Source organism: Chloroflexota bacterium (assembly GCA_013152435.1).
In the GTDB taxonomy this organism is placed as follows: Bacteria; Chloroflexota; Anaerolineae; order DUEN01; family DUEN01; genus DUEN01.
On sequence record JAADGJ010000141.1, the window covers coordinates 1 to 57,671 of the forward strand.

The window sequence follows — 57,671 nt, forward strand, 5'->3', positions numbered from 1 at the left end:
AGAACTCTATTTTCAGCCCCTCACCTGCCCCGTGGGGCCGGAGGCCACCGGCCAAAGCCCCAACCAGGCAGGGAAAAGGCGAGAGAAAGAGCTTTCCTGCGGAGGGGCTTCCCCTCCGCGCCTCCCCTTTCCGGTGCGACCGCCCGTGGAAGGAAAAAGCGACAGGCGGAGGCCTCGCTCATGCTGTTCAGTTGATGCGAATAGGGCAGCCAACCGCCATCCCCAGCCTGCACGAAATCCGCTTGACGAGGGCTTGAGGGCTCGCTATACTCGGCCCGAGGAGGTACGATGCCGATTCGCCGATCCGTGCGTATTCCGTGGCGTCCCCTGCTCATCATCGCACTGGGTCTCATCGCAGCCGTCGCCTTGTGGCGACCGCTTTCACATATGCTGGCGGACATGGAGAGCGCCAGGGAGTGGCTGGCCGCTCTGGGACCGTGGGGGCCGATCGCCCTGATCGCCGTGAACGCCGCGCAGATCGTGTTCGCCCCGATCCCCGGCTACTTCGTGCAGATGGCCGGCGGTTACCTGTTCGGCGCGGTGCCGGGCGCGCTCTACGGCCTGGCGGGGATGCTGATCGGCGGCGCGCTGGCGATGGTGCTGGCCCGGCGATTGGGACGCCCCTTCGTCGAGCGATGGCTGGGCGCGGAGCGCGTGGCCCGTTGGGAGCACGCCGTCCACGCGGACGCGCTGTGGGTGTGGTTCCTCTTGATGGCAAGCCCGGTCGGCGATGCCCCCTACTACCTGGCTGGCCTGACCCGCATCCCGATCTGGAAGCTCCTGGGCGTGGTGCTCCTCACTCGCGGGCCCTCCGTCGGGATCGTGGCGGCGGTAGGGGCCGGGGCGATCGCCCTGTCCCCCCGACTGCTGTTGGGGGCGCTCCTGGCGATCCTGTTGGCCGGCCTGCTGCTGTATCGAACGGGACGGCGGATCGCGGCGAGCGTCGAGGAACGGGTGCTGCGCCGGGCGAGGCGAACGAGCGAATCCTGAGAGAGACGATATATTATGTCAACCATCAGGGCGTGAGGTACCATGGGTGACGACGAAGCGGCAGGAGAGACCTGTCACCTCTGTGCTGGGCAGGCCGTAACCCGATGTCGCACGTGCGGTCGGCCGGTCTGTTCCGAGCATCTGGTCCCATATCCCGACGAGTTGGTGGAGGCCTTCGGCCCGGACGGCTGCCAGCGCTGCGTCGATCGGGCGATCACGGAGATCGAGCGCGGCCGTCAGCGACGGGAGCGAAAACGGGAGCGGGATGTGGCCTATCGCACGTGCGCGGTGTGTCAGCAGGTGTTCGAACAGACGCTCCCCGCCTGTTCCGTGTGCGGTCGGCGCGTGTGCCTGGACCACTCCATCCGCTATCGACGGCGATTCCGTTTCGGAAACCGCAGGGATTCCATCGCCGGCACATGGTATTGGGAATACGACGTGCGCTGCCTGGAGCACCGCCGCCATCTCTGGCTGGATCGCCTGCGGGGATGGCGGATCGACCCGAGGACGGAGGAACAGATCGAGGTGACTTCCACGGAGTGAGACATCGGAGCCCCGCTTCACCGCTGCATTCGTATGATGCGCGAGTTGTGTCGGCGTCCCGGCTTCGCCGGGGGCCGGCCGGGAGGCGAGAGATGGTTCGTCGACAGTGGATTCTGGCTGTATTGATCTGCCTCTGGTGGGCCGCGTGCGCGGCTCCACCCCCTTCATCCCCCACCGCCCACGTGCTTCCCACCGCGACGCCCTCATCGGAAGACCCATACGCACGCCTGCGACATGAGATGGTGGAGAAGACCATGCGCGCTCGAGACATCACCGACGAGCGCGTTCTGGCGGCCATGGAGAAAGTGCCCCGCCACGAGTTCGTCCTGCCCGAATACCTGGATCAGGCGTACGCGGATCACCCCCTGCCCATCGGCTTCGGCCAGACGATCTCCCAACCCTACATCGTGGCGTTGATGACGCAGCTTTTGCAGCTACAGCCCACGGATAAGGTGCTGGAGATCGGCACGGGGTCCGGATACCAGGCGGCCGTGCTGGCCGAGCTGGTGGACGAGGTGTACACGATCGAGATCATCCCGGAGCTGGCCCAATCGGCAAAGGAGCGGCTGAAGCGGCTGGGGTACAAGAACGTGCATGTGCGCCAGGGCGATGGTTATTACGGCTGGCCGGAGGAGGCGCCATTCGACGCCATCATCGTCACGGCGGCGCCGGACCACGTGCCCCCTCCCCTGGTGCAGCAACTGAAGGACGGCGGCCGGCTGGTCATCCCCATCGGGCCGCCGGGTGGATATCAGACGCTGTGGCAGATCGTCAAACGCGGCGAGAACCTGGAGGCCAACAACATCGCCGGCGTGCTCTTCGTGCCGATGACGGGCGCCGCGCAGAAGGAAGGGCGTCCCGGCGGGGTAGATATCCTGGGATCAACCCCGTGACCACCGCTCCATACGAACCATAGCCGCCAGGGCCAACACGTAGCTGGCCGCACCCACATACAGCACGGCACTGAATCCCAGATCCAGGGCCAGCAACGCCGCCAACACGGCGCTGATGACGGAAAGACACCCGTTGACCGCCCAGGCCCACGGGGTAATGCCGGGCATCGCCGCCTCCGCCCGGGCCAATCCGGCGGGAAACGGGATGCCCAGCAGCAGCCCGAGAGGCGCCAGCAAACCAGCCGTCACGCCCAGCCGGGCCCACAGCGGCCATCCCAGCGCGCCCTCAAAGGTCAGGCGTAACACGGTCGGCCACACCACGATGATCAGGATCAGCCCGGCGAGCGCCGGGATCAGGCGGACGCGAGGGGCCAGCATGCTCCCTATCCCCGAGAAGAGCAGCAGGCCCGACAACACCGCCGCCAACGCCAAAGTGGGATGCCCCAGGAAGAGGATGAACCGCTGCACCAACGGGATCTCCACCAGCAGGAACCCCAATCCCAGCCCGCCGAAGTAGAGCAACGCGTGGACTCGCAGGCCGGGAGCCATCTGGCGCTGCCGGACTCGCTTACGCAGGACGACGGGCAGCACGATCAGGACGACGGATGCCAGCGCGGCCAACGCCAGCAGCGCCACCAGGACGAAGTACCCTGACCCGCCGAACGGCTGCCAGCGCTGTCCCAGCGTGCGCAGGATGGCCGGCGTCTGCGCCCACTTGAAGAAATGGAAGAAGAAGGGCCGGTCGTCCGTCGGCGGCCACACGGCGAACGCGTACTCCCGATAGAAGGCTTCTCGATCGCCCGTCAGGATCCGGGCGAAGGCGCGCTCGTAGTACGGCTCCGGCAAACGATTGATCCGGTTCATCTCCTCGAGGCGCACCCCCGGCCCCGCTACCAGATCGAAGCTGCGGTCGGCCGCGAAGGCGCGCACCGCCACCACCTCCTCCCCGGTGAGCGGCGACCGGGAGATGAGCAGCGTGCCCGTCTGCATGCCGCGGAAGGCGAGCAGATGCATGGCCGGATCCTCCACCCCCTCCCGATCCAACGCCTCGACGGCCAGCGCGGCCGCCCGTACCCACTCGCTGGGAGGCGTCTGCAGCCAGCGGGTCACTACCAGGATCCCTCGTGGGGTCAGACGGCCCAGATACGCCTGGAAGGCCTCCACCGTCCAATCGTACGTCTCGGCCAGGCTGTACGCGCCCGACGTGACCGGCCGATATGGCTCGGACAGCGGGAGGACGATGAGATCGAAGCGGGCGGTGGTCCGGTGCAGATAGGTGCGGGCCTCCTCGTGCACCACGGTGACGTTCGGCTCGACGTACGGGGAGCGACCGGCCGTGGCGTTCACGGCGCGGGTGATGAGCGGATTCGGCTCCACGACCACCGCCGACGATGCCCCAGACCGCAGCGCAGTCCACACCTCCAGGCCACCGCGCGGGTGGAGGATCAGCGTCCGGGCGCCCGGGCGCATCCGGTAGGCGATGGCCGTGGGCAGATCATCGATGAAGGACCAGTCGGTCACCCGGTCGGCGAGGAGGATGGGGGCCAGCCCATCGCCGTCGACCAGGAGCCCGCGCTGGGGCGGAATGGTGCCCATATAGGCATAGCTCAGCCCCGGCAGCGAGCGGATGGTGCTGCTCTCCACCACATCGACTCGCCCCTGGGCGTTCTCGGCGTGGAAAACGATGCGAGCGTCGGGATAGTTCAGGACCAGGCTCAGCCCCTTGTACGGCGAGAGGTGGAGCGCCAGCCATGGAGGTTGCCACCACGCCAGCACGAGGAGGATCGCCCCAGCCCCCAGGCCCAGCCAGCGCAAGGGCCGCCGCCGCCAGCCGAAGCCCACAACGGAGAGGCTGCCGATCCCAGCGGCCGCGGCGATGGTACCCGGCCCTCCTAACATGCCCAACAGCAGCGGCGCGGCGATTCCCCCGGCCGCCGACCCCACCAGGTTGGCCGCATAGGCGCGATGGGCACGCGTCGGCTCGGAGGACAGGGCGAGCGCGATGCCCAGGCCCGCGCAGAAGAAGGGGGCGGCGAGGGCAAGGAAGTACAGCGCCAGATAGAGGGCCTGCCGACGCTCCCAGGCGATGGTGTAGGAGTCAAAGGGAAGCCAGTTCGCGATGAGGTATCCGCCCAGGGCGGTGACACCGAAGCCGGCGGCGATCGCGGCCAGACGTCGTGCAATGGGAGGATGTCGCCAGCCGGACGCCAGGCTCAGCGCCGTGCCGCTGGCGCCATATCCCAGCAGGGCCACGCTCACCGCCATGAAGGCGAAGTGATAGAACTGCGTGATCGCGAAGACCCGCGTCAGCACGATCTCCAACAACAGCGCGGCCGCCGCCAGGAGAAACAGCCCCAGATCCGTCGCGGACAAGGTGGCCCTCCCTCAGGGCGATGCGGGTGAAGACGACAGACGACGAACGGCAAGTGCGAAGAGAGCCATGCTCCTACCCGGCCACCGTCTTCCGACCGTCGTCTTTCGTCTCTCGTCCGTCGTCTATTCCTCCACCAACTCCCGCGCTTGAGCGATCTGCGCCTCAATGGCGGCGCGCGCGGTGCCCCCCGCGCTGCGGCGTCGCTCCACCGAGCGCTCGAAGTCCCAGACCTCGGCCACGTCCTCGGCGAACAGCGGGGAGATGGCCCGCAACTCGGCGAGGGGAAGCCGGCTGAGCGGGACGCCAAGCTCCTCCGCACGCCGCACAGCCCGGCCAACCACGTGGTGGCTCTCCCGGAAGGGCATCCCCTTCCGTACCAGGTAGTCGGCCAGGTCGGTGGCCAGCAGATCATCCGACAGGGCGGCGGCCATCCGGTCGGGGTGCAACGTCATCTCCCGCAGCACGGCCGCGGTGAGCGGCAGTGCAACCGCCAGGGTGTCGGCCGCGTCGAACAGTCGTTCCTTGTCCTCTTGCAGGTCGGAGTTGTACGTCAGCGGCAGGCCCTTCACCACGGTGAGCAGAGCGGTCAGATCGCCAATGAGGCGTCCCGCCTTCCCTCGCAGCAGCTCCAGCGTGTCCGGGTTCTTCTTCTGCGGCATCAGGCTGGAGCCGGTGCTGTGTGCGTCGGACAGGGTGACGAAGCCGTACTCGGCCGTGCACCACAGCGTCAGATCGGCGGCCAGCCGGCTGAGGTGAACGCCCAGGATGGCCGCCCAGCCGAGGAACTCCAGAATGAAGTCGCGATCGGACACCGTGTCCATGGCGTTCGGCGTAATGCCGGGGAATCCCAGATCCTCGGCCAAAGCCTGGCGATCCACGTCGAAGGGATTGCCAGCGAGGGCGCCCGCGCCCAGCGGACACAGATCGGCCCGCCGCATGAGATCATCCAGCCGCTCCCGATCCCGCTGCCACATCCAGAAGTAGGCCATCATCCACAGGGCGAAGCGTACCGGTTGAGCGCGTTGGAGGTGCGTGTAGCCGGGCATGAGCACATCCAGCCCCGCCTCCGCCCGCTCGATGGCTGCCTTCTGCAGGTCGAGCAGCGCCGAGCGAAGCTGCCTGCTGGTGTCTCGCAGCCAGAGCCGCACATCGGTGACCACCTGATCGTTGCGCGAGCGTCCGGTGTGCAGCTTGCCCGCGATCTCCTTGCCGATGATCTCGCCCAACCGTCGCTCGTTGGCCGTATGGATGTCCTCGTCTTCCGGCTGGATGGCAAAGGTCCCGGCCGCCCACTCCGCCCGCACGGCCTCCAGCCCCTCGATCAGCCGATCTCGCTCCTCCTCGGTGATAAGGCCGGCGCGACAGATCGCCCTGGCCCACGCGATCGACCCCGTGATGTCCGCGTCCCACAACCGCTGATCGAAGCCGATGGAGTGCGTGAACCGGGCGGCCAACGGGTCCGGCCCCTCGCTGAAACGTCCTCCCCAAAGAGCGGTCATCGCCTCTCCTCTCCACACGACATTCGGAAGCATAATGACAGGACGACCTCAAAGGCGTCCCGCTCGCTCGGGCTGATTATACGGGACGATCCCGATTTCACCAACCAGGCCCCTGACACGGTAGTGTATCCAAAATGGTGGAAGTCCCTTCTGAGGGACTGCGCCCCTCAAAGCTCCCGCCGCATTTCCACCGAAAAAGATACACTACCCTGACATTAACCAACCAGAAACCCTGGCCCTTGGCCGGTAGGGGCGACACATCCTATGACGCCAATCCTATGGCGCGGGTTTCCCACAGCAAAGACGCTGGCGTTTGTCGCAGCGAGATCTCCAGGGATGCGTCGCCCTTACACAACAGGTACCCTTAGGCCTCTCTTCTTGCCAGGGAAGGGACACAGCTATGGTCCCACCTTCTCAAAAGGCCAAACTCCAGGATTCCTACATCACCGCTGACAACGGGGACAGAAGAAGGTGGAACGCTGGGCCAGCCGAATGCGCTGGACGGGGGTGCCACACACCGGGCAGGGCTCCTCTGCCCGCCGGAAGACCTGGAGACGCTCCTGGAATCGGCCGCTTTCCGCCGCCGGAGGGCGGTAGTTCTGGAGGGTACTGCCTCTGGCCCGGATCGCCTCGGCCAGGATCATCCGGATCGCCGCGTGAAGCCGACGGATCTCCCCGTCGGTCAGGCTATCAGCCGGGCGACGGGGGTCGATGCGCGCCGCGAACAGAACCTCATCCGCGTAGATGTTCCCCAGGCCAGCGATGCAGTGCTGATCCAGAAGCGCCGCCTTGATAGGCGTACGGCGTCCCCGCAGGCAGGCGGCCAGATCTCTGGCTGTAAACGATCGATCGAGCGGCTCCGGCCCCAGCCCGCCCAGCACCGTCTCCGGATCCTGCACCAGCCACAATCGCCCAAATTTTCGCTGATCTGTGAAATGGAGCGCCCGGCCGTCATCCAGCGATAGGATCACCCGGGTGTGGGGGTCCACAGGGCGGTCAACCGGCTGGACGCGCAGATTGCCCGTCATGCGCAGATGGATCAGAAGCGTCCAGCCATCCGTCAAAGGGAGCACCAGGTACTTGCCACGCCGTGTGACGTTGAGGACCCGCCGGCCGCGCACGAGCGAGAGGAACTTCTCGGGGGATGGGCAGGCGATGGATCTCGGCCAGTAGACGGCCGCCTCGGTGATCTGGCGCCCGATCAAATGGGGGCGCAGTTCGCGAGCGGTGGTCTCGACCTCCGGCAGCTCAGGCATGCCAGGTTACTCCTAGCGTGCGCGCGTCAGCCAGCTGGCCACACCTAGGATCACCACCGCGGCGACCAGGATCACCTCCAGCGCGCGTATCCAGGCGATGGGCACGCCGAAAAGGCGTTCCTCTCTGCCCTCCACCCAGCTGACCTCCCCTTCTGGGACGGGGCCTCGTCCCGGTGCACGCTCCGGCGCCTTTACGAGGGGAACAGGGGTGGGCGTCGCCGGCGCAGGGGCGGCCACCTGCGTGGCCACGATCGTCGGAGGTGCCGGGGTGGGGGTGGCCAAGGCTCCCGCCTGAGCGGTCGCCGTGGCGTCCTCAGGGGCTGCAGGTGCCACCGCGGGCGGCTGCCCGGCCGCGACGGCGGTCTCCGCCGTCGGCGATTCAGGTGCAGCCGGCTGTGGGGCACCCGGGGGAGCCTTCCTCGCGACGACAGCGGGCTCCTCCTCCTCGGCAGCCGCCGGCACTTCCAGGGGCGGAGCGACCAACGTGCGCACTTCCGGTGCCGCCTCTCCGCCGGCCCCCTTCGGCACTTGCCCCTCCGCTGGTGGGGCCTCTGGGGCTTCAACCTTCTCCATGACCAACGGGGCGGGGGGCGGGGCACCCGGCGCCGCCTCCTGCGTAGGCAGGCCCTTCTCCTCTTGAGCGGGGATGGACTCCGCCTTCAGGGCCGTCTCCATCGTCGCCGCCGGGATCTCAGCCTCTTCCACGGCCACCGCTTGCTTCCGCTCCAGTGGGGCCGGCGCGCGGCTCCCGACCGCAAGCTGGCCGGAAAGCCAGAAATCCCCCACCAACAGGACGACCAGCAAAGTGGCCGCCAGGGCGGTCGCGCCGCGCAGGTAGAGGGACAGCGTCAGTCCGCGCCACCGACGCCAGAACGGCTCCCGGCGATCCGGCGCCACATCGGCCTCGCTCAACGTGAAGGCCCGGGGCAAGGACGCTCGTGGCAGGTTCGACAGCAGGGAGACCGTATGCTGCAGCGTCTGCAAGCGGAAAGCCACGTCCGGGTCACGAGCGACGGCTTCCTCCACCGCCTCTCGCTCCTCAGGCGTCACCTCGCCATCGATGTAGGCGGACAGCAGCTCATCCGTTACGCGAACACGCGGCCGGCGTCTCCCGCCCGAGTTCCCTGTTCCGGCTTTCATTCCCCTGTTTGGCACCTTACGTCACCCATTCGCTTCGATCTCACGACAAACGCACATCCTGGCAAGCCGTCACACCAGACACCATCCCGCTTGCCTAATCATTTCTAAGACGATAGCGTCGCGGGAGAAGTTCCTGACGCTCCAGCAGGTAATCCCGCAGTCGCGCCCGCCCCCGGCTCAAGCGCGACTTCACCGTCCCCAATTGCACGCCCGTCACCTCCGCGATCTCCTGATAGGAGAGGCCCTCGATATCGGCCAGGACCAGCGTGATCCGTTGATCCTCCGGCAGACGCTGGATCCCTTCCTGGATGAGGGCGCTCAGCTCCTGGCGGAGGGCGTACTCCTCCGGGTCCTCGCCATCATACACGAGACGAGCGGCGTGTTCGGGATCAACGGCCATATCCTCCAGGGAGCTGGTCGGCCGACGCTTCTGGGCCCGCAGGCGATCATAGCAGGTATTGGTCACGATGCGCAGGAGCCAGGACTTGAAGGAGCCACCGCGAAAGTTCCGCAGCGCGCGGAACGCCTTGAGGAACCCGTCCTGCGTAGCGTCCGCTGCCGCATCGGGATCTCCCAAGACGCGATAAGCCACGTTATAAGCCAACCCCTGGTATGTCAACACCAGCTGGTTGAAGGCGGACAGTTCGCCCCGTTGCGCGGCTTGAATGAGCTCCCCTTCGTCCATACTCGGTGACGCTCCGAGCGTTGTCAATCGGCCTCGTGGGCTTTCTGGCGGGAAAACGGCTCATCTTGCGGCTCATTTGACGTTTCGCCCGGAATGGGCTATACTGAAAAACGTCAGCGTGCCGAAGTGGCGGAACTGGCAGACGCGCACGACTCAAAATCGTGTGGGGTTATCCCGTGTGGGTTCGACTCCCACCTTCGGCATCTGCCAGATGGGTTTTTAGCCTCCTTGTCGCATTATACCAGGGAACCAGAAAGGTGGCTAAAACCTTCTCAGAAGATGACGTTATGATAACTTGCGAACAGGCTGGGGGCATGGAGCACGATCCGTTCCTGCCCCCTGCTTATTGTCTTCACGTGGACGCATCCGGTATGGCGAGTAAGTCGCTCCAGCTTAACCCTTGGCTCCTTCTCCTCTCCCTGTCCCTGGCCCTGCTCATCATGACCGGGTGTCAGCGCGTGGAGGACGGAAAGGATCTCTCACCCGCGGAGAAGGAGGCCCAGGCCGTACAGATCGCGGCGGACTTTGCTCAGGATGCGGATCTGGAGCAAGCACAGACCAGGCTTCACGCCCTCGACGTGCCCAACGCGGAGCAATGGCTGGCCATGTTGGCCGAGCGCTATATCCACGAGGGCAAGGACGACGCCGCGACCGATCATCTGGTGGCGTTGTCCATGGCACTGGGAGTGAAAACGGCCACGATGGCGCGCTACGCCACGGCCAGGTTCACGGCCACGCCGGTGGCGACGCACGCGTCCACCTCCGCGCCGGAGGTCTCCCCCACGTTTACCTTCACGCCCGTGCCGCCGACGGCAACGCCCACCCCTGTATTGCCCACCCCCACTCCCACGGTCACTCCCATCCCCCAAGCCGTGGTTCAGGCGGATGTGCTCAATGTGCGATCCGGCCCCAGCACGGACTACCCGATTGTGGGGCGACTCGCCGCCGGGGATGCGGTGACGATCACCGGACAAAACGCCGCGGGCACATGGTGGCAAGTCTGCTGTGCAGGCGAGAAGTCGGGGTGGATCTACGGGGCCCTGGCGGAGTCACAAGGCGAGACCGGCGACGTGCCGGTTGTGCGTGATGTCCCCCCACCGCCTCCGACGCCGACCCCCCTGCCCCCTACGGCAACGCCCGTGCCACAGCCGCAGGTAGATTTCCGCGTGGCCAGCACCCGGCTGCTGAGCATCCAGGAGAATGGCGGGTGTGTGGGCATGCACAACATCTTCGTGACCGTGATAGACGCCGCTGGAGCCCCGCTTGACGGCATCCAGGTTGGGCGCGTTTGGGTGCCCGATGACATCAAGGTGACCGGCGCTGATGGGAAGGGACCCGGCCGCGTCGTCTTCGATCTGTTCAAACACGGCGACCAGGTCCGCGTGCTGAACTTCAGCAGCGAGACCACCCGCCCCCTGGAAGTGGAAGACGAGAAGATCCCCATTCCGGAGCTCATTGGGGCCGGATATTGCCCGGATGAGGCGGAATGCCGCCGCCTCATCAACGAAAATCGACTCTGCCGCTATCACTACTCGTGGGAGGTGATCTTCCAAAGGACGTGGTAGCTGACACGCTCGCTTCAGGCAATGGTAGGACAATCGACAGGCGAGCGACTTGGACGATCTGGCCATTATCGGTTATCTTTATCCATGGCAAAGCACGCAGCGCAATATCGAGATGCATAGGGGGATTTCATAGTGAATGCCCGTATCCTGAAAGAGACGCCACTTTTCTCCTTGCTATCCGAACCCGACCTGGAACGGATAGCGGAGCGGCTGCAGCCTCAAGAGCTGGCCCAAGGTGAGCATCTCTTCAACATCGGTGACGAGGCGAGGGCCTTGTACATCGTCCGCTCGGGCTGGGTACGCCTGGTCTCGAGCGGGGGGGATGTGCTGGCCAGCCTGGGTCCCGGCAGCGTGATCGGAGAGGCGGACCTGTTCCGCGGCCATCCACGCTCTACCGGCGCCATCGCGGCGACCCCACTGGAGCTGTGGGAGTTGAGCGACGACGATCTCACCGAGCTGATCACGCAACATCCGCCATTGGGCGTCGCCCTCAGCCGGGCCTTCGGGGGACATGTGGTGCAGATGGAGGCCTACCTGACATCCAGGCTGCACCATGTGGCGGGGCTGGAGGAGGTGAACGAGGACGACCTCGCCGCCCTAGCCCGCCTCCTGGAGCCCGTCGACGTCCCCAGCGGACAGGTGCTCTTCCAGGCCGGGGATCGCCCCGAGGCCCTGTTCATCATCGAGTCAGGGAAGATCACCCTGCTGCCGGGCGAGCAGGGCGGCGAGCCGAAGACCCTGTCCGAGGGACAGCTCTTCGGCGAGATGGCGTTGCTCACCAATAAGCCACATTTCTATGGCGCTCAGGCGGCCACGGACGCGCTGTTGTGGATGCTGGGCCGCGATGAGTTCCAAATGCTGATTCACCGACATTCCGGGCTGGCCAGGGCCCTGAGCAAAGGGCTGCACGCCCCCCTCAGCTCGGAGGATCAGGCGGCCGCCGCCGAGGTCCTGGCCCGTATGCCGCTCTTCGAGGGGCTGCCGCACGAGGTGCTGAGCACCATCGCCAGCCGGCTGTTGCTGCTCCACATGCCGGCCGGCGAGATCATCTTCTCCGAGGGCTCCCGCTCCGACGCCATGTATCTGGTGGAATCGGGCGAGGTAGAGCTTCTGCAGACCTCCGGGCAACGGCAGGAGGCGTTGGCCCGCATCGGGCCCGGAGGCTTCTTCGGCGAGATGGCGTTGCTCACCGGGCGACCCCGCTCTGCGACGGCGATGGCGACGCAGCCGACCAACCTCTGGGTGCTCTATCGCAACGAGTTCGAATCCCTGGTCGTCCGCCATCCGGCCATCGCCACAGCGGTCAGCCGCGGCCTCTCGGAACGACTGGCGGAGGCGGGAGAGGCTCACGTGGAGCGGCACCTCCGTCACATCCGCCTGCTGCAAGGGCTACCCCAGGAGGCCCTGCGGGAGATCGCGGAGTTCCTGCGTCCGATGCGCTATCGTCAGGACGAGATCATCTACCGCCAGGGCGATCCCCCGGACTTCCTCTACCTGATCGAATCCGGGCGCGTCGTCCTCCTGATGGAGGAGAACGGCGCGGAGGTGCCGGTGGCGACGCTGGATGCCGGCGATTTCTTCGGAGAGCGCGCCGTGCTCGCCGAGGAGCGCCGGATCACCAGCGCGCAGGCGGCGACGGACGTGGATGTGTGGCTGCTCCGTCCCAGCGACTTCGAGATGCTCTCCGCTCGATATCCGAAGCTGGCGCTCAACCTGAGTCGCGGCCTGGCCTCCCGCCTGAGCGAGCGCGGGGCGCAACCAGCGGAGCCGCCCCCCGCCCGGGAAAGCGCCGCCATGGCGGCCACCCGGACATCCCCGGCCGTCACCGCTGCGGCCCCCACGCCACGCCCCGTCTCCCCAACGCGGCCTCGAGCCGACCGAGCGCGACCGCGCCGCCAGCCGAGGCCCCGCCTGGAGATCGACGGTGTGGCGAGCTGGTTCCGATCGCTGAGCCTGAGCGCGAAGATCCGGCTGGCGGTGGTCCTGATCCTGCTCGCCTGGCTCCTGGGGGTGGCCGCACCATCCGTGTTGATCAGCACGGTGGGCTACGCCAGCTCGGCGCTAAACAGCATCGGCAATGTGGCTAACCCGCCGGTGGATCCCGTCAACGAGGAGATCCAGGCCATCGCGATGGCCCCGACGACGGAGGAACTGGCGGAGCCGACGGCCACATACACGCCGCTGCCCACGGATACACCGGTGCCTACGGACACGCCGACGCCCACACCGACGCCCACGAACACGCCGACGGCCACGCCGACGCCGATCCCGACGAACACGCCCACGCCGCGGCCCACTCGTCCGAAGCCGCGTCCGACCCCGACGCCCGAGCCGCGAGCGGCAGCCGCGGCCATCAGCTGGGACGGCCGGCTGGATCAGCTCGGCGTGGGACTGCGGCCGGCCAATGTGGCGCCCGGGCAGCCTTACTGGCGGCTCATCGAGGCGCGATGGGCGGATGAGCGGGAATCCGAGGGGCGGCATCACATCTTCGTGAACGTCCTGGACGAGGCTGGCAACCGCATCGTCGGCCAGCCGATCCGAATCGCCTGGCGTGATGGGTCCGTCATCGGGAAGACGGAAGACAAACCGCCAACGGAGTACTCATACAACTTCCAGATGTACGCCGCAGGCAACTCATATGACGTCTCCATCGAGGGGTTGCCCAGCGACACCGTCACCGGCATGGGGCTGGGAGATATCGCCCGCCGCACCTGGAAGATCCATACGAGCTTCTATCTGACGTTCCAACGGGCGGTTCGGTAAAGCAACCCCTGAAGCCGTTCGATCTTCATCCGGATACAGAACCTATGAGGCCGGGAGCGTGCTCCCGGCCTCGCCGCGTTCACAATCGGACGGTCATTGACCATTCCCGTGTAAACTGGTATCATGCGGCCACCCATTTCTACACGCCATTCCAATTTTGAGGAGGACAGAATGCTCACGCCATTCCGTAACGAACCCCTGACCGACTTCTCGCAGCCGGAGAACGTTCAGGCCTTCCAGGCCGCGCTGGAGAAAGTGGGCTCAGAACTGGGACAAACCTACCCGATCATCATCGGGGGAGAGCGGATAGAGACATCAGAGACCTTCGATTCCATCAATCCCGCCAACCCATCTCAGGTGATAGGCCGCTTCGCCAAGGCCGATGCGGATCTGGCCCGACGTGCTGTGGAAGTCGCCGCTGAGGCGTTTGAGACATGGAAGCGCATACCGCCCGAGGTGCGCGCCCGCTACCTGCTCAAGGCGGCTGCCATCATGCGAGCGCGCAAGCACGAGTTCAGCGCCTGGATGGTGTACGAGGTGGGGAAATCCTGGGTGGAGGCCGACGCGGACACGGCGGAGGCCATCGACATGCTCGAATTCTACGCCCGGGAGATGATCCGCCTGGGCGGATCCCAGCCCGTAGTCCCATATCCCGGCCGAGAGGCGGACCTGCTCTACATCCCATTGGGGGTCGGCGCGGTGATCCCCCCGTGGAACTTCCCCAACGCGATCATGACGGGCATGACCTCCGCCTCATTGGTGACGGGCAACACCGTCGTCCTGAAGCCTGCCAGCACCGCCCCCACCATCGCCTACAAACTGGTGGAAATCTTCAACGAGGAGCTGTTATTGCCTCCGGGCGTTCTGAATTTCCTCCCCGGCCCCGGAAGCGTCATCGGCGATGTCCTGGTCACCCATCCCAAGACCCGGTTCATCTCCTTCACCGGTTCCAAAGAGGTCGGATTGCGCATCCACGAACTGGCGGCCAAACCGCAGCCGGGTCAGATATGGATCAAGCGGACGATCCTGGAGATGGGCGGAAAGGACGCGGTGGTAGTGGACGAGACCGCCGACCTGGATGCCGCCGCGGAGGGAATCGTCGTCTCCGCGTTCGGATATCAGGGGCAGAAGTGCTCGGCCGGCTCACGCGCCATCCTGGTGGACAGCATCTACGACTCACTGCTGGAGCGGGTTGTGGAACGAGCGCGCAAGATCACTGTCGGCCCGACGGTCGACCAGTCCAACTGGATGGGGCCGGTCATCGATCAGGCGGCCTTCAATAAGATCATGGACTATATCGAGATCGGCCACGATGAGGGGAAACTGGTGTTGGGCGGTCACGCCATCAACACGCCCGAGGGCGGTTATTTCATCGAGCCCACCATCTTCGCCGATGTGGATCGAAACGCCCGCATCGCGCAGGAGGAGATCTTCGGCCCCGTGCTGTCCGTCATCCGGGCCCGCGATTTCGACGATGCGCTGGAGATCGCCAACGGCACCGAGTACGGCCTGACTGGCGCCCTCTTCAGCCGGGATCGCCTGCGGCTGGAGCGTGCCCGTCACGAGTTCCACGTCGGGAACCTGTACTTCAACCGCAAGTGCACCGGCGCCCTGGTCGGCGTGGAGCCATTCGGCGGATTCAATATGAGCGGAACGGACTCGAAGGCGGGCGGCAGCGATTACCTGCTGCTCTTCATGCAGGCGAAGTCCATCAGCGAGCTGCTCTAACCCACGGCCGCTATCCCACTCGCAAAAAGACATATGCCGAGCGGACGATCCGCTCGGCATATATATTTCTCCGCCGTCCCTCAGGTCTCACCGGCGCAGGAAACGCCGCTCCAGCTCCTCCAGGCTCAGGGTGATGAAGGCCGGACGTCCATGTGGACAGACGGCCGGGGACCAGTGTGCAGCCATCTCGTCGACCAGCTTCTGCATCTGGTCGAAGGAGAGGATATCGCCAGCCTTGATGGCGGCCGTGCAGGCCGCTCGCGCCGCCAGCGTCTCCCGCAACGCGGTTGCGTCGGACCACCTCCGGGAGGCGATCTCTTCGATCAGGGCGGTGATCAGGTCGGCCAACGGCACCCGTGCCAGGGAGACCGGAAGGGATCGCAGGATCAACACGTCCTTGCCGAACGGCTCGATCTCAATGCCCAGATCGGCCAACACGTCCAGATGCTCGGAGAGCACGGCCGCCTCACGCGAGGTGATGGGTAGGCGGAAGGGCGGGCTCACCTCCTGGCGATGTTCCCCGCGCAGCAACCGCTCGAAGAGGATGGCCTCATGCGCCGCGTGGGGATCGACGACCACCAGCCCCTCCGGCGATTGGGCCAGGATGTAGCTGTTGTGCAACTGCCCCACCGCCCGCAGCGGGGAATCGGCGTGATAGCCCGGGCCGACCTCGCGAAGCTGCTCATACGCGGTATCCTGGGTGTACTCCCCGAAAGGCCACTCCATCGCGCTGGGCGTGCCATCCCGAGGGAACGGGTTCAACGCCTCCTCCACCGCCTGCGAGAGCGCCCAATAGATGGACCGTTCATGCATGAATCGCACCTCTGCCTTGGTGGGATGCACGTTCACATCCACATAGACCGGATCCATGTCGATGAACACGACGGCCATGGGATGGCGGCCGAAGGGCAGCCGCCCCTCGTAGGGGCGCTCCAGAGCGATGGCCAACAGCCCCGAACGGACGGGACGTCCGTTGACGTAGAAATGCTGGGCCTGACGGCGCGCCCGGCCCAGGGAGGGGCGGGAGATGATCCCGTGCACCCGGAGATCGGCGGCCGTCCACTGCAAGGAGACGCTCTCCTCCGCGAACTCTCGGCCCAGGCAGACGGCGACCCGCTCCTGTAGCGTCCCGGCCGGAGCGACCAGCGTCTCCCGGCCATCCGCGGAGAAACGGAAGGCGACGCGCGGGTAAGCCAACGCGTAGCGCACCACGGTATTCCGACACAGCTCCGCCTCGCGCAGCGGGGACTTCAGAAACTTGCGTCGAGCCGGGGCGTTGTAGTACAGGTTGGTGACGGTGACACTACACCCGGCCGGGGAGGCAGCCGGCTCAACGGTGGTACGGCCATCCTGCACGGTGGCGTGAGTGCCCTCGAGCTCCTCTCGGGCGCGCGTGCGTAGGTCCACACGGCTGACGGCCGCGATGGCGGCCAGGGCCTCGCCGCGAAAGCCCAAAGTGCGCACGCGGTGGAGATCGGACACGGAGGCGATCTTGGATGTCGCGAAGCGCTGGAAGGCCAGCGGCACATCCTCCCGCCGGATCCCCGTCCCATCGTCGGATACCCGGATCATCTCCAGCCCGCCTTGGCGGATCTCCACCGAGATGGCGGTGGCCCCGGCATCCAGGGAGTTCTCGATCAGCTCCTTCACGACGGAGGCCGGTCGTTCGATGACCTCTCCGGCCGCGATGCGCTCAGAGACGCTGGGATCCAGAACTCGGATACGAGCAGCTTCTGATTCCGTCATGACCTACGCACTCTCCTCAAACGGGATTATGGAGCACACGAGATCGAGGGGCGGTCGCGCGCGCCCGCTCGATGACGCCCAGGATGCGCTCATTCCACGACGTCCATCCATCCCCACTCGGTGGGAAGCTGCACCGGGGAGACGTCCGTCTCCTCCTCCGGGATGGCGCCGCGATCCGCGCTATCTATGGCACTCCTCGCCCCCTCCTCCGTCGGCAAGGCGATCACCTCCTCCCGACGCAATCCGTCGGGGCCGGCGCCCAGGGCCATAGAGATGGTGCGGCGCAGCGTCTTCACCATCCGCTGCATCGGGAGATCGCTGTGCATCTTGGCGAACGCGGCCACGGCCACATCGGGTTGAGGTGGCTCCTCCAGCCCATAGTGCGAACGCAGTTCCTCCCGATGATGGGTGATCCAGAGGTACAGATCCGCCTCCGTACGCTCGGGGAACTCCCGCATCACCCCCAGCTCCCGGATCTTGCGAACGATGGGCATGTACACGTTATCGTACCAGGAGGCGACCGCCTCCTCGTAGGGCACCTCCCCCTTCCGCTCCAGGCCGAGGTAGTAACGATGGACGTCGATGTGCTCCTTCAGTGACGAGTATCGGCCGGACTCGGTCAGCCGTACGTCCGCCCCCGGACGGATCTCGTCCAGCTTCGTCTGTTGCAGAAACTCGCGATACTCCACCTGTCGGATCAAGTCCTCCAGGTCGGTGCTCGTGGTGACCGTGATCCCCTCAGGGAGCGGGATCTCCGTCACATACGCCTCGATCTCCTTCAGGCCGCTGGCGCGCGCGACGGATACCCGATGGTTTCCATCCTTAACGAAGTACACCTCGCCAACCTGGTATACTTCGATAGGGGGCAGCACCTCCAGGCGGTCCATGGCAGCGTGGATATTGACCCAACGCTGACGGCTGCTGCCCGCGCGGGGCAGGAAGGCCCGAGTGAAATCCCGATACCGCCCCACGCTGCCGACGATCCGATCCAGGGGGATCATTTGTGTGCCGCGATCCACCTGCTGGTGCGCGCGCAGAATCCGCTGCACTTCATCGAAGGGTAGCAAGGCCGCCGAACGCCCTCTGATCGGAGCGAGCAACTCCTCCACAACGGCGCGTCGGGAGGCCTTCTCGAACTCCTGCTGTGACGCGAACCGGGAGAACGTGTTATCGCCTGGCATCATGCCCCCTGGGGTTAAGCACCCCCCTACGGAGGATCCTCCTCACCTATCAGGATATGCGCCTGCGCTCGCGAGCATCACACGCCGAGCCCTCGCCGCACACTCTTGAGAGATGAACATCCTCTATATAAGGAAGCTCCCTCTTCTTTATGTTAGCATACTCAGTGCGCCATGTCCAACGGGAGCCACCACGAAGAGAATCCCCTTCAGAATGTGAGGCCCTTCCTCGCTGTGGCTACGCGCAGGGCCGCCGGCCGGAGGAAAGGGAAATGAACTTCACATCCGGCTCAACGCCCGGGAGGTGCTTGTTTCCCCTTGGGAAAAATCCGATCCGTGTGCTAGAATAGCATCCAGCAGGTGCACTGTATCGGCAGAGGAGCGAAACATGCCAGGGCCTACCATCGCAGTGATCGTGCCTACCTACAACGAACGGGAAAACCTGCCAGATCTGGTGGAGAGGATCCTGGCGGTCCCCCTGGATATCCAAGTGATCGTGATCGATGACAATTCCCCGGACGGCACGGGGCAGATAGCGGATCAGCTGGCGGTGGAAACCCAACGCGTCAGCGTGATCCATCGGCCGAGGAAGCAGGGATTGGGCACAGCTTACGCCGCGGGATTCCAACGAGCCCTGGGCCTGGGGGCGGAACGCATCCTCACCATGGATGCGGATTTCTCACATGATCCCCGATATATCCCGGCACTCGTGGAGTGCACAGAGACGTGTGATCTGGCCATCGGCTCGCGGTACGTGCCCGGAGGCGCGGTGCGGCTGTGGGGATGGGAGCGGCGGCTGCTGAGCTGGGGGGCGAACGTCATCGCCCGGCTGGCTTTGGGTTTGCACGTGCGCGATTGCACCTCCGGCTTCCGCTGCTACCGGAGCGAGGCCTTGCAGGCGATCCCGCTGGAGACCATCAAGGCCGACGGGTACTCCTACCTGATTGAGATGCTCTTCCAATGCCAACTCATGGGCCTCAAGATCGGGGAGATCCCCATCATCTTCGCGGATCGTCGCCGCGGCGCCTCCAAGATCTCCCGGCAGGAGATCATCAAGGCCGGATTCACGGTGCTACGCCTGGCATGGCGAAGGCTCCGGCCCCTGATGCCCACGCCGTCAATAGCCCATTTGGGCCAAAAACAAGGAGGCTGAGCATACCGATTTCGTGGCTTACCTGTGAGGAATTTGTGGTATACTTGATATGGAACCTATAAGCGCCGGCATCATTCTCTTCCCTGTTCAGGCCTAAAGGAGAGGTGAATGCTGTCATCCCAGAATGGTGCCTCTCAGCGCAGTTTCGCGTTGATCGCCGAGGTTCGGGATCACCTGGCGAGGCTACAAAGCGAGAGCCCAGCAGACGCAAAGGATTTTCGACATCGTCTTATGGAATTACTATACGAGCAAGATGTGACATCGGCCGCTCAGGGTCGATATAGCCAGGAGTTACGGAAGACGCGGCTCCACGCATTGCGATGCCGGGAGGAGGAGCGGGCTCACCTCGCAGAGCGGCTGCGCGCCGGGCCAGGACAGTTGCTGGCGAACGCGGTAGCGGAGCTGGCGGCCTGTTTGCCCCTTCTGGAGACGGACCCGGAATTCGTCCGTCGAGGTCTGCAATCGCTGGCGGAGGAGCTGCGCGACGGACTCGATGAGCTGAGATGGATCCTGTCCGAGCTGGAGCCTCCTCAGCTGATGAGGGAACTGGGGCTGATGGATAGCCTCCAGTTATACGCGGAGCGCCTCGGCCGGCAGAACGGCATCGCCGTGGAAACCCGATTTCCTGAACAGATGCCCCGCTTCCCCCCTACTATGGAGGTGGGCATCTATCGGATCGTCCAGGAGGCGCTGCGCAACGCCGTGAGGCATGGGCAGGCGAGCTCGCTTCTCGTGGCAATTGAGCGACAGGACGACACCTGGCGCTTCATCGTGCAGGATGATGGAGAGGGATTCGACCCGGAGCAGCTATCCTATGCTCGTGGGCTGGTGAACATGTATGAGTGGGCCAGAGCCTTTGGAAGCGCTCTGGAGGTTCAAAGCAAGCCGGGGGAGGGCACCAGGGTGATCCTGAGCATTGACCCATCTGCGCTTCAGACCGACCGGGTAGTCTGATCTAGAGGCGGATCCAAGGAGGGGAAAGTGGCGGAGGCAGGTGATAAGATCGCGGTCATGATCGTGGAAGATCATCCCCTGTTCGGGCAGGGGTTGCGTCGCGTGTTGGAAGGAGAGGACGACCTGGAAGTCGTCGCCGAAGTGAGCAACGGCGAGCTCGCGGTGGAGCGCGCGGCCGAGCTGGAGCCAGACGTGATCCTCATGGACGTGAACCTGCCCGGGATGAACGGGTTACAGGCGACCCGCCAGATCCGGGCCAGCACGGATCGGACGGCTATTATCATCTTAACGGCATATCATGACGAGGAGCAGCTTTTCCACGCGCTGCGCGCCGGCGCGGCCGCCTACTATCCCAAGGACGTGCTGCCGAGCGAGCTGATCATGGCCATCCGCGAGGTGGCCAACGGGAACTACGTGATCGGGGACCACGTGATGTCCGCGCCCCAGGTGGCCAACTGGCTGCTGAAGGAGTTCGAAGAGCTGGCCCAATACGGGAACGATCCCGATGATCTGTTCATGCCCCTGTCGCCTCGAGAGATGGAGATCCTCCGCTATATCACGCGAGGGGCAAGCAACAAGGAAATCGCCCGGGCGCTGGGCATCAGCCGGCAGACCGTGAAGAACCACATGAGCTCTATCCTGCGCAAACTGGCCGTCAACGATCGCACGCAAGCCGCGGTGCTCGCCCTACGGCGCGGCTGGGTGCGCTTCGAGGACACCATTGACTGATCCCTTTCGAGAAGGAGGAGAGAGCAGACGCCGCATGTGGCGAGAGAATGAACGCGATCTGGGCGAAAGCTTCGTGGAGTTCGCCGTTATCTTGATCCTCATCGTGATCGTCCTGTTGGCGATCCTGCTGGTGTTCGGTGATGACTTAAGACTGTTCTTGAACGATCTGCTGCAGACCTGGTTCCCTCCCCGATAATCGATTGTGGCCCCGCACATGAGAAGCTGTCAGGCAGCGCGGACCGCCTGATCGCTCATCTGCGCAGGATTCTACATGCCATCGCTCAACCCCGTGGTTCGGGCTATCCAGCCGGCCTGGCAAGGCCTGCTCGATTTGCTGTTCCCTCCTCGCTGCGTCGGATGTGGCCAGTGGGGCTCCCTGTTCTGCGCTCGCTGCCAGGAGGCGACGCCACCTATCCCTTCACCCGTTTGCGACCGATGCGGACGCCCGACGGTTCATTCCGGCACATGCTCGCTCTGTCATCGTGCCCCTCCCCCACTGTCAGGCATACGTTCCGCCGCGGTCTTCGACGGTCCCCTGCGGCGAGCGATCCATCACCTGAAGTACAGGGGGCGGAGCGCCCTGGCTCAACCGCTGGGGATGATCATGGCGCGAGCATGGCCGGGCGATGCGATCCATGGCGATTGCCTGATCCCCGTTCCGCTGCATCCCTCGCGCGAGCGACAGCGAGGATACAACCAGGCACGGCTCCTGGCGGAGGTCCTGGGGAGACAGATCGGCCTGCCGGTGGTGAAGGGCGCCGTGCGCAGAGTGCGAGCGACCCGGCCCCAGGTGCACCTGGACGCCCGGGCCCGACAGGAGAACGTCATCGGCGCCTTCTCCGAAGGGGATGTGCCCATGCGCGGCCGACGTCCCGTGTTGATCGACGACGTCTGCACCACATCGGCGACCCTCTCCGCCTGCGCCCACGTGCTATGGCAGGCCGGGGCCACGGAGGTCTGGGCATATACGCTGGCCCGGGCGGCCTGGGACCCAGAGCGTCCGGACGTGCTTCCCGACCGCGCGCCCTGAGCCGGCAAGAAGCTCAGCCCGCGATCGCCCTCATCCGACCGTTTCTGTAACTCGGAACGGCCACCGCGGCAGGTTCCTTTGACAAGGGCAGGTAAAGCCCATACAATACCCATCGGAATGCCGCTGAGATCGTCCATCCACCAGAGGTCGGGCTCGGCGGCGTTCTGAACAAGGAAAAGGAGCGAAACATGCAATTGATCATCCAGGGGAAGAATATCGAGCTTACGGATTGGCTGCGGCAATATGTGGAAAGGAAGACGAGCCGGCTCGATCGTTACCTTCCGGATATCCAGGAGATCCGGGTAGAGCTCTCCACCCAGAAGACGAAAAGCGCCCAGGATCGTCAGGTCGCGCAGATCACCATACGGGCGAATCGTGCCATACTCCGCGCGGAGGAGAAATCGCACGACATCTTCGCCGCCATCGACGCCGTCGTCGATAAGATGTACCGTCAGATCGACCGCTATAAGGGAAAGCGGTGGCGCAAGCGGGGGCCGAGCGGGCTAGAGACCGCGTCCCCCATGGAGGCCATCGAGGAAGAGGTCGAAGAGGAGGAATCCCCGCGCATCGTGCGCGTCAAGCGCTTCGCCGTGACGCCCATGCTGCCGGAAGAGGCGATCGAACAGATGGAGCTACTGGGACACGACTTCTTCATCTTCTACAACCCGGATGACGAGGGGATCAATGTGATCTACAGACGTGCCGACGGTGATTACGGCCTGCTCCAGCCCGAGCTGGTGTAGCCCCCGTCACGCACGTTATCCCTCTTTGATTCGGCAGGCCAAGGAGAGGCGAGGATTCGCCTCTCCTTTCGTTTGCACGTGGGCCCTTACAGCCGAAGGCATCCCGCGCCCGCATGGTCACCCGCGCACCCCCCTACTTCTCGCGCTTTGCGCGATAATGGGGAAGGTGAGCGCTCCATCTCGGAGAAGGTCGGCCAGTATCCGAGCGAGGCAGATCGATCCACATGGCGAGAGGGGTATCCAAGATGGGATCCTGGCGAGTCGGCACATCGGGTTGGGTCTACCCCCACTGGCGTGGCGTCTTCTACCCGGACGAGCTGCCCCAGGCTCGCTGGTTTCAATATTATGTCCAGTACTTTGACACGGTGGAGATCAACAACACCTTCTACCGGCTCCCGGCCGAAAGCACGTTCGACCAATGGCGGGAGCAGGCCCCGCCCGGGTTCATCTACGCCGTAAAGGCCAGCCGGTACATCACGCACGTTCGCCGTTTGAGGGAGTGCGAGGAGCCGTTGCAGAAGTTCCTGGGCCGAGCGCGCCGCCTAGCCGCCTCGCTGGGGCCGGTCCTGTACCAGCTGCCACCCCGGTGGCGTCCCAACGTCGATCGCCTGGCCGCGTTCGTGGCGCTGCTGCCGCCCGATTTGACCCACGTGTTCGAGTTCCGGGATGCCCGCTGGTTCCACCAGGAAATCTTACAGATACTGAGAGATCACGGACTGAGCTTCTGCATCTACCATATGCCCGGCCTCGATTGCCCATTGGAGGTCACCGCCCCCACGATCTACGTCCGGATGCACGGCGCAGGCGAGGTCTATGGGGGCTGCTATGATGACGCCGCCCTGCGCACCTGGGCCGATCGCATCCGCTCCTGGTGCCGGGACGGGTACAACGTTTATGTCTACTTCAACAACGACGCCTTCGGCAATGCGGTGCGGAACGCCCTGACGCTGAAGGAGATGTTGGGCTGATGGCCTGGGAACACAAGCCATGCATCGCCCTGAGGGTGCACCGATGCGCTTAAAGATCGGATGTTGCGGGTTCGCACGGGGGAGGGCCGCGTACTTCCAGCGCTTCCCCGTGGTGGAGATTCAGCAGACCTTCTACAAGCCTCCCCAGCCGACCACGGCTCAGCGCTGGCGGGAGGAGGCCCCGGCCGGGTTCGAGTTCACGCTCAAAGCCTGGCAGCTCATCACCCATGAGCCCTCCTCACCGACGTACCGCAAGGCTCGGTTGCAGCTGAGCGCCCCGCCCGAGCACTATGGGGCTTTCCGTCCCACGCCCGAGGTGCTCGCCGCCTGGGATCGGACCTGTGAGATCGCGCAGATCCTTCGCGCTCGGATCGTCCTCCTCCAATGTCCGGCCAGCTTCACGCCAACGGAGGAGCACATCCACAATCTGGACACCTTCCTCTCTACGATCGATCGACGGGGGGTGACGCTGGCCTGGGAGCCGCGCGGGGATTGGCCCCCGGATCTAATCCGGGAGCTCTGCCAAGCCCACCAGCTGATTCACGCCGTCGACCCCTTCCAAGGGCTCCCCGTCACCACGGGCGTGGCATACTTTCGCCTCCACGGGCGGACCGGCTATCGCTATCGATACACGGAGGAGGACCTGACACAGCTCCTTGATTGGTGCCAAACCTTCGAGGAAGCCTACTGCCTGTTCAACAACGTTTCCATGTGGGAGGACGCAACGCGTCTGTTGGAGATGAACCGTCCAGGGAGCTGAGGTCAAAGGATGAGAATGGAGATGCCGGAGCAGCGATGCGCGATCTGCGGACGAAAGGGGCGCACCATCGCCGGCGCCCTAGAGTTATGTCAAGCATGCATCCGGTACAGGCCGGAGGACGCCCGGCCTATCGCAGAGCGAGCGCATCGGGAGAGTCGCCGCCTGTTCGATCTGCCGGAAGCGCCGCCGCGCGTCCCCGATGGCGTCCAGTGTGAACTGTGTGTGCATCGGTGTCGCATTGGGGAGGGAGAGCGAGGCTTCTGCGGCCTGCGCACCGTCCGTGGCGGCCGGCTGGTTCACCTGGCCGGCACCCCACAGCGCGGCCTGCTGCACTGGTACCGGGACCCGCTCCCCACGAACTGCGTGGCCGATTGGGTATGCGCGGGGCATGAACGGCGCGGCTATCACAACCTGGCCGTGTTCTACGCCAGCTGTACATTCGATTGTCTTTACTGCCAGAACTGGCACTACCGAGAGGTGGACCCAAAAGCCAGCACGCCGATCTCAGCCCGGGAGCTGACGGCCGTGGCCAATTCGCGCACCTTCTGCGTGTGCTACTTCGGCGGGGACCCCGCGTCGCAGATGCCCCACGCGCTGGCCTCCGCCCGTCTCCTGGCCGAGCGCGGCGTAGCCGTGTGCTGGGAGACCTCAGGCAGCGCCCATCCACGCCTCATGGATCGAGCCGTCGAGCTCTCTCTGAGGACGGGCGGCACCGTCAAGTTCGACCTGAAAGCATACGACGAGGGCCTCCACTACGCGCTGACGGGCGCATCGAACAGCCAGACACTGGAGAACTTCGCCCGAGCGGCCTCCCGCTTCTCGGAACGTCCCTCCCCTCCATTGGTCGTGGCGAGCACACTCCTGGTGCCCGGCTACATCGATGCCGAAGAGGTGAGCCGGATCGCCCGCTTCATCGCGGGGCTCCATCCGGATATCCCCTACGCGCTGTTAGCCTTCGCGCCGAACTACCTGATGCCCGATCTGCCGACCACATCGGTCGCCCTGGCGGAGGCCGCCCTGGAAGCCGCCCATCGGGCGGGATTGCGTAACGTGCGCGTCGGCAACCGGCACCTCCTCTCTCGAGAGGAATAATCCCTGGCGCTCACCTTCCTCGATTCATCTCGTAGACGATACGCAGACCGTCCAGCGTCAGCCAGGGATCGACGTGTTGGATCACATCCGTCTCCCGGGCCACCGTCTGGGCCAATCCGCCGGTGGCGATAACTTTCATATCCTCTCCCAGCTCACGCCGGAAACGGGCGACCAGCCCCTCTACCAGGGAGACGTATCCATAGAAGATGCCGGACTGCAGCGCCTGCACGGTGTTGGTGCCAATGGCCTTGGGCGGAGGGGCGATCTCCACGCGATACAGCTTGGCCGCGTGAGCGAAGAGGGCCTCCGCCGCGATACTGATGCCCGGGGCGATGGCGCCCCCCAGATAGTCCCCCTCCCGAGAGATGGCGTCGAAGGTGGTCGCCGTCCCGAAGTCGACGACACAGGCCGGGCCGCCGTACTTGTGCCGCACCGCCGCGCAGTCCACCACGCGATCGGCGCCGACCTCCCGTGGGTTCTCATAGCGGATGCGCACGCCCGTCCTCACCCCCGCATCCACGACCAGCGGATCGTGACCGAGGTAGCGGTGGCTGACCTCCCGAAAGACCCGAGTCAGCGCGGGGACCACACTGGCAATGGCCACGCCGGTCACATCACCGAGATCCAGGTCGTAGTGCGCGAAGAGCTGGGCGAGCAGAATGCCATACTCGTCCGGCATGCGATCGTGCACGGTCGCGATGCGCCAGTGCGCGTGGAGCCGTTCGCCCTGATATACGCCGGCGGTGATGTTCGTGTTCCCGATGTCAATGGTGAGCAGCATGTCAATCCTCCCGAGTGCGCGCAAGGGGAACTATCCCGCTATACGGGCTCCCCTACTGACCTCGCTCGACGAATCTCCGCAACGCGATTCCGTTCATCCACCAGCACGATCGTCGGATCCCAATCCTCGGGTAGCGGCTCCGGCACCTGGGCGTACGCCATGATGATCACCTTGTCGCCCACCTGTATCTGGCGCGCCGCGGCCCCGTTCAACTCGATAGCCCCGCTGCCCGCCGGCCCAGCGATCACATAGGTCTCCAGGCGGGCGCCGTTGTCGACGTCGACCACCTGCACCCGCTCATAAGGGCGAATGCCCGACGCGTGCAGCAGATCGCTGTCGATGGTGATCGATCCCTCGTAATGGATGTTGGCGGCCGTGACCGTCGCCCGATGGATCTTAGCGAACAACAGCGTTCGGTGCATTCAGACCTCCTGATGGTTATGATTCGGGTCTCAGCAGGATGTTATCGATCAAACGTGCCCTCCCGATGCGCACCGCCAAAGAGAGCAAAACACCCTGTCCGGCATCACCCAGCTCGGCCAGGGTCTCCGGATCGGCCGCGCTGACGTACTCCACCTGGGCCAGAGGCTCCGAGTCCAGCACAGCCCTCATGATCTGGCGTAAGCGCTCACCATCGCGCTCGCCGGCCATCCAGGCGTCGCGAGCGGCGCAGAGGGCCCGATAGAGGACAGGAGCGGCCGCCCGCTGCTCGGGAGTCAGATACACGTTACGGGAGGACAGGGCCAGCCCATCCGGGTCCCGGACGATCGGACACACCACGATCTCCACGGGGAAGTTCAGATCCTCCACCATTCGCCGGATCACCACCACCTGCTGTGCGTCCTTCTGCCCGAAGTACGCGCGATCCGGCTGGAACACGTTGAACAGCTTGGCGACCACCGTCGCTACGCCGCGAAAATGCCCGGGACGGGCGGCCCCCTCCAGCGGCTTCGATACCTCCTCAACGATCACATAAGTCTGAAACCCAGGCGGATACATCTCCTCGACGGTCGGCACCCATACCAGGTCCACATCCAGCGCACGCAAAAGCTCCAGGTCCCGCTCCAGATCGCGAGGATAGGCATCCAGATCCTCCCCCGGCCCAAATTGGGTCGGGTTCACGAAGATCGAAACGCCGACGTGATCGTTCTCCTCCCGAGCACGCCGGACCAATGAGAGGTGTCCCTCGTGGAGATATCCCATAGTCGGCACCAGTCCCCAACTTCCCGCCCGCTCGCGGCGGATCCGGCGGACCTCCGACACCCTTTCAACGACCTCCATCGGACTCCTTCCCTCCTTCAATTTTCACGGTGAGCGGTAAGCCCCCTCACCAATCGCCACACGGTTTCGTTCACGGGCGTGGGCACGCCCAGCCGTCGCCCCTCAGCCACGATGACGCCATTGATGCTGTCGATCTCTGTGAGACGGCCGCGCTCCACATCCTGTAACATGGAGGATCGATTGGCGGCCGTAGCCCGACATACCTCCTCCACGTGCGCAATCGGATCTTCGAACATGAGTTGCACGCCCCGAGCCGTTGCCACAGCGGCCGCCTCCCGGCTGAGCGAGGCCAGAAGCGCCCGTCGATCCTCGTGGACCAGCAGATCGCCATTGGGCACACGCCACAGCGCGGTGAGCGGGTTGATGGCGGCGTTGACCACGGCCTTGCCCCACACGATCTGCTCGACATCAGAGGCCAGACGAGCGTCAAAACCCGCCCGCCGCAGCAAGGACACGAGCCCTCTCACGCGAGCCTCAGGCCCCGCGCCGATGTAGGTCGGCCCGCGGCCGGCATGGCGCACCCGGCCGGGCCTTAGCAACGTCGCCCCCTCAAAGGTCACACCGACGGCCATGCGGTCCCCCCCAACGGCCGCCGCGAGCCAGGGCCCGTTATCCAGCCCGTTTTGCAGGGTTACCGCCAGGCCGTTCGGGGCCAGGCACCGCGCGGCCCATGCCGCCGCGCGATCGGTCTGATAGCTCTTAACCAACAACAGAACGACGTCCGCCGTAGGCACGGCCGTTGGGTCGTCGGCCGTCCGGACGGCGGCCTGCCAGGTCTCCCCCTGTTCGGAGATGCACACGCCTTCCCGCCGCACCGCCGCCAGCCCGGCGGCCCATGTGCCCAGCATCCATACCTCGACGTGGAGGGCCAGGCGCGCCGCGAACAGACACCCCATCGCGCCCGTCCCCAGGATCACCACCCGCCCGATATCCCCCCGGGCGGAGGCAGACGCATGACCGCCGAAGGGAGAACCCTCGCTCACGGCTCGAGCTCCTGCGCCCACTCTCGCCACGCCGCCTCATCCATCGCGAAGGTGTGCTCCGCGGCCGGGAACCGGCGATGGAGCACGTCCTCGCGATACGCGGCCAACGCCCGCTCCATCTCCCCGAAGAGATCGGCATAGCGCTTGACGAAGCGAGGGGTGAACCGATCGAACATCCCCAGCAGATCGTGCAGGACCAGCACCTGGCCATCGCAGTGCGGGCCCGCCCCGATGCCGATGGTGGGGATATCCAATCGGCGCGAGATCTGCTCCGCTACGCGGTCCGGCACCATCTCCAGGACGATCATGATCGCCCCCGATTCCTGCAGGATCCTCGCGTCCTCCAACAGCCGGCGAGCCGCCGCGGCCGTGCGCCCCTGTACCCGATAGCCTCCCAGCTTGCCAGCGGATTGCGGCGTCAACCCGATGTGCCCCACGACGGGGATTCCGGCGTCGCTGATCGCGCGTACCGTTTCGGCGATCTCGCGCCCCCCTTCCAGCTTCACGGCATCCATCCCCGCCTCTTTCAGAAAACGACCAGCATTTCGCACGGCCTCCGTCCGGTCCGCCTGGTACGAGAGGAAAGGCATGTCCCCGATGAGGAACGCCCGCTGCGCCCCGCGCCGCACGGCCCGACAATGATGTAGCATCTCCTCCATCGTCACAGGCACCGTCGACTCAAGCCCCAACACAACCATGGCCAAGGAGTCCCCTACCAGGATGCAATCGATCCCAGACCGGTCCACGGCCAGCGCGCTGGGGTAATCGTATGCGGTGACCATGGTGATCGGCTCTCCCCTGCGCTTCTTTTCCTGGAGCGTCAGGACGGTAACCTTCTTCCCTTCCACAGGATCCTCCCATATGAAAAACGCCCCTCGACAGGCCGAGGGGCGTGATAGAAAACACGCGCGCGAACGCAGTCTCCTATATCGCCGTCTCGGTCGTCGAAACGATCCAAGCGACGCCTTGTACATCTATTTGTGTGCGCTCACCGCCTGATGCAGGTCGGTGGCCGTGTAAGAGAAATTATCTCACAGATAGTCGCGCAGGCGACGGCTGCGGCTGGGGTGACGCAGCCGGCTCAACGCGTGCGCCTCGATCTGCCGAATGCGCTCCCGCGTCACGCCGAACTTGCGTCCCACCTCCTCCAATGTGTGCGTGCAGCCGTCCACCAATCCAAACCGCATCTGCAGGATCCGGACCTCGCGCGGGCTCAGGGACTCCAGGATCTCGTCAATCGCCTCCCGGAGCACGCGTCGGCTGGCCTCATCGCTGGGCGAAACGGCCTCCTCGTCCTCGATGAAATCCCCCAGATAGGAGTCCTCCTCCTCGCCCACGGGGGTCTCCAGGCTCAGCGGATGCTGGGAGACTTTGAGGACCTGTTCCACCCTCTCAGGGGTCACCTCCAGCTCGGCCGCGATCTCTTCCACCGTGGGATCGCGCCCCAGCTTCTGGGCCAGATCGCGGCTCACCCGATGCACGCGATTGATCTGCTCATGCATATGCACCGGCACGCGGATGGTCCGCCCCTGATCCGCGATGGCACGCGTCACCGCCTGTCGAATCCACCAGGTGGCGTATGTACTGAACTTATACCCCCGGTGGTAATCGAACTTCTTGACCGCGCGAATGAGGCCGATGTTCCCCTCCTGAATCAGGTCCAGAAAGGGGACCCCCCGCCCCATGTACTTCTTCGCCACGCTGACCACCAGCCGCGAGTTGGCCTCGATCATGTGCCGCTGGGCCGCCTCGCCGTCTCGCACCTGAGCCAACAAGCGCTCACGCTCGACAGGGTCGCTAACCCCTTGAGCTAGACGGCAGCGCGCCTCGCGCCCGCGCTCCATTCGTTTGGCCAATTGTACCTCCTCCTCCGCTGTGAGAAGAGGCACTCGGCCGATCTCCCGCAGGTACAAACTGACGGAATCGTCCGTTTCTAGCTCCCCTAAATCAGGCTCCGCCTGCGTATCCCCCTGGGGTTCAATAGATGGAGGGGGCACGTGGTCCCTCTGGTCGGTGGCGGCGACTCGAATTCCCTTCTCGTACAGTGCAGCGAAAACCTCCTCTGCCTCGTCAAGATCCGATTCGATCTCGGGGAATGCGTCCATAACGTCGTCATAGGTCACATATCCCCGCTGCTGGCCGATGTGGAGAAGATGCTGTATGATCGCCAGGGTATCCGGCGAGGGTGAGAAATCCCTCCTCCGCTGTGTAGCCCGAACATTGGTCCTCAGCAACTCTCCCCTTCTCCTTCCTGTGGCTTTGGGCATTTGGATGCAGGCTTCTCTCTCGACCATGAGCGGTGGTCGACGGGTACCCCCCTACCCCGCGCGAGCGTGCCACGAAAAAGATCACTCCTGCCCAGCCGCCGGCGTCGGCGTCGCCTCGCCTCCTGCCGGGGTTGCCGTCGCCGTCGGAGTGGGCGTGGGTGCATAAGCCGGCTCGCGTACCAACCGCTCCATGTCCTCTATGGTGAACGCATCCACAACATAGACCTTACCCTCCTCACCTTTCTTAACATAATACGCAGACCGCTGAGGGGTCTGGTCTCCCCACCAGAGCGTCTCCTGCTCCCCACCTCGCAGCCTGACTTCAGCCCGCCACGCGGGATCATCCAATCCGTACTCTGATAACTCTATAGTACCCGTAAAAACGCGCCGGGCCTGCAAGCGAGCTAACAAATTGACCACCCGATTGACCCGAACATCGTCCGCCGGCTCCTCAGTTCCCGTCTCCGGATCCGTCAGGGACCAGGAAGCTCCCTCCCCGCGCACCAAACGCGTGCGCCCATCGGGTCCTATGACATCCAATTGTACCACATCCGTCGGATCAAGCTCCCACACGAACGTGGCCGTTGGCTCGGGGGTAACATCTCCTGCCCCATTTTCTCGTTTCATTTCGAAAAAATAGGTATATCCTCCTAAAGCGATGAAGATCACCACGACCAGTAGCGTATTGCGGAATCGCATGATGACCACCCATGACAATCCGTGCGATCAAGCGAGGGATCCGATAGCCTCCCAGGAAGCCCCCGGACTCATCGACGCTCCCACCAGACTGCACCGCCCAACGCCAGCACGATCAGCGGCAGGAAAATCACGGTCCCGTAGAAGATCAGTTTCTGCTGAGCCGGCGTTAGCGGCTGCATCGTCCGGATATCAGGCGGCTTGGGGCCGATGGCGATCAACGCCTCCTCCTCCGCCAGCCAATTCACGCTGTTCCGGAACAGATCCGCGTTGCCGAAAGCTCCTCGTACGCTGTTCAGGATGGCGTTAGAAGCGAAATCGGAATCGCCAAACACGATCAGCCGGCTCCCCCGCTCCCGATACTCCACCGTAATGGCCAGGATCAAGGGCCCACGGGTATCCTCGCCTTCATCGTAGCGTGCCTGCTGCTCCGTCAGGTTCGTCTCCCCCCAGCTATCCCTGCTGGTCTCGATCAGCGGCGTAAAGACGAGATCCTCCTCCGGCAGCTCTGGGGTGACCTGCTCAATGGAACGGGCCAGGGGGAAGAAAGAGGTCAGCCCCCCCAGATCCTTGGTGATCGTTGAGAACCGATAGCGGGTCACCAGAGGAGACGCGGCATCGCCGAAGAAGGCGCTGGCCGGATCCAACACCAGATCGTCACGCAGGCGAATCCCCCACTTCTTCAGCATCTCCGAAAACGCAGCCATGGGGTCTTCTTCGCCCCGCCGCGCCGGGGGGTCGGCCAGGATCATCAACCGACCACCCGCCTCCAGCCACTTATCCAATAAGGAGATCTCGTCCGGAGAGAAAGAGACCTGCGGCGATGCCACAACGATCGCCGCGGCATCAGCGGGGATGGTGTCCGTGATAGTGGCCAGGTTCAAGAGCTCGACGTTATAGTTGTCCATCCCCAGAATCCGCCCGACATTCCCGTAGTCGGCCGATTGAAAGCCCTCCGGATTGCGTTCTTTATGTCCAGTTGTGAAGTAGACCACCTTCTGCTCATCACGAGACACCTTCAGCAGCGCGCTGGTCAGATCCTCCTCATCCAACCCGAACGTCTGTTGTCGCTTATCCCCTGATTGAAACACCAGAACGCCATAGCTGGTTACGCCTAATCGACGTGCCTCACCGGGACGCTGCTCTGGGTCAACGAACTCATAGGTAAACTGGTCGCTGTGGTACGCGTACTCCTTCAGCAGATCTTCTACATCGGTCTGGCGGGGATCACCAGGGGTGAAGAACCCCGTCACCTTGACCGGTCTCTCCAGCGATTGCAAGATCTGGATCGTCTCCTGGGACAGGGTATACTGCTTGCTCTCCGTCAGATCGAACCGCTTATGGTGGCGATCGGAGAGAATGTTGACCGTGGTCAGAATTCCCAGGAAGGCGACGCTGAGCAACAGAGCGTTCCCGCCGTAGCGCGCCCGGCGACCGGTGAGCGCAGCCACCACCTCGCGCGGTCGCAGGAGCGCGTAGCTGATGACCAGCACAACCCCAAGACTCAAGAGAGCCTCGGGCAGCCATGGAGGCTCACTGCCCAGGACCCGTGCCGCAATAGATAGCAGGACGGCTACGATTCCGACACCAGCCAGATAAGGGGCGCCTCGTCGCAATGAATCCATCATCAGCGCCACCTCCTAGTCCCCAAGATCTGCGTCGTCAGGAAGAGCGCTCCTACGGTCACGCTGAGGTAGTAGACCACATCACGCGTGTCGATGATACCCCGCAGGAAATCGAAGAAATGGCTGAACAATCCCAAATACGTCAGTATACCGGCCAGCGGCCCGCTGACCACCGTGGCCAGGAACTGCGTGAAGGTCAGGACCAGGATCAGTCCCAAACCCAAGAAAGCCGCCACGATCTGATTTTGGGTGACAGCCGACGTCAGCAGCCCCAGGGCAAGGATGGCCATCCCCAGCAGGATCACGCCCACGTAGGTAGTGACGAACATGCCATGGTCGGGGTTCCCAAAGCGCTCGATGAGCAGCGGGTAAACGAGCGTGGGGACCAGCATGGCGAGGAAGACCACGCAACCGGCCAGATACTTCCCTAGCACCACCTCCCAATCCCGTATCGGCGAGGTAAGGAGCAACTCGATGGTGCCCGATCGCTGCTCCTCAGCCAGCAGCCGCATGGTCAGCAGTGGACCGACGATGATCAGGATGATCGCGCTGAACATGTTGCCGAACACGAACCGGAGAGAGGCCTCGGCCCCCGGCCGCCCCGCCACGATCAGGGAGAACAGAATCCCCATGACAACGAGGTAGGCTGCGATGACGACGTAGGCGATCGGCGAAGCGAAATAGGCCCCGAGCTCCCGTCGGGCGATGATGAGTGCGTTCCGCATAGGGCCCTCGTCACCTCCGTTTGTAAGGTTGAGTGCGCGGGCATGGGGGTTCTACGCTTATCGTCTATTCGGTCGTGAGCTTCAGGAAGACCTCCTCCAGACTCATGCCGATGGGACGCAGCTCGAGCAGATCCCAGCCGCGTTCCACCAGCGTACGCGCCAAGATGGGACGCACATCCCGCCCCAGGGCGCAGGTGACCTCGTACTTTCCATCTCCCACGCGGGCCACCTCCTGCACTCCATCGATGGAGCCCAGCGCCTCCTCTACACCGGCCGCGCCATCCGCCAGGTGAACGAAGATCCGCTCCCCGCCTTTCAGGCGAGCCGTCAGTCGCTCGGGCGTATCCTCGGCCACGATCTCCCCCTCGTTGATGATCAGGACGCGGCTGCACACCTGGCTGACCTCGGGCAGGATGTGGGTGCTTAAGATCACGGTGTGATCCCCTCCCAGGCTGCGGATCAGCTCGCGGACCTCGATGATCTGCTTGGGGTCGAGCCCGATGGTCGGCTCGTCCAAGACGATCACATCGGGATCGTGGATCAGCGCCTGGGCCAAGCCGACCCGCTGGCGATACCCCTTGGACAGCTTTCCGATGATCACATCCGCATGATCATCCAGCCCCAGCTTCTCCATGACCCGCTCAACCGCCTCCTGGCGATCAGGAACCCGGCGCACGGATGCGATGAAGTTCAGATAACTGACCACGGTCATTTCCGGGTAGAGAGGCACGCTCTCCGGCAGGTAGCCGATGTGTCGCCGGGCCTCCAGGGAGTTCTCGAAGACGTCATAGCCAGCGACTCGAACGCGGCCAGCGGTGGGCGGCATGAAGCCCGTCAGGATCCGCATGGTTGTCGTCTTCCCGGCGCCATTGGGCCCCAGGAAACCCAGCACCTCGCCGCGCTCCACCCGAAAGGTGACCCCCTGGATAGCAGCGAAGTCACCATAGACCTTGGTGAGGTCCTCCACCTCGATCATGCCCGCTTACCTCCATGAGCCCACGATGCTTAACAATAGCACACACTAGCATGGGCACATTAAACCCAGATTAATCACCGCCATTCCCCGGATCATTTTCTCCGGGCGTCTTGAAATCGTAAATTCCATCCCGCAGGGGCCAGACACGGCCGCAGGAAGGACAGGGAACGCCCTCCGGGTTAGGGGACAAAGGTTCCGCACCACAGACGGGACAACGGAAGAAGGCATCCGGCAATCCGTCAGGCGGTTGTCCCAGACGTCTGGCTTGCACGAAGACGCTGGGGGCGAGCTTCAGCACCGCTCCCGGGCGCTGCAGCCAGCCATCGACCCTCGCCAGCGCGGTCCCCGGCACCAGGCGCTTTAGCCACCCGACGCGCAGATGGGATACCGCCCGCTGACGCTCGATCCGAAAGCCGGCCGCGCGCAGTCGCTCCTCCATCCAGGCGGGATGGAAATCGAAATTGAGCTCGACGAACTCGTACGGCTCGCGGGCGAAGGGGCTCCAACGCTGGCGGCCCATCAGATAGCGAAAGATGGCCTTCAGGTGCCGCTTGTTCGCGTACTCCATCACCAGGGTCCCTCCAGCGCACAGGACACGGCCGATCTCCTGCATCGCCAGGGGGATATCCACCAGGTGATGGGCCACGCGGACCATCACGGCAGTATCCACAGCGCCAGCACACAGGGGCATCTGATAGACGTTGGCGGCGACGAAGGTGACGCGAGGATCGCCGCCCAGGTGCTCGCGAGCCTCTAGCAAAAGGGATCGGGAGTAATCCAGCAGGATCACCTGCTCAAACGAGGGGAGATAGAGGTCAGCCAGACGACCGAAGCCAGCGCCGATCTCCACCAGACGTCGGCCGGTAGAGGGCAAAAGGCTCCGCAGGGCGATCCGCTCCGCCCGGTCCTCGAATTCGCGCCCCTTTCCTTCCCAGAACTCGGCGCGATATCGGCTGCCCTCATAGTCGCAGATGGCTACTTGCGAGGTGTCGCCCGTCATGCCACCCCAAATGTTTTACGTGAAACATCGCGTGGTGTGTTTCGCAGCCCATACAAGAAGGCGGCGATTAGCGCCGCCCACCCTCTCATGACATGCCTATTATAGCATACTTCTCGCGTGATTACAATACGTATCGGCAACAAAAATCGTGCCCTCCTTGTCAAACCATATCATCGGCGGTACAATGCCCTCACAAGACGAGCGTTGGGGGCAGAGGGTGCAAGAGGTCCAAGATTTCGCGGCGCGGGTGATCGAGAACGTCGAACGGGTGATCGTCGGCAAACGGCGCACGATCGAGTACATCGTCGTGGCCTTGCTGTGCGAGGGCCACGTGCTGCTGGAGGACGTCCCGGGCGTCGGCAAAACCATGCTGGCGCGGGCTATCGCCGCCTCCCTGGGGGTGACGGCCAGGCGGCTCCAATGCACCCCGGATCTGCTGCCCAGCGACGTGATCGGCGTCTCCGTCTTCAACGAGAAAACTCGCGAATTCGAATTCCGCCCCGGGCCAGTGTTCTCCAATGTCCTCCTGGCCGACGAGATCAATCGCGCGACCCCCCGCACGCAGGCAGCCCTCCTGGAGTGCATGGGCGAGCGCCAGGTCACCGTGGACGGGATCACTTATCCTCTGAAGCGCCCTTTCCTCGTCCTGGCCACCCAGAATCCCATCGAATACGAGGGCACCTTCCCCTTGCCCGAGGCACAGCTCGACCGCTTTCTGCTGAAGCTCAGCCTGGGCTATCTGGACGCAGAGGAGGAGTCCCTCATGCTCCTCAACCTGCAGCGCCAGCATCCCATCGAGCAATTGGAGTCAGTGGTGGATGGGGATCGCGTCCCGGACCTGGCTCAGCGGATCTGGGACGTTCACGTGGACGACACCGTGCGCGACTACATCGTACGGCTGGTACAGGCCACGCGCCATCACCCCGACCTGGCCCTGGGGGCCAGCCCGCGCGGGAGCCTGGGGCTGTTCCGCGGCAGCCAGGCCCTGGCGGCCATACGCGGCCGCGATTTTGTGCTGCCCGATGACGTGAAAGAGCTGGCCCCCCTGACCCTGGCACATCGCTGCATCGTCCACCCCGAGAGCGCGCTGCGAGGCCGGACGGCCGTACAGATCATCGAAGACGTCCTGGAACAGGTGGAGCTGGATATCGGGGAGCTGCGCTGATCACCGCCCGCCGAGGAGACGCGCCGAAACGCGCACCTTGGGGCCAGGGAGCCCGTGAATGGATATCCCGTTTCTCATCATCCTGCTCTTCGCCCTCTTCATCCTGCTACGCATTGAGTTCATCTTTTACATTATATATGTCCTCTTCGGGACCTGGATCGCCGCCCGGTGGTGGGTGAGGCGAGTGGCAAGCCGGCTGGAGATCCGACGCGCATACGCGGACCACGCATTCCTGGGAGATCAGGTGCGGGTCGAGCTTCGCATCGAGAACCGCAGCTGGCTGCCCGTCCCATGGCTGCGCGTCAGCGAATCGGTCCCCCTGATGTTGCATTCACCGAACTTCGTGCGTCGAGTGGTCACGCTGCCCGCGCACGGCCACGCCACCATCACATACACGTTGGATTGCCGGCAGCGAGGCTACTACGCGCTGGGGCCGGCCAGCTTTCGCACCGGCGATCTCTTCGGGTTCGCTGAGACGCAGGTCCAGGAGCCGGAAGAGGATCACATCACCGTCTATCCGCGCATCGTCCCCCTGACACAGCTGGGCATCTCCTCCCAATTGCCGTTCGGGGCGATACGAACCCGACAGCGTCTGTTCGAGGACCCCGTGCGCGTGAGCGGGTTGCGCGACTATGAGACGGGAGATCCGCTGCACCGTATCCACTGGAAGGCAAGCGCCCATGCGGGGGAGCTTCTGGTGACCAAGCTGGACCCCGCCATCTCGCTGGAAACGGCTATCCTGCTGAACCTGAACGCGGCGGAGTATGAGCAGCGACAGGCCATCCACGCCAGCGAGTGGGCCATCATCGTGGCTGCCTCCATCGCCCACCACCTGGCGGAGCAACGACAGCCGGTGGGGCTGTTCACCAACGGGCACGACCCCGTCAGCGGACGGGGATGGGCGGCGGGGCTCCCACCTCGCTCCGGGCGAGGGAACCTGATCAAGTTACTGGAGGTGCTGGCTCGCATCGAGCTGGCCCGCGAGGCGCGGCCGTCCTTCGCCGCCTGGATGCGCGAGGCCACCTTGGATCTCGGATGGGGCACGACGGTGATCGCCATCACGCCCAAGGGGGATGAGGCGACCTGCCAGGCCCTTCGCTGCAACGGGCTGGCCTGAACACCATCCTCATCGTGGTGGAGCCCAGCCTCCAATTCAAAAAGATACGGCAGCGGGCCCACCATCTTGGATTCCCGGCATATCTGGTCGCCTACGAGCGAGATCTCGATCTTTGGCGCTCGCCGGCCGGGGCGGGTGAGCGCATCCGATAGGGGAGGGGGATATGGCCGAGGCCCCTGTGGAACAAAGCCTTATGCCCCAGGATAGCCTGTGGCTGCGAGGGATCCTCCGGCCACTCATGGTGGCCCTGCTGGCCACATGCCTGGCCATCGGGTTCATCGCCGTGGCGCAGGCGGCGATCCCCGGGTGGGGACGCGGAGCCGTGCTCCCGTTCCTCTCGCTGGTCGCTCTGGAGGCGGTATACACCACGCTGTGGCTGGCCGCATCGGAGCGGCGCGATCGACGCACCTTCCGGTTTCGATTCGGCGAGATCTGCCTTCTACTCATCGCGGCCCGGCTCCTCACCTTCTACGTCAAGGGACAATGGCCAACCGCCACGCTGCTCTCGCAATGGCTGCGCTCCCCCCTGAGCTTCTTCGATGGCACGTCGTTCTTCCTCGGGATCTTGACGCTGATCGTCTGGGGACAGAGCACCGCGATGATGGGCGCACTCGAGCGCATGTCCCTGAAGCCGGACGAACTGGTGGTCAGGCCGCTGTCCGCGCGCGACCTGGATTGGAACGAGATACGCGCGCGACATCCGTCGCGCTCCATGCTGTTGAGGGAGTTCAGCACGTACTGGCTGTGGGGAGGCGTGCTCCTGGCCTTGTGCGCGGGGCTGTCACGGGTAGAGCTGAAGCCAGCCGTCGGACAACTGATCGGCATCCGACACCTAGGGATCACACCGATGCTCCAGGGCGCCCTGGTCATCTACTTCCTGGGCGGCCTCCTGCTGATCAGCCAGGGACGCTTGGCCGTGCTGCGAGCCCGCTGGCGGTACGAGGGAACGGACACGGACCCCGAGCTCGTGCGGCGCTGGGGAAGGTTGGGCATCGGCATGCTGGCCCTTGTCGGGTTGCTGGCCGCGCTGCTGCCGTTTGGGTCCTCCTTCACGATGGCACGCATCCTGGCGGCGGTGATCAACTTCATGATGCAGATCTCGTACGCCGCTCTCCTGCTCTTCTTCGCCCTGTTCGCGTGGCTTCTGGGATTGCTGGGGCTCGGAAGCGAACAGGCCCCGGCGGCCGAGGCCCTGCGGCCCCCTCCGGAGCCCCCGGATATCGCCACCAGCAGCCTGCATCTGCCCGACTGGCTCGGCGGCGCCCTGGTCTGGCTGCTCATGGCCGTCATCATCGGCTATTCGGTGGTCGCCTATCTGGGCGGGAGAGGCATTCGCCTGGACAGCCGTTGGCTGCGTCGCCTGTGGCACTGGTGGCGCGCCTGGTGGCAAACCTGGCGAGGGCGAACGCGGCGACTCGGCCAGCGCGTTCGCTCCATGATCGCCCTCACGTTGGCATCGGTGGGCGGTGGGGGGGTGCCCCGTTGGCGTTTCCTAAGCCTGCGCAAGCTGGGGCCGCGAGAGCGGGTGCGCTATTTCTATCTCTCCACCGTGCGGCGGGCTTCCGAGCGGGGGGTTCCCCGACAACCCTCTGAGACCCCTCATGAGTATGAGGTCGATCTGACGGCTCACTGGCCCGAGATCGAACAGGATCTGACATCGCTGACGGAGGCCTTCGTCGATGCCCGTTACAGCGCGCATCCGCTTCAGCCGGAAGATGCCAGGCGGGTACAGGAGATATGGCGACGCGTGAAGGCTGCGCTGCGGCAGCGCGATCGGGAAGAGGGCCAAGACAGCAAGTTGACATAATACATAAGATAACAAAAAACGCACGGCTATACATAACATAAAAAGTTATCGCTTCTGCTTGACACCGCAACGGTCGTTTGGTATAATAAGCGTTGATGGCTGGTGAGGGATCACCGGCCAAGCCAATGTAGGAGGCTGCGGCGTGGGGGGCGCCCATGTGACAGAGACGGAGGTATGAGCTTTCCGGGAACTGGAGCATGCGGCACGCGAATGGGTCTGAACCGGAGCCCATGAGACGCCCATAAGCCTCGGTGAAAGCGGATAGCGCACCGAGGTTTTTGTTGCCATAGGAGGGCGTCATCCCCTTACGCGAAACGATCTCAATATAGAGGGAGGTGAGTAGCCATTACCGTCGAACTGCGACCAGGGGAATCTCCCGAGAGTCTCCTGAAAAGGTTCCGCAAAGCGGTGACTGAGGAGCGGATCCTCAGCACCGTGCGCAAGAAGCGCTGGTTCACACCGAAGAGCGAGCTTCGGCGTCTGAAACGCAAGAAAGCCATCCGCAAGGCTCGTCGGGCAGCTCGCAAGCGTGCAGAGCGAGAAGCAAGAAGATGATGATTCGGGGGCGTCGCCGCCCTGATTCCCAGGGCAGCGGCGTGCCCCACACCATGTTTCATGAATAGAGGAAAGAAGCGCGATGGCGAAAACGGAAGAAAAGATTTCAGTCGAAGGGACAGTCGTCGAAGCACTGCCTAACGCCACCTTCCGCGTCGAGCTCGACAATGGCCATGAGGTATTGGCCTACCTGTCGGGCAAGATGCGAAGGCATTACATCCGGGTTCTGTTAGGCGACCGGGTGCGGGTCGAGCTATCCCCGTATGACCTCACCCGGGGACGGATCACCTTCCGCTTTAAGACTCCCAACCGAACCGGCTGATATCTGGTTCGTACCCCAATTCGGAAAGAGCGGACCAGGCCGGTTGCGTATTGGCGCGCATAATTTCCTCTTCGACTTTGAGGAATGGCGGTGGGCCCCGGTGTTTGTCGTTCCCTTTCCACGCGGCGGCCCGGTGGTATGAGCCAAAGGAGGGTAGGGTGACCACAACAACGCAGGCTGAAGTCGCCCGTCTGGAGCAAGAGTTGGCCGAGGCCAGGGAGAAGCTGGCAGCCGTCGAGGAACAGCTGGCAGAGCGCCCTGACTTCGGCTTGGGCCAGGGTAACGCGATGATCTACGAGTGGGAGATGAACCTGGCCGAGCGTGAGCGCCTTCAGGAGAAGATCGCTTCCCTGGAAGAGGCGCTGGAAAAGGCGCGGGCAGGACGTTACGGGATCTGCGAGGTGTGTGGTCAGCCCATCGACCCGGAGCGGTTGAAGATCCTGCCCGACACCAAGCTGTGCGTTAACTGCGCGGCTTCCAAACGATGATCCCAACCAATCAGGCACTCCTAAGGGGCCGCGATCTCCAAGCGGCCCCTTTTTACTTGGCCCATCGCGAGGATTTCCCTGAACTCGTCGGCGGGCTTTCCCCGCATATGCTAGGATGGCGATGACCGAAGGATTGGAGCGAAGCTGGGAAGATCTAGCTTCTGCCCTGAACCCACGTCAACGGGAGGCGGTAACAGCGCCGGCAGGGCCTTTGCTCGTCATCGCCGGCCCCGGTAGCGGCAAGACGCGCGTCATCACCTACCGAGCGATCTACCTCATCACCCAGCGAGGCGTCCCGCCCGACCGCATCCTGGCCGTCACCTTCACGAACCGGGCTGCCGAGGAGATGCGTGCACGCCTTGAACAGGTGGCAGGCGTATCCGGCGAGGACATCTGGCTTCACACCTTCCACGCCGTCGGCCTTCGTCTCCTGCGCGAGCACGGCGAGGCCATCGATCTGCCTGCCGATTTCATCGTCGCCGACGAGGAGATGCAGCATCAGGCGTTGCGGGATGCACTGCGAGAGCTGGACCTCAGCCCAGAGCTATACCCGATCCACGCCTTGCAGGATTACATCAGCCGCAGAAAGGGCGCCATGCAGGATCCAGCGCGCTCCCTGGCCCGGGAGGAGATGGAGATCATCTACGCGGACGTCGCGCGCGCCTATCAGGATTGGCTTCAAAAACACCAGGCCCTCGACTTCGATGATCTGATCTATTACGCCGTGCAATTGCTGGCGCGCCGGGCAGATATCCGTCGCCAGGTACAGGCGCAATTGCCCCATGTGCTAGTGGACGAGTACCAGGATATCAACCTGGCCCAATACCATCTGCTGACCCTGCTGGCCTCCCCGGGAAGCGATATCACCGTCGTCGCCGACGGCGACCAGTCCATCTACGGCTGGCGGGGGGCTCAGCCATCGCTGATCGATCGGTTCCAGCGCCGCTACCGCCCGCGCGTGATCGTGCTCGAGCAGAGCTACCGTTCCACTCAGACAATCCTCTACGCCGCCCAGTGGCTGATCGCCCGCGGCCAGGCACCTCCCTGGCGCGACCCCAAGCGGCGGACCTACCTTCGCACCGTTCACTCACGCGGCGATCCCATCTACCACTACATTTTCGCCACAGCTCAGCAGGAACAGGCCTGGCTGGCCGCCCTGATCCGCCGCCTGCACGAGGAGCGGGGCTATCGGTATGGCGACATCGCGATCCTGTACCGCACCCACCGGCTGGCCGACCCGCTGGAGGGCTACCTGGTCCAGCACGGCATCCCGGTGCATCGCGTGCAAAAAGATCACTTCTTCCGGCGCCCCCTGGTGCGCGAGGTAACCCGATATCTGCATCTGTTGCGCTCACTGGCCTCCGCGCCGGACCAGGAGGTGATCGCCGCCCTCAACTTCCCGCGAACGTTGGTGGACGAGCTGACCATCATGCAGCTAGAGCGGCTCGCGCACCGTCATCAGATCAGCCTAGCAGAGCTGGTCCGTTCCAGCGATCGTTTCCCCGAGCTCAGCCCGCTGACCCGGGCGGCCTTACGCTCCTTCCTCCAACTCTTCGAGGAGGAACTGCGTCCGGTCGCCCATCAGCCGGTCACCGTGATCGTGGAACGGTTGCTGGATACCCTGGCGGTCCGCCGTAGGCCTTTTGACCCCGAAGAGTGGCGGCGCCTGCTCGACTGGGCCGAGTTCTCCGCCCGCCCCGACGCTGTAGCCCGGATTCGCGATTGGCTGGATCGCCGTGTACCTTTCACCGTCTACGCTCCCCCCACGATCGATGGCGCGTGCGCGGCAGCCATCCTGTGCCGCGCCCTGCGGGACTATCTGGCCTACCCCGTCGCCGCCCAATTGGACGCGTCGCTGGACAGCCCGCAACTGAACCTCGTCGCCGAGGGGGAGCCGGCGCTGACCGTGCACGTCCCGCCCCAGCGCGCAGTGGGCCAATCCCTCGCCGCCATCGCCTGGAGACTGGCACAGGATATCCTGGCAACCTATGAGACCCTCGCCGACGGCCGGTTCGTGGTGTATGATCTGGAGACTACGGGCACGAATGTCCGTCGGGATGAGATCGTGGAGATCGGGGCCCAAGTCATGGAACATCGACGAGATGCGGCCCCACCTTTCTATTCGCTGGTACGCCCCGCCCGGGGCTCCATCCCGGCGGCGGCGACGAAAGTGCACGGCATCTCCTGGGCCGATGTGAAGGACGCGGATCCCATCGAGGTCGTGTTGCCGCGATTCCTGGCGTATGTGGGAGAGTCCACGGTGGCCGGGCACAACATCATCGCGTTTGACAACCGGTTCGTCGATCGGGAGGCCGCCCGGCTGTTGGGACGCTCCTTTCGCAACCCGGCGCTGGACACCCTGTCGCTGGCCCAGCGCCTGCTGCCCGATGAACACAGCTACAGCCTGGAACACCTCCTACGCAGGCTGAAGCTGGGCGAGGCGGTTGAGCATCGCGCGGCCCAGGATGTCCAGCAGACACAGATGCTCCTGCTCGCCCTGCTTGAGGAGAACCGGCGACAGCTGGCGCTGAATGCCCTGCCGGAGATGCTCCCGTGGGTGGGGTTGGGCCTGCTGGGCGCTGAGGCCGATTTGGAGGACGAGAACCGGGCGCTATGGCACGGCGCATTGCGCACGCGAGAGCTCGCGCCCCCGCTGGAGGAACACATCGTGGCGCAACTGCCGGTGGAGGAGCGCGCTCGACTGGATGAGCTCGCGCGGCGCCTGATGGCCGTACCGCCCCCACCCATGGCCGAAGATGAGGCCTGGAGCGCCATGCGCGAGAACTTCATGGCCTACCTCGCGAGCTTCGCACGCTTCAGCCGGGATCTCTCGCTGGGCGCCTTCCTGGACCACCAGGCCCTGGTCACCAGCCTGGACATCGAGGGCACGGGGACGGAAGGGGACCGGGTGACGATGATGACCCTTCACAACGCCAAGGGAACGGAGTTCCCGGTGGTCATCATCATCGGTGTGGAGGAGGAGAATCTGCCTCTGTGGACGACCATGGAGGAGGAGGAGGCGCTGGCTGAGGAGCGTCGCGTGTTCTACGTGGGTATGACCCGAGCGCGAGAGCGGCTGTTCCTCTGCTCTGTACGCGATCGAGGCGATGGCTTCGTTCGCCTGCCCTCCCGATTCGCGTTCGAGCTGCCCGCCGAATACGTGCGCCGCTTTCGCATCGATCCCCAGGGGCAGGTGCAGGAGCTTGACCCATCCGGCAAAACGGCGGAAAGATGACCCTGGTCACCTCTCCGCCGCTCATTTTCCCCAATCGCACGATCCCCCGACACCACGCCGGCGGAGCGCTCTACGGCAACACCTGCATCCACACCGTCATGGCGCACGCGCCACGATGATTCCAGGCGTAATACGGGATGGCGGTCAGCGTCGCGGGGCGGAGGGATGTGCGCCGCGGGGCCCACGGACGGTATAACTTCTGATCTTCTTCCTCGGGGAGGGCACCCTGAGCGATCAGCCGGGTTACGCCCCCCAGAAGCTCCGGCCGGTGCTCGACGACGATCTCGCCTCGAGCGTCCAACAGGGCATCCAGCACAGAGACGCCGGGATTGTCATGCGCCTCCCAGCAGTACACGATAGGCCCTCGCTGCAGCGCCGCGCTGCAGCGATTCTCGACCAGGCGCGGGTGGCTGGCCATCACCTTCGGCGGCATCTCCAGGGAGAGGTGCACGCGATCCCCAGGCTGCCAGCGACGGCGCAGCGCGGCGTAGCTACCCGGCGTACCCCGCACGTCTCCTTCGCCGTTCACCGAGATCGTCGCACCGTCGGCCCAGCCGGGCACGCGCAGGTACAGGGTGAACTCGATCGGTCGCGCCGGGAAGATCGACAGCCGCACATCGCCTTCCCACGGATAATGGGTGTCCTGCACGACCCGCAGCCCGGTCCCATCGGATAGCTGCCAGCGCAGCTCGCCGCGATCGTACAGATGAACCCAGAGGCCCTCCCGGCTGGTGCTGTAGAAATAGCCCGGCAGCGAGGCCAGCATACGCCCTACATTCGGCGGACAGCACGTGCAATCGTACCACGGCTGCCGCTCATAGGGCCCTCGACGCGCCCAGGGATACCAGGGATCGCCCTCGCCCTCGCCATCATAGCGCAGCGGGTTGACATAAAAATAGCGGGTGCCATCCAGGGAGACGCCGGACAGGAACCCATTGTACAACGCACGCTCCATAAGGTCCGCAAAACGGGTTTCGCCGTCCAACACGAGCATACGCCAGTTCCAAAAGATGTTGCCGATGGCCGCGCAGGTCTCCGCGTACGCGCGTGCGTTGGGGAGTTCGTAATCCCTCCCCAGGGATTCCCCCAGGTGACGCCCTCCGGCACCGCCCGTGATGTACACCTTAGCCCGGGTGAAATTCTCCCACTGTCGTTCCAACGAGGCGAGAAAGGCGCGATCTCCCGTCTCCGCGTAGTAGTCGGCACCGCCACAGCAGAAATAGAGAGCCCGCACCGCGTGACCTTCGATCTTCTGCAGCTCGGTGAAACGCGAGGCGTCCAGCAGATGTCGGGCCAGATCAAGATAGCGCTCCCGCCCCGTCTCCCGATATAGCTCCACCAGGGCCATCTCGATCTCCGGATGACCGGAGAAGGCGCCCTCGATGGAGGGGATCACCTGGCACAGATGGTCGGCAAACCGCAACGCACAGTCCAACAGCTCGCTCTCACCGGTCGCCCGATGGTGTGCGATCGCCGCCTGAAACAGATGCCCCGCGCAATACAGCTCGTGGTCCGTATCGAAGCGGGTATATCGCTGTTCATATCGCTCGTCGACGTAGTAGGTGTTGAGGTAACCGTCCGGCCGCTGCGCGGGGAGGACGGCCTCGATCGCCTGGTCCAGCAGGTGTCGGATCTCGGGGGCCTCCTCCGACTGGAGGACGAAGGCAGCCGCCTCCATCCACTTATACAGGTCGCTGTCGGTGAAGAGGAAGCCGCGCCGGGGCACATCCTTCGCCCCGTACACGCGTCGGAAGTTATCCACAACCCCATGCTCCTCCAGCAGGCGATAGAGCTGGGGAAGGCCAGCCCGAACGTTCGCCTCCAAACGCGGACTCCAGAACCCATCCCGCAGACGGACGGCGCCCGGGGGGACGGGGTTCAGCCGGGCATACGGAGAGGCGGTCGTGTCCACCACGCCGCGCGTATGGATAGGGGGAATCACAGACATTCACATACCCTCCATGAAAGCGCTGGAACGCCGGTGCCAATGGCTCATCGCCGTCATTATAGCACACGCGCTTGCCATGAGATGCCCGGAGCGAGCGAGGCCGCAGGCAACGAAAAAGGCGGCAGGGGTTCCTGCCGCCTGAGGAGAGGCGAAGGCTTGCTCCACCTCCATACATAAGGGGATACGGTAGGGCGGTCAGCAGGTGGAGAGGATCCGGCAACGACGTGCCCACCGTGGGGGTCGAAGAAGGGAACACAGCTCCGTCTCACGCTCCTGTTCGGGCAATAGCCGGTCAAGCTGGCCGGCGAATTGCTCCAGGGAGGAGGCCTGAATGGCGGAAACCGTCGCGTACTCCTCGTCCGTCAGATCGAAACGAAGCAAGGCCTCCGGCGTCTGGCTCAGAAGCTGCTGGGCGAAGTCGCGGTCCACCAAAGCCCGCCCGACGATAGCTTGCAGCGTCTCCCAGGTCATGTTGGTCCTCCACAAAGACATTCCTCTTCCAAACGATCATCAAGTTCTCCCTCCATCTTGTCTGTCAACCCTGGTCGATTTCCAAAGCCCCACCCGCCCAGCGTGAACGCTTCGTTAACCGCGAAGGCTATACCATAAAGATCACGACGGACGCTGGCTTTCACGACCGTCCGTCGTCTCGCGATCACAAAGTATCAGCCTGACTATGCAGGCTCTTTTCGCCACAAGGCGTCAGTTGACGCATGCATATGTTTGTACAGAAACCAGAACGCCCCGGCCGCGATCACCACATCCCCCACGCTGAAAACTCCGCTGATGGGCGCCGGTGGGGGGATCACGAAGACGTCGGAGAGCCACCACAGCCTGGTCGCATCTCGCGGCAACAGGATGTCCTTGGTGTTGAGCACTCGCGCCCCGGGCTGCTCACCCAGGATCAGGTGTGCGAGCCCGCTTTGAGTTAGGGCCTCCCGGGTGATGGGCATATACCCGCCGTTCGCGATCATGACGGTGAAGTTCAAGGCCAGGCCCAAAGCGATAAGCTTCATACCGGGAAGACGCCGGTTCACCCACATGAGTGGGATCAGCAGTCCGTAGGAGATCACCATCACCAGCGCGCGGATGCTCAGCAGGCCCTCCGCATGCGGCGCTGGATGGTAGATCAGATAAGCCTGTGCGGCGAAGACGAGCGGCGCCAGCCACGCCCAACGGATCGAGACGTGAGCCAGCCGCTCGGGACGTCCGCCTGTCACCAGGCTCACCACGAAAGCGACGACGACCGCAAAGAGTAGGATCATGCGCTACCCAGGCCAGATGCGAAATAGACAAGATGCAAGGGGCCGGCCATAGGCCAGCCCCTCGCTCTGCGAAACAGCCCCCATGTTGGCAACAACGAATCAGCGACTCAACACGGATTGCAAGAGCTGCTACCGCCGAAGGCAGACGGCGCTCCGCTGGCGGCGACCAACGACAGGATCGTGATCAACACCCAAACCACCTTCCAGTACAAGCCTTTCATCGGACTGCCTCCCATCAGGATTGTGTGAGCCGTCGGGTCACGTAGTTCAGCCTCATTGTTTCCCGGTGGACTCACCAATCGCTGACGGGTTCCCAATATACCGGCAAGAGGTATCTCGTCCGGCGGCATACCCAAAGAGGAAGTTTCCCTTGAAAAACTGCGCCCCCAAAGCTCTCCGCCGAATTTCCACCGAGAAAGACACCCTATCGTCGCCCCGGCAGGGTTGCAGGATCCATGGGGACAGGTATACTGAGGGCGCGCGATCGGAGTGAGATCCCTTTTCACCAGGAGCGTCCCATGAAAAGAGCGACACGAGATATCCTGTACTTTGAGATCGGGGCCGACAACGCGCCCACGCTGCGCGTGCAGCCGGGCGAGGTATTTGAGGTGGAGACGCAACTCAACCGGGGGCCCTGGCTGGACACACATCCAGATGGGGAACGACTGCGAGAGCAGCTATACGGCGGCAATCCCTCCAGTGGCTGTATCTATGTGGAGGGCGCCCAACCGGGGCAGATGCTCACGGTCCACATCGGTGAGATCGATCTGGACCCGATGGGGTTCACCAGCTTCAGCGGGAGCACCGGGGCCATGCCCGCCTGGCTGGGCGGCTCCGGCGTCGGCGCTCATCACCGCATTGTGGAGATTCGGGACGGGTTCGTCCATTGGGACGAGCGGATTCGATTCCCCGTCGCCCCCATGATCGGGTTCGTCGGCGTGGCTCCGGCCCGCGAGCGCTATCACAACGGCTGGGGCGGGTATTGGGGGGGCAACTTCGACGTACAGGAGATCACTACCGGCGCGGCCGTGCAGCTTGCGGTACACGTCCCGGGAGCACTGCTGCACATCGGCGACATGCACGCCCTCCAGGGCGATGGGGAGATCTGCGGCGCGGGCGGGATCGAGGCCAGCGGCCGCGTGCGGATCCGCTGCGAGCTCTCGGAGAAGCCGCCGTCCATGTTCTGGCCGCGCATCATCGACGAAACCCACATCATGACGGCGGCGATGGCCCGGCCAGCTGAGGACGCGTTCCGCCACGCCCTGGAGGCCATGGTGCTCTGGCTGGAGGAATCATACGGCTTCACGCGCGGGGACGCCTATCTCTTCCTGGGCCAGGTGCTGGAGGCGCGCTGTACCCAGTTCGTCAATCCCACATTCACCTACATCGCCAAAGTGCCGCGACGCTACCTGGAGTAAGGGACGCCGCGGCGACGCGAGCGAAGCGGAGATCGGGAAGCGAGGTAAGGGGCGCTCTCCTCAATCGACCCTACTCCAGATCCTCCCGGTAGGAGCACATATTTATGGAGGTGATGATGTCTCGGGTGTGCATCGCGGCCGCGCAGGTGGCGCCGGCCTATCTGGATCTGGAAGCCTCCCTGGCCACCGCCGATCGGTGGATCGCCGAGGCCGGCAAACAGGGCGTGCAGCTGCTAGTCTTCCCCGAGACCTGGCTGCCGGGCTATCCCTTCTGGCTGGATGTCAGCCCGGAGATGGGGCTATGGGATTACGCGCCCACCAAAGCCGTGTTCCGCCGCCTGTTTGAAAACAGCGTAGACGTCCCCGGCCCGGTCACCGAGCGGCTGGGGAAGGCGGCTCGCCGCGCCGGGCTGAACCTGGTGATGGGGATCAACGAGCGCGACGGTGGTACGCTTTATAACACGATCCTCTACTTCTCGGAGGATGGCGAGCTGCTGGGCAAGCATCGCAAGTTGATCCCCACCTACACCGAGCGGCTGGTGTGGGGACGGGGTGACGGCAGCACGTTAACCGTCGTGGACACGCCGGTGGGGCGCGTCGGTGGGCTGGTGTGCTGGGAACATTGGATGCCACTGGCGCGTCAGGCCATGCATGACCAGAGGGAGACCTTCCATGCCGCGCTGTGGCCAACGGTCAGGGAGATCCTGTTGGTGGCCTCCCGCGCCTACGCCTTCGAGGGGCGTTGTTTCGTGGTGGCCGCGGGCTCGGTGCTGCGCCGCGAGCACCTGCCCACCGGGCTGGCGTTGCTGGACAGCCTGGAGGGCGACGGCCCATGGATGCGAGGCGGCTCGGCCATTATCGGGCCGGATGGGGCCGTCATCGCCGGCCCGGCCGGGGAGGAGGAGACCTTGCTGACCGCAGAGATCGATCCCGGCCGCATCCTGGAGGAACTGATGACGCTAGACGTCAGCGGCCACTACGCCCGACCGGACGTGTTCACCCTGTACGTCCACAGCGACCCACAGACGCCGGCCGGGTAGCGTCCTCACGACCTTTCGCCCTCATCCTCTTCGATCAGGCCTACGTCCACCCGTACTCGTAGCATGTCTCATACATGGCGACGATGTTCTCCGGCGGGCTCACGGCCTGGATGTTGTGACACGGCGCCAGGATATATCCGCCGCCCTCGCCCAGGATCCGCAGGTTATCCAGCACCTCCTGCCGCACCTCCTCCACCGTGCCAAAGGGCAGCGTATACTGATTGTCCATGGCGCCGTGGAACACGAGCTTGTCCCCAAAGTCCCGCTTCAGCCCCTCCCGATCCATCCCCTTGGCCCGCCACTGGATCGGATTGAGGATGTCGATCCCCGCCTCGATCATGTCCGGGATGATGCGCCGGCAGTTGCCGTCATTGTGATGGAAGACGAACGCCCCCGCCTCATGTACCAGGTCGATCATGCGCTTCATGCGCGGGATCAGGAACTCATGGATCTGGGCCGGGGAGAACATCAGGTCATCCTGTCCCCCCATGTCCTCGGCCACATAGCTCAGCATCACCTGACCGGGGATCTGCTCGAAAATGCGACGGGTGTTCTCGTAGGCCAGGTCGAAGAGCTTGTCCAGGCAGTAGTGGACCATCTCCGGGTTGAGCACCAGATCCATAAACGCCAGCTCCTGGCCGCGCAGGTCTTTGTAAATGAGGAACGGCTCCGAGCCACCCCCGCGGATGGGATACATCTCGTTCCCTTTCACCTGCTCCGGGATATCGGAGTAGTCCCACCAGTCCGGATCAGGCCAGGTGTAATTGCGCTCGATCTCCTCCACTGAACGATATTGGGCGAGGGGGTGATAGACGCACTCCCGATACACCCCGGTGCCGTAGTCCACATCCTGGTAGCCGCAGCCGAAGACATCGTACCCTTCGGGGATCGGCGGGCCGACATAGCGCGGGGACACGGAAACGACGAAGTCCACGTGTAGCTTCTGCAACATCTCCCGCTCGCTGCTGCAGCCGAGATGCTTCATCAGCTTGGCCGTGGCCTCCGGAGTGGCCCAGTAATCCATGGGCACCCGATCCGGCTGCTGGCGGGTGAGCACGGCCAGCCACCGCTCGCGAGGGGTCATCGTCTCTTTGGGCATGTCTCGTCTCTCCTTCTGATCCCAACCCGCATGACACTTGGCCTTCAGATCAGGTCGCGCACCAGCTCGCCCACCCGTTTCACCCGGCGGATATCCCCATCCGGAGGGATCTCATCGGAGATCCCCAGCACCAGCCGGGGATAGAACAGGTCGACCAGCTGTTGGACGCAGCGTATCAGCACATCCTCGGGGTACGAGGGCAGGAAATACACGGCCGGGATGCCATCCAGCAACACCAGCGGCCCCAACGCCTCCTTGATCTCCTCGATGGTCACGTCGCCCTGAGGCTTTGGCGTGGCCGCCTCGATGCCATCCCATGGACAGGCCCGCAGGTAGGGCAGCAACGGCTTCATAGCCCCGTCGACGTGGATATGGACGAACTTGCCCGCCTCGTGGAGCTGCTCCACCCTACGTCGGTAATACGGGATAAGATGCTCGTTCCAGATGGGCGGTGGGTCCATATGGGCGTCGATGTTCTCGCCCAAGTTGAGGATAGGGGCCGGGCACGTGCAAAGGAGCTGATAGAGAGCGTCATCCGCCTTGCTTGCCACCTCCATGTAATGCGCGATCTTCTCCGGGCAGTCGTGCATGGCGTAGATGGTGTTCTCAAATCCCATATGCTCGATGAACAGGCCCTGCAGGGGCGAGCGACGAAAATAGAATTGGGGAGCGCCGCGCGTCCCGATCCGCTCCAGGTCGGCCTGATAGGTCTCCTCGTCCCACCACCATTCCTCATCCTGCACGATGTACTCCAATACGCGCAGGTCGTCGACACCCTTTACCTTGTACTCATCATGGTAGGCGGAGATCCCCCACGCGTCGTAACGGAGGACCTCCCGCAGCGTCCCCACGGGGGTCTCCCAATATCGCGCGATTCGCTTCTCATCCAATTGCTCCTCGCGCACGCACACCTTGTGGTAGCGCACCCGCAATGGAGAGGTGAAATAGCGCACCGAGGCCAGGCAGTCATCGTAAACGTCCAGCAGGCTGGCGTCCCTGTACTCGGGCGGAAGCGTCCCCCGCTTGCGATTCACGCGATACCAGAACTCGATCCGGGGCTGCCACAACACACCCCCCGGATCCTCTCCACGAAAGACGGCCAGGTTCATCCCACACCAGTTGGGGATCCCCTCACGCGAATACGGCATCCTTCTCCTCCTCTTTGCCCTGACGGCCGAGCCTCACATCGCTATGATACTCGCTGGCAACGGGAATGTCCAGCATAGACGAGAGAGGCCGCCTCCTAATTTGACGTCAGCACGCCCTCCGTCTATAATCCAGGACTAGACTGACCAGTCAGTTTAGAAGGGCCGCGAAAAGGAGCAAGGTGATGAACACGACGCAACTGGTCGCTCTCCTGATCATCTCCGTCATCCTGGGCGCGATCTACGGCTACCTGGCGGGCGTAATCGGCAAGAAAAGACGCCCGTACGGCCTGGCCGGGGATCTCCTCATAGGGATCGCCTGCCAGGCTATCGTCAGCATCACCCTCTTCTGGCTCGTGCCGAAGATGGGGTTCACCGCCCCGATCTGGCGATGGCTTTCGGCCCTTGGCGACACCAGCGTCGTGACGATCTTCGTCCTATGGCTGGCCCGCCGCATACAGGAAGGATAACCCAGGAGCCTCGGAGAGCCCGTTTCACCATACCACACGACCAAGGAGCAGAGAAGCGGATGGCGCTGTCCCGGATGAACAGGACGGAGGATCGGCGGGCACAGATCTTGCAGGCCGCCATGGTATGCTTTGCCCGCCACGGCTATCACCGCACGACGATGGACGAGATCGTGCGGGAGAGCGGACTGAGCAAGGGGAGCTTATACTGGTACTTCAAGAGCAAAAAGGAGCTGTTCCTCTCCATCATCGACGCGTGGATCTCGGGGATCAACCAGACGCTCCAGGAGCTCTCCCAGATGGAGGAGATGACGTGGGCCGATCGGCTGCGGCGCGCGGCCGAGCTGATCGCCGAGGATATCGCCAAACAGCGCGACTTCGCCTCGCTCACGCTGGAGTTCTGGGCGCAGATGCAGCAGGACGAGCAGGTGAGAGAGCGCATGGTTCGCATCTATCAGGAGACCGTGGACGTGCTACAGCGCTTCATCGCCGCGGGCATTCAGGCGGGGGAGTTCCACCCGACCGACCCGCGGGCGGCGGCCGCGGTGCTCATCGCCGCGTTCGACGGGATGATGCTCCAATGGTCCATGATGCCGGATCAGCTCCACTGGCCCGATCTCAGCCATATGATCATGGACATCTTCCTCCACGGACTGGAAGCGCGTTGAAGCCATGACACCCTTCGACACGGATCTGGCGATCCAGGCGGTGGAGCTGACGAAGACGTTCGGCGACGTGACGGCGGTGGACGGTCTGAACCTGGCCATCCGCCCCGGGGAGATCTTCGGGCTCATCGGCCCGGACGGCGCCGGCAAGACCACGACGATCCGCCTGCTGGCGGCTGTGATGGTGCCCAGCAGCGGCCAGGCCCTCGTGGGCGGCTTCGACACCGTGCGGCAGGCGGAGGACATACGCAAGATCATCGGCTATATGCCCCAACACTTCAGCCTCTACGGCGATCTGACGGTGCTGGAGAACCTGAACTTCTTCGCCGACGTGTTCGGCGTCCGCGGCTCAGAGCGCCGTGCGCAGATCGACCGGCTCCTGGCCTTCGCCCGCCTGGAGGAGTTCACCGACCGCCGCGCCGCGCACCTCTCCGGCGGGATGCAGAAGAAGCTGGCCCTGGCCTGCGCGTTGATCCATCGCCCGCGCATCCTGTTCCTGGACGAGCCCACCACCGGCGTCGACCCCATCTCCCGCCGCGAGTTTTGGGACATCCTGTCCGATCTACACGTGCAGGGCGTGACCCTCTTCGTCAGCACGCCGTACATGGACGAGGCGGAGCATTGCTCGCGCGTGGGGTTGATGTTCCGGGGGCAGATCATCGAACGGGGCACGCCGGACGAGATCAAGGCGCTGGTGCCGGGGCAGTTGTTGGCGGTATGGACCCGGGACCTGCTCCGGGCCCGGCGGGTGGTCGCCGCCCTGGAGGGCGTCTACGAGGTGCAAACCTACGGCGATCTGCTGCACGTCTTCGTGGACGACGCCGAAAAACGGCAGCCGGAGGTGGAGGCTGCCTTGAGGGGCGCCGACGTGCCCTTCGAGCAGATCCGGCGCAGCATCCCGCGCATGGAAGAGGCGTTCATCTCCCTGATCCGCAGGCAGTTAGAGGGCGAACGTGGACCTACACAAAGTTCGGGCAGTCGTCCGTAAAGAGTGGATCCATATCACGCGCGATCCCCGCACCTTCTTTCTGGTGACCATATCGCCGGTGTTCCTGCTGATCGTGCTGGGGTACGCCTTCTCCGTCGACGTGAAGAACGTGGCCGTGGCCGTGATGGACTACGACCGGACGGCCCTCTCCCGGGCGTACGCCCTGGGAATCGATAACAGCGCAGAGCTGGATGTCTGCTGCTACTTGGATCGCTGGGAGGAGATTCAGCCGCTGCTGGAGCGATCGAGGGCGCGTGCCGTGGTCATCATCCCGCCGGGGTTCGCGAAGGAACTCATGGCGGGGAGGCCGCCCGCCTTGCAGATCATCGTGGACGGCACGGATCCGAATACGGGACAGCACGCGATCACCTATCTTGGGGGATACACCGGCGCCTTCGTGGCCGACCAAATCGCAAACGCCCTGGCCCCGGGCGGCCCCGACATCCCGTTGCCACGGATCGAGTTGCAGGTGCGCACCTGGTACAATCCGGCGTTCAAATCGGTGATCGGGATGGTGCCGGGCCTGATCGCCATCGTGCTGACCATGCCCGCCATGTCGATCACCCTGTCCCTGGCCCGGGAGCGGGAATGGGGAACGTTGGAGCAGCTCATCTCCACGCCGCTACGGCGGTCGGAATTGCTGATCGGCAAGCTGCTTCCCTACGTGCTCAGCGGCCTGATCGGGGTGGTTCTGTGCACTCTGGTGGGGATGCAGCTCTTCGGCGTGCCGTTCCGGGGGAGCTTTCCCCTGTTCATGCTCCTCTCGGCGGACTTCTTCCTCGCCAGCCTGGGCCTGGGGCTGCTGATGGCGATCTTCATCGGCAATCAGCAATTGGCGATGATCGTGTCCCTGCTGGTATTCCTCTTTCCCGGATTCTTCCTGTCCGGTTTGATCTTTCCCATCTCCGCCATGCCGCCGGAGATGCGCCTGGAGGCCTATTCCGTTCCCACGACCCACTACGTGACCATCAGCCGCAGCATCTTCCTGAAGGGCGCCGGGTTGGATATCCTATGGCCCTATGCCCTGGCGTTGCTTATCATGGGGTCTGGGCTCTCATTCCTGACCGTCCTGCTGTTCCGCAAGAGGCTGTGATCCGATGCTCACCCGCATTCTGACGCTGACCGGTAAAGAGCTGATCCAGCTACGACGGAACTGGCTGCTGGCGCTCTTCATCCTGTTCGGCCCCATGTCCGAGCTGATCGCCGTCGCCTACTCCACCTCGCAGGATATCGACCATCTGCCGACGGCGGTGATCGACTATGATCGCTCGCAAGCCAGCCGGGCCCTTCTCCAGGCGCTGGTGAACACGGAGACCTTCGATCTGAACTACTGGCCGGAGGATGAGACCGCCATCTCCCGGCTGCTCGACGCGGGAAAGGTGGTGGCGGCAGTGATCATCCCGCCAGGCTTCGAAGATGCGCTCATGCCGGGCCACGCCGGCCGGTCGGAGGTGCAGGTCATCCTGGACGGCTCGGATCCGACATCGGCGCGAACGGCCATGCGATCGGCGGAAGGGGTGGTCGCCCGGATGAACCAGGATCTGGCAGCGCGGCAACTGGGCATCGCGGCCACCTCCTTCGGCAGCTTCGAGCCCAGCGTGCGGGTCTGGTTCAACGAGGAACTGCGAGAGGCCAACTACACCGTGCCATCCGAGCTGGGATTCATCCTGTACGTGGTGGCGTTGATGATCGCCTCCCTGGGGATCGCCCGGGAGCGAGAGCTGGGGACGCTGGAGCAGCTGCTGATCACCCCCCTGCGCCCCATCGAGCTTATCATCGGCAAGGCGATCCCGGCCGTCATCCTGGCCTATGCCGAATTCCTGCTGCTGCTGGCGGTCACCCTCGTCATCTTCAAGGTGCCGATGCGCGGCTCATGGCCCTTGCTGTTGAGCGTGGCGCTCTTCTATCTCTTCGTCGAGCTGGGATGGGGGATCTTGGTATCCTCCGTCTCCAGGACCCAGCAGCAGGCGTTGTTGTTCGTGTTCATGCTGGCCATGGGGGAGATGGTGTTCTCCGGATATATGATCCCCGTCGAGACGCTCCCCCGGCCACTTCAGATCCTGTCGAACTTCGTCCCGATCCGACACTTCCTCATCATCCTGCGGGGCATTTTATTGAAGGGGGCGGGGATCCAGGCCTTCTGGTACGAGCTGGGAATGCTGGCATTGCTGGGGATGATCATCACGACGGTGACCTTTGTCGTCTTGAGGCATTTGCAGCTGGATTGAGTCACGGGATAGGGTGGGGCGATCCATGAGTTGCCTACTCGGGAGGCGAATCGACGGGATCGCAACTTACGTATCCACGTGAGGCTATCGATCACGGGTAAGGTAGGGGAATGAGCACATCGGACAAGCTCGCGATCGTCACTCAGGAGCTGACGAAACGATTTGGGTCTTTCACAGCCGTAGATCGGATCAACTTCTCCGTACGGGAGGGGGAGATCTTTGGGTTCCTGGGCCCCAACGGATCCGGCAAGACCACAACGATCCGGATGCTGTTGGGCCTGCTGCGGCCCACGTCGGGAAGCGCGCAGATCCTGGGATACGATGTCGCCCGGCAGACCGGCCAGGTGCGACAGATCGCCGGGTACATGTCACAGCGATTCAGCCTGTACGATGACCTGACGGTGACGGAAAACCTGAACTTCTACGGCCGCACCTATGGCGTGCGCGGCCGGGAGCTGGAGGAACGCAAGCGGTTCGTGCTGGAGATGGCGGGGCTGGTCGGCCGGGAGCGGGAGCTCACTCGCAACCTCTCGGGCGGATGGAAGCAGCGGCTGGCGCTGGGGGCCGCCATCCTGCACCGCCCCCGCATCCTGTTC

General features: G+C 64.1%; 53 protein-coding genes and 1 tRNA gene (1 of these 54 running past the window's edge). 31 read left to right on the forward strand and 23 right to left on the reverse strand.

Annotated elements, in window-relative coordinates; genetic code table 11:
* Positions 1-288 precede the first annotated feature (288 nt).
* The 3 genes from GXP39_19045 to GXP39_19055 all read left to right on the forward strand — a co-directional run bounded on the left by GXP39_19045 (position 289) and on the right by GXP39_19055 (position 2,426).
* Positions 289-990, forward strand: a complete 702-nt coding sequence (locus GXP39_19045; protein NOZ30132.1) for a TVP38/TMEM64 family protein — start codon at positions 289-291, stop codon at positions 988-990.
* 42 nt (positions 991-1,032) lie between these two features.
* Positions 1,033-1,533 carry a hypothetical protein gene (locus tag GXP39_19050; protein NOZ30133.1) on the forward strand — a complete coding sequence of 167 codons (501 nt, stop codon included), beginning with the start codon at positions 1,033-1,035 and terminating at the stop codon, positions 1,531-1,533.
* Between the two features lie 92 nt (positions 1,534-1,625).
* Positions 1,626-2,426, forward strand: a complete 801-nt coding sequence (locus tag GXP39_19055; protein ID NOZ30134.1) for a protein-L-isoaspartate(D-aspartate) O-methyltransferase — start codon at positions 1,626-1,628, stop codon at positions 2,424-2,426.
* On the opposite strand, the gene GXP39_19060 is transcribed toward GXP39_19055, so the two are convergent.
* The 5 genes from GXP39_19060 to GXP39_19080 all read right to left on the reverse strand — a co-directional run bounded on the left by GXP39_19060 (position 2,415) and on the right by GXP39_19080 (position 9,380).
* Positions 2,415-4,799 carry a hypothetical protein gene (locus GXP39_19060; protein ID NOZ30135.1) on the reverse strand — a complete coding sequence of 795 codons (2,385 nt, stop codon included), beginning with the start codon at positions 4,797-4,799 and terminating at the stop codon, positions 2,415-2,417. The genes GXP39_19055 and GXP39_19060 overlap by 12 nt on opposite strands.
* A 123-nt stretch (positions 4,800-4,922) precedes the next feature.
* Complete coding sequence (gene argH / locus GXP39_19065; protein ID NOZ30136.1) at positions 4,923-6,299, reverse strand: argininosuccinate lyase; 1,377 nt, start codon at positions 6,297-6,299, stop codon at positions 4,923-4,925.
* A gap of 443 nt (positions 6,300-6,742) precedes the next feature.
* On the reverse strand, positions 6,743-7,555 hold the full coding sequence (gene mutM, locus GXP39_19070; GenBank protein NOZ30137.1) for a bifunctional DNA-formamidopyrimidine glycosylase/DNA-(apurinic or apyrimidinic site) lyase: 813 nt from the start codon (positions 7,553-7,555) through the stop codon (positions 6,743-6,745).
* Positions 7,556-7,567: 12 nt separating this feature from the next.
* Positions 7,568-8,695, reverse strand: a complete 1,128-nt coding sequence (locus GXP39_19075) for a hypothetical protein (protein NOZ30138.1) — start codon at positions 8,693-8,695, stop codon at positions 7,568-7,570.
* 94 nt (positions 8,696-8,789) lie between these two features.
* Complete coding sequence (locus tag GXP39_19080) at positions 8,790-9,380, reverse strand: sigma-70 family RNA polymerase sigma factor (GenBank protein NOZ30139.1); 591 nt, start codon at positions 9,378-9,380, stop codon at positions 8,790-8,792.
* Between the two features lie 120 nt (positions 9,381-9,500).
* Between GXP39_19080 and GXP39_19085 the strand changes: the two genes are divergently transcribed.
* The 4 genes from GXP39_19085 (at position 9,501) to pruA (ending at position 15,436) form a co-directional block, all read left to right on the forward strand.
* A tRNA-Leu gene (locus GXP39_19085) sits at positions 9,501-9,583 on the forward strand.
* A 168-nt stretch (positions 9,584-9,751) separates the two neighbouring features.
* The gene (locus GXP39_19090; protein NOZ30140.1) at positions 9,752-10,945 is read left to right on the forward strand and encodes an SH3 domain-containing protein; all 1,194 of its coding nucleotides are present in this window, start codon (positions 9,752-9,754) and stop codon (positions 10,943-10,945) included.
* A gap of 132 nt (positions 10,946-11,077) precedes the next feature.
* A complete protein-coding gene (locus GXP39_19095) occupies positions 11,078-13,708 on the forward strand; it encodes a cyclic nucleotide-binding domain-containing protein (GenBank protein NOZ30141.1) in 2,631 nt (876 codons plus the stop codon).
* A gap of 171 nt (positions 13,709-13,879) precedes the next feature.
* Positions 13,880-15,436, forward strand: a complete 1,557-nt coding sequence (gene pruA, locus GXP39_19100) for an L-glutamate gamma-semialdehyde dehydrogenase (protein ID NOZ30142.1) — start codon at positions 13,880-13,882, stop codon at positions 15,434-15,436.
* Between the two features lie 87 nt (positions 15,437-15,523).
* On the opposite strand, the gene mutL is transcribed toward pruA, so the two are convergent.
* Both mutL and GXP39_19110 read right to left on the reverse strand, forming a co-directional pair.
* Positions 15,524-17,182, reverse strand: a complete 1,659-nt coding sequence (mutL, locus tag GXP39_19105) for a DNA mismatch repair endonuclease MutL (protein NOZ30143.1) — start codon at positions 17,180-17,182, stop codon at positions 15,524-15,526.
* 89 nt (positions 17,183-17,271) lie between these two features.
* A complete protein-coding gene (locus tag GXP39_19110) occupies positions 17,272-18,366 on the reverse strand; it encodes a ParB N-terminal domain-containing protein (GenBank protein NOZ30144.1) in 1,095 nt (364 codons plus the stop codon).
* A 382-nt stretch (positions 18,367-18,748) separates the two neighbouring features.
* Here GXP39_19110 and GXP39_19115 point away from each other — a divergent pair, with 382 nt between their 5' ends.
* The 9 genes from GXP39_19115 (at position 18,749) to GXP39_19155 (ending at position 25,789) form a co-directional block, all read left to right on the forward strand.
* Complete coding sequence (locus GXP39_19115; GenBank protein ID NOZ30145.1) at positions 18,749-19,513, forward strand: polyprenol monophosphomannose synthase; 765 nt, start codon at positions 18,749-18,751, stop codon at positions 19,511-19,513.
* 231 nt (positions 19,514-19,744) lie between these two features.
* Positions 19,745-20,467 (forward strand): sensor histidine kinase, encoded by a 723-nt coding sequence (locus GXP39_19120; GenBank protein NOZ30146.1) that lies wholly within the window; start codon positions 19,745-19,747, stop codon positions 20,465-20,467.
* 57 nt (positions 20,468-20,524) lie between these two features.
* The gene (locus tag GXP39_19125; protein ID NOZ30147.1) at positions 20,525-21,196 is read left to right on the forward strand and encodes a response regulator transcription factor; all 672 of its coding nucleotides are present in this window, start codon (positions 20,525-20,527) and stop codon (positions 21,194-21,196) included.
* 34 nt (positions 21,197-21,230) lie between these two features.
* The gene (locus GXP39_19130; protein ID NOZ30148.1) at positions 21,231-21,392 is read left to right on the forward strand and encodes a hypothetical protein; all 162 of its coding nucleotides are present in this window, start codon (positions 21,231-21,233) and stop codon (positions 21,390-21,392) included.
* A gap of 408 nt (positions 21,393-21,800) precedes the next feature.
* Positions 21,801-22,226 (forward strand): ComF family protein, encoded by a 426-nt coding sequence (locus tag GXP39_19135; GenBank protein ID NOZ30149.1) that lies wholly within the window; start codon positions 21,801-21,803, stop codon positions 22,224-22,226.
* 188 nt (positions 22,227-22,414) lie between these two features.
* Positions 22,415-22,969 (forward strand): ribosome-associated translation inhibitor RaiA, encoded by a 555-nt coding sequence (gene raiA / locus GXP39_19140; protein NOZ30150.1) that lies wholly within the window; start codon positions 22,415-22,417, stop codon positions 22,967-22,969.
* A 245-nt stretch (positions 22,970-23,214) separates the two neighbouring features.
* Positions 23,215-23,937 carry a DUF72 domain-containing protein gene (locus GXP39_19145; protein NOZ30151.1) on the forward strand — a complete coding sequence of 241 codons (723 nt, stop codon included), beginning with the start codon at positions 23,215-23,217 and terminating at the stop codon, positions 23,935-23,937.
* 43 nt (positions 23,938-23,980) lie between these two features.
* Positions 23,981-24,697: a DUF72 domain-containing protein gene (locus tag GXP39_19150; GenBank protein NOZ30152.1), complete on the forward strand. Its 717-nt coding sequence runs from the start codon at positions 23,981-23,983 to the stop codon at positions 24,695-24,697.
* 21 nt (positions 24,698-24,718) lie between these two features.
* Entirely contained in the window at positions 24,719-25,789 is a 1,071-nt protein-coding gene (locus GXP39_19155) for a radical SAM protein (protein NOZ30153.1), read from the forward strand.
* 10 nt (positions 25,790-25,799) lie between these two features.
* On the opposite strand, the gene GXP39_19160 is transcribed toward GXP39_19155, so the two are convergent.
* The 11 genes from GXP39_19160 to GXP39_19210 all read right to left on the reverse strand — a co-directional run bounded on the left by GXP39_19160 (position 25,800) and on the right by GXP39_19210 (position 36,123).
* Positions 25,800-26,570 carry a type III pantothenate kinase gene (locus tag GXP39_19160; protein NOZ30154.1) on the reverse strand — a complete coding sequence of 257 codons (771 nt, stop codon included), beginning with the start codon at positions 26,568-26,570 and terminating at the stop codon, positions 25,800-25,802.
* Positions 26,571-26,608: 38 nt separating this feature from the next.
* Positions 26,609-26,992 carry an aspartate 1-decarboxylase gene (locus tag GXP39_19165; protein ID NOZ30155.1) on the reverse strand — a complete coding sequence of 128 codons (384 nt, stop codon included), beginning with the start codon at positions 26,990-26,992 and terminating at the stop codon, positions 26,609-26,611.
* Between the two features lie 16 nt (positions 26,993-27,008).
* The gene (locus GXP39_19170; GenBank protein ID NOZ30156.1) at positions 27,009-27,851 is read right to left on the reverse strand and encodes a pantoate--beta-alanine ligase; all 843 of its coding nucleotides are present in this window, start codon (positions 27,849-27,851) and stop codon (positions 27,009-27,011) included.
* Between the two features lie 17 nt (positions 27,852-27,868).
* Positions 27,869-28,834 carry a 2-dehydropantoate 2-reductase gene (locus GXP39_19175; GenBank protein ID NOZ30157.1) on the reverse strand — a complete coding sequence of 322 codons (966 nt, stop codon included), beginning with the start codon at positions 28,832-28,834 and terminating at the stop codon, positions 27,869-27,871.
* Positions 28,831-29,808, reverse strand: coding sequence for a 3-methyl-2-oxobutanoate hydroxymethyltransferase (gene panB / locus GXP39_19180; protein NOZ30158.1), 978 nt, complete (start codon positions 29,806-29,808; stop codon positions 28,831-28,833). The genes GXP39_19175 and panB overlap by 4 nt, the downstream gene beginning before the upstream one ends.
* A 57-nt stretch (positions 29,809-29,865) precedes the next feature.
* Positions 29,866-31,101, reverse strand: coding sequence for an RNA polymerase sigma factor RpoD (rpoD, locus tag GXP39_19185; GenBank protein NOZ30159.1), 1,236 nt, complete (start codon positions 31,099-31,101; stop codon positions 29,866-29,868).
* An 81-nt stretch (positions 31,102-31,182) separates the two neighbouring features.
* A complete protein-coding gene (locus GXP39_19190) occupies positions 31,183-31,800 on the reverse strand; it encodes a DUF4340 domain-containing protein (protein ID NOZ30160.1) in 618 nt (205 codons plus the stop codon).
* 68 nt (positions 31,801-31,868) lie between these two features.
* Positions 31,869-33,425: a GldG family protein gene (locus tag GXP39_19195; GenBank protein ID NOZ30161.1), complete on the reverse strand. Its 1,557-nt coding sequence runs from the start codon at positions 33,423-33,425 to the stop codon at positions 31,869-31,871.
* A complete protein-coding gene (locus GXP39_19200) occupies positions 33,425-34,147 on the reverse strand; it encodes an ABC transporter permease subunit (protein NOZ30162.1) in 723 nt (240 codons plus the stop codon). Before GXP39_19200 ends, GXP39_19195 begins: the two co-directional genes overlap by 1 nt.
* A 64-nt stretch (positions 34,148-34,211) precedes the next feature.
* Positions 34,212-35,123 (reverse strand): ATP-binding cassette domain-containing protein, encoded by a 912-nt coding sequence (locus tag GXP39_19205; protein NOZ30163.1) that lies wholly within the window; start codon positions 35,121-35,123, stop codon positions 34,212-34,214.
* 70 nt (positions 35,124-35,193) lie between these two features.
* Positions 35,194-36,123 carry a class I SAM-dependent methyltransferase gene (locus GXP39_19210; GenBank protein NOZ30164.1) on the reverse strand — a complete coding sequence of 310 codons (930 nt, stop codon included), beginning with the start codon at positions 36,121-36,123 and terminating at the stop codon, positions 35,194-35,196.
* Between the two features lie 217 nt (positions 36,124-36,340).
* On the opposite strand from GXP39_19210, the gene GXP39_19215 reads away from it, so the two are divergent.
* The 7 genes from GXP39_19215 (at position 36,341) to GXP39_19245 (ending at position 44,812) form a co-directional block, all read left to right on the forward strand.
* Positions 36,341-37,288: a MoxR family ATPase gene (locus GXP39_19215; protein ID NOZ30165.1), complete on the forward strand. Its 948-nt coding sequence runs from the start codon at positions 36,341-36,343 to the stop codon at positions 37,286-37,288.
* A gap of 58 nt (positions 37,289-37,346) precedes the next feature.
* Entirely contained in the window at positions 37,347-38,405 is a 1,059-nt protein-coding gene (locus GXP39_19220; GenBank protein ID NOZ30166.1) for a DUF58 domain-containing protein, read from the forward strand.
* Between the two features lie 163 nt (positions 38,406-38,568).
* Positions 38,569-40,212: a DUF4129 domain-containing protein gene (locus GXP39_19225; protein ID NOZ30167.1), complete on the forward strand. Its 1,644-nt coding sequence runs from the start codon at positions 38,569-38,571 to the stop codon at positions 40,210-40,212.
* A gap of 345 nt (positions 40,213-40,557) precedes the next feature.
* On the forward strand, positions 40,558-40,767 hold the full coding sequence (gene rpsU, locus GXP39_19230) for a 30S ribosomal protein S21 (GenBank protein ID NOZ30168.1): 210 nt from the start codon (positions 40,558-40,560) through the stop codon (positions 40,765-40,767).
* Positions 40,768-40,849: 82 nt separating this feature from the next.
* The gene (gene infA / locus GXP39_19235) at positions 40,850-41,089 is read left to right on the forward strand and encodes a translation initiation factor IF-1 (protein NOZ30169.1); all 240 of its coding nucleotides are present in this window, start codon (positions 40,850-40,852) and stop codon (positions 41,087-41,089) included.
* A 158-nt stretch (positions 41,090-41,247) separates the two neighbouring features.
* Positions 41,248-41,577, forward strand: a complete 330-nt coding sequence (locus GXP39_19240) for a hypothetical protein (protein NOZ30170.1) — start codon at positions 41,248-41,250, stop codon at positions 41,575-41,577.
* A gap of 121 nt (positions 41,578-41,698) precedes the next feature.
* The gene (locus GXP39_19245) at positions 41,699-44,812 is read left to right on the forward strand and encodes a UvrD-helicase domain-containing protein (protein NOZ30171.1); all 3,114 of its coding nucleotides are present in this window, start codon (positions 41,699-41,701) and stop codon (positions 44,810-44,812) included.
* Positions 44,813-44,882: 70 nt separating this feature from the next.
* On the opposite strand, the gene GXP39_19250 is transcribed toward GXP39_19245, so the two are convergent.
* The 3 genes from GXP39_19250 to GXP39_19260 form a co-directional block, all read right to left on the reverse strand.
* Positions 44,883-46,760 carry a glycoside hydrolase family 127 protein gene (locus GXP39_19250; protein NOZ30172.1) on the reverse strand — a complete coding sequence of 626 codons (1,878 nt, stop codon included), beginning with the start codon at positions 46,758-46,760 and terminating at the stop codon, positions 44,883-44,885.
* Between the two features lie 195 nt (positions 46,761-46,955).
* Positions 46,956-47,231, reverse strand: coding sequence for a hypothetical protein (locus tag GXP39_19255; protein NOZ30173.1), 276 nt, complete (start codon positions 47,229-47,231; stop codon positions 46,956-46,958).
* A gap of 203 nt (positions 47,232-47,434) precedes the next feature.
* Positions 47,435-48,025 (reverse strand): DUF5317 domain-containing protein, encoded by a 591-nt coding sequence (locus GXP39_19260; protein NOZ30174.1) that lies wholly within the window; start codon positions 48,023-48,025, stop codon positions 47,435-47,437.
* Between the two features lie 518 nt (positions 48,026-48,543).
* Between GXP39_19260 and GXP39_19265 the strand changes: the two genes are divergently transcribed.
* Together GXP39_19265 and GXP39_19270 are read left to right on the forward strand one after the other, a co-directional pair.
* Positions 48,544-49,443, forward strand: a complete 900-nt coding sequence (locus tag GXP39_19265; protein NOZ30175.1) for an acetamidase — start codon at positions 48,544-48,546, stop codon at positions 49,441-49,443.
* Between the two features lie 116 nt (positions 49,444-49,559).
* Positions 49,560-50,483 (forward strand): carbon-nitrogen hydrolase family protein, encoded by a 924-nt coding sequence (locus tag GXP39_19270; GenBank protein NOZ30176.1) that lies wholly within the window; start codon positions 49,560-49,562, stop codon positions 50,481-50,483.
* Positions 50,484-50,523: 40 nt separating this feature from the next.
* On the opposite strand, the gene GXP39_19275 is transcribed toward GXP39_19270, so the two are convergent.
* Positions 50,524-51,582, reverse strand: a complete 1,059-nt coding sequence (locus tag GXP39_19275) for a uroporphyrinogen-III decarboxylase-like protein (protein NOZ30177.1) — start codon at positions 51,580-51,582, stop codon at positions 50,524-50,526.
* 44 nt (positions 51,583-51,626) lie between these two features.
* On the reverse strand, positions 51,627-52,730 hold the full coding sequence (locus GXP39_19280) for a hypothetical protein (protein NOZ30178.1): 1,104 nt from the start codon (positions 52,728-52,730) through the stop codon (positions 51,627-51,629).
* A gap of 182 nt (positions 52,731-52,912) precedes the next feature.
* Here GXP39_19280 and GXP39_19285 point away from each other — a divergent pair, with 182 nt between their 5' ends.
* The 6 genes from GXP39_19285 to GXP39_19310 form a co-directional block, all read left to right on the forward strand.
* Entirely contained in the window at positions 52,913-53,197 is a 285-nt protein-coding gene (locus tag GXP39_19285; GenBank protein NOZ30179.1) for a hypothetical protein, read from the forward strand.
* A gap of 74 nt (positions 53,198-53,271) precedes the next feature.
* Positions 53,272-53,862, forward strand: coding sequence for a TetR/AcrR family transcriptional regulator (locus tag GXP39_19290; GenBank protein ID NOZ30180.1), 591 nt, complete (start codon positions 53,272-53,274; stop codon positions 53,860-53,862).
* Positions 53,863-53,866: 4 nt separating this feature from the next.
* A complete protein-coding gene (locus tag GXP39_19295) occupies positions 53,867-54,847 on the forward strand; it encodes an ABC transporter ATP-binding protein (GenBank protein NOZ30181.1) in 981 nt (326 codons plus the stop codon).
* Positions 54,813-55,940: an ABC transporter permease gene (locus GXP39_19300; GenBank protein ID NOZ30182.1), complete on the forward strand. Its 1,128-nt coding sequence runs from the start codon at positions 54,813-54,815 to the stop codon at positions 55,938-55,940. Before GXP39_19295 ends, GXP39_19300 begins: the two co-directional genes overlap by 35 nt.
* A gap of 4 nt (positions 55,941-55,944) precedes the next feature.
* Entirely contained in the window at positions 55,945-57,075 is a 1,131-nt protein-coding gene (locus GXP39_19305) for an ABC transporter permease (GenBank protein NOZ30183.1), read from the forward strand.
* 110 nt (positions 57,076-57,185) lie between these two features.
* Positions 57,186-57,671: the 5' portion of an ABC transporter ATP-binding protein gene (locus tag GXP39_19310; GenBank protein ID NOZ30184.1), read on the forward strand. It continues 444 nt past the right edge of the window; the window shows 486 of its 930 coding nt (coding positions 1-486); the start codon lies at positions 57,186-57,188; its stop codon lies off the right edge, out of view.

Coding starts and splice junctions, on each gene's coding strand:
- GXP39_19045 (NOZ30132.1), top strand. CDS start 289: ATGCCGATTCGCCGATCCGTGCGTATTCCGTGGCGTCCCCTGCTCATC.
- GXP39_19120 (NOZ30146.1), top strand. CDS start 19,745: ATGGAATTACTATACGAGCAAGATGTGACATCGGCCGCTCAGGGTCGA.
- GXP39_19255 (NOZ30173.1), bottom strand. CDS start 47,231: ATGACCTGGGAGACGCTGCAAGCTATCGTCGGGCGGGCTTTGGTGGAC.
- GXP39_19270 (NOZ30176.1), top strand. CDS start 49,560: ATGTCTCGGGTGTGCATCGCGGCCGCGCAGGTGGCGCCGGCCTATCTG.
- pruA (NOZ30142.1), top strand. CDS start 13,880: ATGCTCACGCCATTCCGTAACGAACCCCTGACCGACTTCTCGCAGCCG.
- panB (NOZ30158.1), bottom strand. CDS start 29,808: ATGTACAAGGCGTCGCTTGGATCGTTTCGACGACCGAGACGGCGATAT.
- GXP39_19195 (NOZ30161.1), bottom strand. CDS start 33,425: ATGATGGATTCATTGCGACGAGGCGCCCCTTATCTGGCTGGTGTCGGA.
- GXP39_19225 (NOZ30167.1), top strand. CDS start 38,569: ATGGCCGAGGCCCCTGTGGAACAAAGCCTTATGCCCCAGGATAGCCTG.
- GXP39_19050 (NOZ30133.1), top strand. CDS start 1,033: ATGGGTGACGACGAAGCGGCAGGAGAGACCTGTCACCTCTGTGCTGGG.
- GXP39_19165 (NOZ30155.1), bottom strand. CDS start 26,992: ATGCACCGAACGCTGTTGTTCGCTAAGATCCATCGGGCGACGGTCACG.
- GXP39_19275 (NOZ30177.1), bottom strand. CDS start 51,582: ATGCCCAAAGAGACGATGACCCCTCGCGAGCGGTGGCTGGCCGTGCTC.
- GXP39_19135 (NOZ30149.1), top strand. CDS start 21,801: ATGGCGCGAGCATGGCCGGGCGATGCGATCCATGGCGATTGCCTGATC.
- mutL (NOZ30143.1), bottom strand. CDS start 17,182: ATGACGGAATCAGAAGCTGCTCGTATCCGAGTTCTGGATCCCAGCGTC.
- GXP39_19170 (NOZ30156.1), bottom strand. CDS start 27,851: ATGGAGGTCGTTGAAAGGGTGTCGGAGGTCCGCCGGATCCGCCGCGAG.
- GXP39_19280 (NOZ30178.1), bottom strand. CDS start 52,730: ATGCCGTATTCGCGTGAGGGGATCCCCAACTGGTGTGGGATGAACCTG.
- GXP39_19125 (NOZ30147.1), top strand. CDS start 20,525: ATGATCGTGGAAGATCATCCCCTGTTCGGGCAGGGGTTGCGTCGCGTG.
- GXP39_19110 (NOZ30144.1), bottom strand. CDS start 18,366: ATGATGCCAGGCGATAACACGTTCTCCCGGTTCGCGTCACAGCAGGAG.
- GXP39_19285 (NOZ30179.1), top strand. CDS start 52,913: ATGAACACGACGCAACTGGTCGCTCTCCTGATCATCTCCGTCATCCTG.
- GXP39_19290 (NOZ30180.1), top strand. CDS start 53,272: ATGAACAGGACGGAGGATCGGCGGGCACAGATCTTGCAGGCCGCCATG.
- GXP39_19220 (NOZ30166.1), top strand. CDS start 37,347: ATGGATATCCCGTTTCTCATCATCCTGCTCTTCGCCCTCTTCATCCTG.
- rpoD (NOZ30159.1), bottom strand. CDS start 31,101: ATGCCCAAAGCCACAGGAAGGAGAAGGGGAGAGTTGCTGAGGACCAAT.
- GXP39_19150 (NOZ30152.1), top strand. CDS start 23,981: ATGCGCTTAAAGATCGGATGTTGCGGGTTCGCACGGGGGAGGGCCGCG.
- GXP39_19075 (NOZ30138.1), bottom strand. CDS start 8,695: ATGAAAGCCGGAACAGGGAACTCGGGCGGGAGACGCCGGCCGCGTGTT.
- GXP39_19210 (NOZ30164.1), bottom strand. CDS start 36,123: ATGACGGGCGACACCTCGCAAGTAGCCATCTGCGACTATGAGGGCAGC.
- GXP39_19205 (NOZ30163.1), bottom strand. CDS start 35,123: ATGATCGAGGTGGAGGACCTCACCAAGGTCTATGGTGACTTCGCTGCT.
- GXP39_19295 (NOZ30181.1), top strand. CDS start 53,867: ATGACACCCTTCGACACGGATCTGGCGATCCAGGCGGTGGAGCTGACG.
- GXP39_19155 (NOZ30153.1), top strand. CDS start 24,719: ATGCCGGAGCAGCGATGCGCGATCTGCGGACGAAAGGGGCGCACCATC.
- GXP39_19245 (NOZ30171.1), top strand. CDS start 41,699: ATGACCGAAGGATTGGAGCGAAGCTGGGAAGATCTAGCTTCTGCCCTG.
- GXP39_19080 (NOZ30139.1), bottom strand. CDS start 9,380: ATGGACGAAGGGGAGCTCATTCAAGCCGCGCAACGGGGCGAACTGTCC.
- mutM (NOZ30137.1), bottom strand. CDS start 7,555: ATGCCTGAGCTGCCGGAGGTCGAGACCACCGCTCGCGAACTGCGCCCC.
- raiA (NOZ30150.1), top strand. CDS start 22,415: ATGCAATTGATCATCCAGGGGAAGAATATCGAGCTTACGGATTGGCTG.
- GXP39_19160 (NOZ30154.1), bottom strand. CDS start 26,570: ATGCTGCTCACCATTGACATCGGGAACACGAACATCACCGCCGGCGTA.
- GXP39_19190 (NOZ30160.1), bottom strand. CDS start 31,800: ATGCGATTCCGCAATACGCTACTGGTCGTGGTGATCTTCATCGCTTTA.
- GXP39_19260 (NOZ30174.1), bottom strand. CDS start 48,025: ATGATCCTACTCTTTGCGGTCGTCGTCGCTTTCGTGGTGAGCCTGGTG.
- GXP39_19200 (NOZ30162.1), bottom strand. CDS start 34,147: ATGCGGAACGCACTCATCATCGCCCGACGGGAGCTCGGGGCCTATTTC.
- GXP39_19250 (NOZ30172.1), bottom strand. CDS start 46,760: ATGTCTGTGATTCCCCCTATCCATACGCGCGGCGTGGTGGACACGACC.
- GXP39_19090 (NOZ30140.1), top strand. CDS start 9,752: ATGGCGAGTAAGTCGCTCCAGCTTAACCCTTGGCTCCTTCTCCTCTCC.
- GXP39_19055 (NOZ30134.1), top strand. CDS start 1,626: ATGGTTCGTCGACAGTGGATTCTGGCTGTATTGATCTGCCTCTGGTGG.
- GXP39_19130 (NOZ30148.1), top strand. CDS start 21,231: ATGTGGCGAGAGAATGAACGCGATCTGGGCGAAAGCTTCGTGGAGTTC.
- GXP39_19145 (NOZ30151.1), top strand. CDS start 23,215: ATGGGATCCTGGCGAGTCGGCACATCGGGTTGGGTCTACCCCCACTGG.
- infA (NOZ30169.1), top strand. CDS start 40,850: ATGGCGAAAACGGAAGAAAAGATTTCAGTCGAAGGGACAGTCGTCGAA.
- argH (NOZ30136.1), bottom strand. CDS start 6,299: ATGACCGCTCTTTGGGGAGGACGTTTCAGCGAGGGGCCGGACCCGTTG.
- GXP39_19115 (NOZ30145.1), top strand. CDS start 18,749: ATGCCAGGGCCTACCATCGCAGTGATCGTGCCTACCTACAACGAACGG.
- GXP39_19305 (NOZ30183.1), top strand. CDS start 55,945: ATGCTCACCCGCATTCTGACGCTGACCGGTAAAGAGCTGATCCAGCTA.
- GXP39_19265 (NOZ30175.1), top strand. CDS start 48,544: ATGAAAAGAGCGACACGAGATATCCTGTACTTTGAGATCGGGGCCGAC.